Source organism: Neobacillus sp. NPDC097160 (assembly GCF_044762155.1).
In the GTDB taxonomy this organism is placed as follows: domain Bacteria; phylum Bacillota; class Bacilli; order Bacillales; family Cytobacillaceae; genus Neobacillus.
On record NZ_JBIWDU010000011.1, the window covers coordinates 1 to 57,671 of the forward strand.

Consider the following 57,671-nt stretch of genomic DNA (forward strand, 5'->3'; position numbering starts at 1 on the left):
CGACTTGCATGTATTAGGCACGCCGCCAGCGTTCGTCCTGAGCCAGGATCAAACTCTCCAAGAAAGTTGATTAGCTCATAAAAGTTACGTTGGCTCATGCTCTTCTTATTATAATAGAAGAAACACGATTAATATTGTTTGTTGACGTTCATGTTTGTTTAGTTTTCAAAGAGCAAGTTTGTCACTTCGTTCAGAAGCAACTTTATTAATATATCATTTCAAGTTGTTATTGTCAACAACTTTTTTAACTACGTTATCGTCTTGCTGACGACTTTTCATATATTACAGTATATTAATAGATTGGTCAACGCCTTTTTAAAAACTTTTTTAAAATACTTCGCAGAACAGTTATTTATTATCGGAATATATCTTTTATAATACACTTCAAACTAGCGATGCCTGCCCGGACTCTTAATGAAGTCTTTTTCTAAAATGCGACATCCCTTCGACTATATTCCTTATATGCTATACCCATCAATCGTTTGGTTAACCCCTCTGCAAATGTTCTTCTATATGCATTATTATAACTCCTATAAAAAAAATATTGTCGATAATCGCAAGAAACTTTCCCGGAAAATACTCCATCATTCCGCAAAAATATCATACCCTTCACTTTTCTAACCTGCATTCTGATAAATATCCTTATTTTCTCCACCGGCCATAATTAAATGGGGCGGGGTGAAAATTTTAGAAGAGATTACTATTCTGAAAGAGACTTAGAAATTATTACAAAAATAGGAAACATAGCAGATATAGTTAATTGGTACAAAAGTTTTCTATTTGTCTTTTCCGCTGGAAGTTTCATAGTGAGGGTTCTCATGGTCCAGCATAGACCACTAGAACCCTCCCCATGGTCGCCATGGCTTCCTCCGAAAAAAGGTGGTAAAATGGGAAGAATTCATCTGAGAAGGAGCACATGCATGCAACAAAAAATTTCATTTTCAACCTATGCCATCATTGGTACGATGCTATTCGGAATGTTCTTTGGCGCAGGAAATTTAATCTTTCCGATCCAAATGGGTCAGCTCGCTGGCACGAACTTTTGGCCGGCATTAATTGGTTTCCTCATAACCGCGATTGGCCTGCCATTTTTGGGGATTTTAGCATTTGGGTTATCCGGAAGTAATGGATTACGTGAGTTAGCAGGGCGGGTCCATCCACTATTTGGAGTCGTCTTCGCCATGGCACTATACTTAACCATTGGACCATTTTTCGCCATTCCACGGACAGCAACGGTTCCTTTCGTGGTCGGTTTTGAACCGTATATCAATCCTGCGCACGGAAGCTTATATCTGGGGCTCTTTAGTTTTGTGTTTTTTGCAATCGTCTATTATTTCTCATTGAACCCAGCGAAAATTATTGACTATATCGGCAAATATTTAACACCTGCATTTTTAGTGTTCTTATTCCTCTTAATTGTCATTGCCATCGTCAAACCGATGGGTCACTTCGGAAATCCTGCGGGTGATTATAGTGGATTGGCCTTTATAACCGGCTTTAAAGAAGGATACAACACGATGGATGCCCTCGCCTCACTTGCATTTGGGATTGTTGTCATCCATGCGATTAAGGGACAAGGCATCACCGATCCGAAGGCCATCGCAAAAGCCACATGGAAATCAGGCATTTTCGCAATGGTACTCATGATGCTGATTTACGGACTGATTACCTATATGGGAGCGTCGAGTGTATCAGCAATCGGGACATTCGATAATGGCGGTTTGATCTTTGCGGCAGTGGCCCAGCATTATTTCGGATCATTCGGCTCCATTTTATTAGCGATTATTATCGTACTTGCCTGTTTAAAAACAAGCATCGGACTTATTACATCTTGCAGCGAATTTTTTAATCGTATATTTCCAAAAATAAGTTATAAAATCTTTGTTTTGATTCTATGTCTTGTGTCCTTTATCATCGCCAACTTCGGCCTAAACAATATCATCCAATACGCGGTACCAGTATTAATGTTATTGTATCCTTTAGCCATAGTTCTGATTTTATTAGCTCTTTGTTCATCTTTATTCGGCCATAAGCAGAGTGTTTATGCTTCATCTATGTGTTTAACTTTTTGTGTAAGCTTCTTCGACGGATACAGCACGTTAGTCGGCAGTTTACCAGAAGCGACTGTCCCTTTATTCGAATCCATCAAATCATTCTACATGGATACCTTACCACTTTACGATATTGGGCTTGGCTGGATTTTACCAGCTTTAATTGGAGCGATTATCGGCTATTTCTGGCCAACGCGCTCCAGGTAACCACGTAACCACGGGGACGGTTCTCATGGTCCAAATGCAGTTAGCATAGGCCACCGGAACCGTCCCCATGGTCTTCCAGATCATTTGCTTGTGACGGCGTGGGGTGGTTTTCTTGTATCCTAATACTTTTTTTCGAAAAAGATGTGCTGTAGTTTCCCGCACTACCCCTTTCAAAACTTCACGAACAAGTTCAAATGATTATCACCTCCTTTCCTAAAAACTGAAAGAAGATTGACAACCAACCACCCTCACAATATTCAGTTGCAACTTCACTCTATCACTTTTTACAATCAAAAAATCTATCAAACTTCGAGGCCAGTTGAGTGGGGCTTGACCCACTAGCTTGTGGAGAAGAATATGTCATGAGCAAATAGCAGTCGAGAGGATTTCTAGATTATCCAGCAAATGTCGTAAGTTTTGAAAAATAGGTAGTAATGAAAAAAGGTATAATACCTCATATTCTGAGGGAATTATACCTTTTTTGCTGTATAATTATTGTATTGGGTACGATTTAACAGTATTTACAGTATTTACAGAATTTGATTTATCGAATTTTTAAGGCTTTTTATTCAGCACCTTTTTCATATTCTTTACAATATCTGAAACAGTGAAATTAAGCTGCTCTGCCAGTGCTTCACCTGGTCCTGATGCACCAAATTGATCTATACTCATCACTGCACCTTCTGGTCCCACATAATGTTCCCATCCATACTTAGAACCCATTTCTACAGATAATCGTTTTGAAAGTTCTTTCGGTAGAATTTTTTCCTTATATTCATCTTCTTGTTCTTCAAACAATTCCCAGCTAGGCATACTTACTATGTTTATTTCAATTCCTTCTGCATGAAGAATATTTTGGGCTTTTAGTGCTAACTCTACTTCGGAACCTGTTGCAATTATGATCCCTTTTGGCACACCTTTAGATGGAGAAATAACGTAAGCACCTTTTTCAACACCATCGAATGAGACATTTTCTAAAATTGGCACATCATGCCGGCCTAATGAAAGAACGACAGGTGTCCTTTTAGATTCAATTGCAATCTTCCAAGCTGCTACTGTTTCATTCGCATCCGCAGGTCGTATCACAATTAGGTTTGGCATAGCACGTAATGAGATTAAGTGCTCAATCGGTTGGTGCGTAGGCCCGTCTTGTCCAAGTAAGATACTGTCATGAGTAAAGATATAAATCATCGGAATTTCCATTAAAGCAGAATGACGAATAGCAGAACGCATATAGTCAGAAAAAATTAAGAAAGTACCGCAATATCCTTTAATTCCGCCATGAAGAACTAATCCCGCTTCAATCGACGCCATCGCAAATTCACGTACACCAAAGTGAATGTTTGGTCCAGCATAGTTCCCTTTTTGCATAAAATTTTGTCCAGTAATTGTTGTTTTATTCGAAGATGCAAGGTCAGCAGACCCGCCAACTAATGTTGGAATATCCTTGTAAATTCGGTTTAACATTTCTCCAGAAGCAGAACGCGTTGCCATTTTACCAGGTTTGAATTTCTGTATGGTGTCTTCTGAAAATGCAAAACTATCATTAATAGTTTTATCTAGTTCTTCTGCTAATTTAGGATAAGCTTCTTTATATTCCTTCAACAACTGATTCCATTTTTCTTCTTCCTTTTTACCGTTCTTATCAATTTCAGAAAAAGATTCTTTTACTTCTGTTGGCACAAAGAAAGGATTTTCATATTCCCAGCCATATGCTTGCTTTATTCGTTTTGTTTCTTCCTCTCCTACTGGATTACTGTGAATCTTAGCTGTTCCCTGAAGAGATGGAGAACCGTACCCAATCACGTTTTTCACTTCAATCAATGTAGGTTTGTCTATACAAGCCTTAGCTTCATCAATCGCCTTTGATATCTCCTTGAGGTCATTCCCATCATTCACTTTTATGAAATGCCATCCCATCGATTCGAATTTCCCTTTAACATCCTCTTTGTTTGAGAGATTAACCGCACCATCTGATGTAACATCGTTAGAATCATATAATACAATCAAACGACCTAAACCTAATTGACCCGCAAGAGAAGCAGCTTCTTGTGTGACACCTTCCATTAGGTCCCCATCACCACAGATCGTGTACGTGTAATGATTAATAACATTAAAGTTCTCTCTATTAAACTTGTCAGCTAAGTGCGCTTCCGCAAGGGCCATCCCAACAGTTAGAGAAAATCCTTGACCAAGCGGACCAGTAGTAGCTTCAACACCAGGAGTTATGTGCACTTCTGGATGCCCTGGAGTGCGACTATTTAGTTTTCTAAAACTCTTTAGATCATCAATAGTCAAATCATAGCCTGATAAATATAAAAGTGAATATAATAATATTGAACCATGACCAGAAGTTAAAACGAAACGATCACGATTAAACCATTGCGGATTTTTTGGATTGTGTTTCATTTTATTTTTCCAAAGTTCGTAAGCCATTGGTGCAGACCCTAAAGGCATTCCTAGATGACCATGTTTTGCATTTTCTACACTATCTAAACATAAAGTTCTAATTGTATTTACCGACAATTGAGCTGTATTCATCTTCAAACCTCCAGCCGTAATCATCATCAAACCTCCAGTATAATTTGAATTATTTTGTAAAAATTGCTAAACTAAAAAATGAATTGTAATAATTTTCCTATATAATAAATTAATAGACCAACAATATTAAAATCCGTTTCAGGAAAAGCTGTACCTTCCAAACCTAAATTCTCCATAATCGGATAAATAGTAGATGGTCCAACTGCAATTAAAACCCCTACTACAAAGGAACCAGCGACAGCGCCTTTCCAACCCCCCGTGGCATTCCCAAACACTCCCGCTGTTGCTCCAATAAAGAAGTAAGGAACGGCTACGGGAATAATAACGGCCATTTTCAAGACACCAAAAGCAAACATACAAAGTAGGCCGCCAACATATGCACTTAAGAACCCAATTACAGTTGCTGTAGGTGCAAATGGGAATACAATCGGACAATCTAGCGCTGGTTTGGCATTGGGAATTAAGCGTTCAGAAATACCAACGAATGCGTTTACAATTTCACCTAAAAGCAATCGCACTCCAGTTATAATAACAAACAGTGCTGCTGCGAAAGCTAACCCTTGGAATAAAGGATATACTAACCAATTGACTCCGTTAGACAATACTTCCACTTCAGCTTTGCCAGCCGCAAATGTAGCAATATAAAAGAAGATAATGATGGTAATACTTACTCCGACAACATAATCTTTAAAAATGGACAACCAGCCTGGCAGTTTCAAGTTTTCAGTACTGTCTTCAGGCTTACCCACTTTAGAACCAATCCAACCAGATAACGCATAACCAACTGTCACATAATGTCCAAGTGCTAACTCATCGTCTCCAGTGATTTTACGCATGTATGGTTGGCAGATTGCGGGGAACAAAGCTGCACAGATACCAAGAAGAATTCCACCAAGAATTACGATTACTGTATTACTAACACCCAAAGCCTTTAACATTACTGTAAGTAGAGCTGCTAAATAAAGGTTATGTTGGCCTGTTAAGAAAATATATTTAAGGGGAGTAAAACGGGCAACAACTAAGTTCATCACGAACCCTAGAACCATTACTAAAGATACAGTAGTTCCAAATTTTTGTTGTGCTAGTGCAGTTACTGCTTCTGCTAAAGGAAGTACCCCTTTAAGGCCAAATCCTGCAGCAAATAACTCTTGAAAACTATTAAGAGCTACAACTGCGGCCCCAGAACCAACACCAAAGACGAGAAATCCGACAATTGTTTTTAATGTTCCAGAAATAATATTTTCAGGTGTTTGTTTTTGCAAAATTAATCCAATAAGAGCCATAAGACCAACTAAAATAGCAGCAGAACTTAATAAGTCAAATACAATCACTTTAACGAGTTCCATTATATTAACTCCCCTTTAAACATAATTTAGTTTGTGTCAACTAAAAACTTTTCAAGTTTTTCTTTAATTTCTTTTTTGTCCATTAGGTTTTGAATTCCAATAATGTATTTTACTTTACTTTTCAAATCTGGAACTAAATCAGCCATCGTAATCAAAAGATCCCCTCTGAATTGTCCAACAGCATCAATTGTATTGTGTTCTGCTTTAATAGGAAATTTATTTTCTCTTATAACTTGATCCACCTTAATTTTTAACATCATACTTGAGCCCATTCCTGTTCGACATGCAATTAATGCTGTTTTCATTTCGACTCCACCTTTTCATGTTCTAAAATAAATTCATAAATTTCTTTTGGATCTCTTGCTTCATCTAACATTTCATAAAACTGACTACACTCTAACAATTCCACTAATTCTGCCATTGCGGTTAAGTGGGTTTCATTGTCGATTGCGCTCAAACAAAAAACATATTTAACCGGATCATTGTCATTGTTTCCAAACTTTATTGGATTCTTTAACTTAGACATGCTTATTGCGATTTCTTTCGAACCAGCTTCTGGCCTAGCATGAGGCAATGCAACATGTTTAGCAATTACGATATATGGACCTGACTCACTTGCAGTGTCTATCATCGCCTGAATATATTGTAATGAGACCTTACCCTCATTAACTAACGGCTGCCCGGATTTCCGAATTGCATCTTGCCAATCTGTCGCTTCGACATCTAATTGGATTAATCTTTCATTGGTAATTTCACTTAACACGGGTTGACTCACTTCCTGAGGATCTATTTTGTGGTTGGTAAACAGCTCATAGAGACTTCTTTCTAATCCAACTCTATCTGTTACTTTTGTGTACTCTTCAATAATATTCATGATGTTTTTTATAGAGGGTTGATTGAATGCTGGGTTTCCTATTTGAGCATATACATTACGTACGATATTGAACTTTTCCATACTAGTCATAATAGGATTCACAATTACTAGTGGTATTTTTTTAGTTAATAGCTTTGTTGACGGCACAGTGGAAAACAATATATCAATCTTCGTTTTTACCAAATCAAATTGTTCAATTTCAATTGGGGGCAAAAATTCAAACTCTGGAAACACTCCACGTAATTCTTTATACAAAATGGCAGATGTCCCAACCCCACTAGGACACACAATGAGAGCAATCTTTTTTTCCTTGTATTCTTCATTGGTGTTATTAATAATGGATGCAAAATGAATTGTTAAATAGGCAATTTCTTCACAAGGAATCTCTTTTCCAAAAACAGCATTAAAGGGTTTCATTGTTTCCATCACTAGTTTATAAAGTTCCCTGTATTCCTTTTAGATCTTTTGCAAGAGCGGGTTCACGATTGGCAGTTTGAATAACAGACGATAATAGGCTGGTCTAAAGTGCATATATAATTGAGTAACTACTTTTTTATACTCTATAAATCGGATACCAGCTAAACTTTCAAAACGGTCTATTATCCCTTTAACAAGATTTATTAATATTGCTCGATCCCTTGTAAAATTATTTAAGTTTCCTACGGAAATTCCTAATATCCATGAACACAAGTATTCCCTTTCTTCGGTAGTAACGATATCAAATTGACTTAGCAAGTCTTCCACAAAATTTAATTCATTTGTATTTTTAAAAATAGATTGGTGCTTTTCATAGGAAAGTCCTTGAACTAATTTTTTTATTCTTGAATGGATCAGAATAAAGCTATAGACAAATTCAAGCATTCTATTCTCAACAAACTTGATTGACCACTTTTCTGATGTTTCATGAATAATAGATAAGATATCTTTTGAATTAAGTAATTGATTTTTAGTATTGTACCAATCTAAAAGTTTTGGACCGTTTGGGTATGATAACATTTTAATCACAAATCGCATCATACAGTAACGAAGACTTCGTTCATCCCCTTTCAGGGAATAACCCCTTGTTCGGTTGTAAATGACACGTACATCATACTGTTTAATATTTTTATCTAAATTTTTGATATCCTTTAAAACTGTACTCCTACTGATGTTGAGAGAATAGAGTAAATGGTTTAAAGAGATGTAATCCTGATTATCAAAAAGAAGTAGATAAATAAATGCCATTCTTTCATTATCCCCAAATGTATAGGAAGTTTCTGTTCCCCCTCCTCCTTTTTCTGTTATTTTTTCGATAATATACTGCTTCGTTTCTGTTGGTACCGAAATCCCTTTTCGTTTCAGCTTTTCAATTCTGGGGTATTGACATGCTGCAAGCCAAATATTAATCTTTTCCAAATCGTAATCGATTTGACGTCTTGTTAATTCTGTTCTGTTTTGGATTTCTTCGATCGTGATTAAATCATTCCTGAGTAACAAATCTAATAATTGAAGACTTCTTTGTTCAAGCACCATTATTTACCTCCTACACAAATCATAAATTGAAACCGCATTCATCTCAACGACGGTTGGGATTATATATTGTAAATACTATTTACATTCAAAATATTTATATAAATATGTATAACTATCATTTTATAAAAATAGAGAATAAAAATCATTGGATTCTTTAACTGTACGAAAATGTAGTAACTTCCAATCCAATTCCATCACTTAGCGTCTTACTGATTTCTAAATTTACTAGAACTTATATGGATGCTACCCTAAAAATCCCATAAAATTTGCAGGGCTAGATATAAAAAAAAGGCGACATCTCCTTAAATAAGAAGACTGCCGCCTTTTTAATAGCTATTCTTACTGTAATGCGCCGCTGGATTACGTGACAGGTAAATGAAGCAGTGAACCATCCCCCTGCTTCACAATAAATCAATCCGTCATAAACTTATATCTTAAAACAGCTGCAAGCCCTGCACCATGCTTGAAATCTCCTTTAATAATCAGGTCCTTCAATTCTTCCATGGTGATAGTATGTACTTCAATTTGTTCGCTGGTTTCTAACTTTTGCTCAGTAGGTGCTAAGCCGGCTGCAGCAAACAAATAGATTTCCTCCGTCGTTGAGCCAGGAGACGGATAAAAACTTCCTAATTCAAGCCAATGCTCGGCAACATAGCCCGTCTCTTCCTCCAGCTCTTTTTTCGCAACTTCAAGGGGATCGATCCCGTCTCGATCAATCATCCCAGCAGGTAATTCCCATTGCCAGCTGTTAACCGCATGACGGTATTGTTTTAAGCAGACGACATCGTGGTTTTTCGTGATAGGAAGAACGCAAACTCCCTTTGCAAAATCTAAATAGGAAAATGTCTTTTCCTCCCCATTTGGAAGCACCACCTGATCAATTGAAATCCCAAAGCGGTCCACCTTTTTCTTACTGGAACTAGTAATCCTCCAAGCCATTTCCATCACCTCACCAATAAAATTCCTTTTTAATACGTATGATAACACTATGAGTATCCCCATAACAAAAGTTAGGGGTTTCGAAAGAATAGGCTTTAAAAGCCGCATTGTCTTTACGTGGGCTACCACAAGTCCCGCTAATACATCAGACCGAAGCCTTCAGCTTTGCTTTTTTCCTCATTATAATGATTTTCTTTGGTGCTTGAAGGAATTGTTTTCTTTCAAGTCCATCAAATGCATGCTGTACATATTTGCGAACAATATTAAAGGCGCCATTTACATCTGCATGTATGAGTACTTTCGACCCTTTTATTTTGTAAAATGCTCTGCTACTCCGATACCCACTAAAATCTGGATGGATATCATCTCCGAAAGTTGGGATTGGATCATGATCCAAGAAACTAGACTTGGAAGTATAGCTTTCTTCACGGTCGATGACTTGAATTCCTTTACGTTCAGCCTTGTATCGAATCATTTCAATGAACGTCGTATACGGAATTTGGATGAAGGTTTGCTTATCAGACTTTTTCATTTTGACCTCCGATTTCCAACCAACATTTCTTCCTATGATGATGGTATCAATCATTCTTTCTAGGGCACTTTCCACCACTTTTGCGCTGGCTTTATGTAAAAAATCCGTGACGCGATTATTCCTTTTTCGATCCAAGGAAATTAACCGGTTAGTGGTAAAGATCCCCTCTTTTGATCCTTTTCCATTTCTTATTATACACATATATTTAGCTCTTAGTTTGTTATAGTATTGATTGATCGATTTTAGCCCTTTGCCCTTGATAAGCAACGGTTTAAACCCCGTGTTATCGACGATAGTTGCCAGGTTATCCACGCCTAAATCAATACCCATTACTCGTTTTGGTGTAAATACGAATTCATTCTTTTGTTTATCGGTTCTATTGATTTGCTTTTCTTGTTCATCTTTAAATACGATTTCTATTACATAGCGGCCATAGGACGGTACAATTCGAACCTGTTGTAATTTCCCTGCAGAATCAGCGATTTTCCCCAAGTTTAACGGAAGATGAGTTCCTGGTAATTTCATATTCCCATCTATTATTTCTGTTATTTGATTTGTTAAATAGCACGTTGTGCGACCATTCTTTGGTTTATATTTTGGTATCTTCGGTTTTCCGGAAAAGCTGGCAGGATTGATTTTATATTTCTTAGATGCTTCAAAATAGCTTTTCCAATCATCATATACTTTCTTCATCGTTTGTTGATTGGACTGAGAGGGCATTGAGGTGTAATCGATCTGCTTCATGACCTTAAATAATGCTTCTACAAAGGCATATCCAAGGAATGACTTTCTTGCAGTTGGCATTTCAAAAAGTTTCAATTTTGGTTCAATTATTTTGCCTTTTTTATCTACTTTCTTAGGTTTTTCTTTTGCTTTTTCATAGCTTTTCAGGCGAATTTCATTCATTTGGGGTAAATAGGTTTCAATATCCATTAACACTTGAAGTTGATTTTCATTTCTTATTTCTTTTCTTAATGATGTGTAAACCTGACGAATATAGTAATTGGTGATGTTGTACAAATTTTTCGCCTTAAAACAAAGTGAATCACAGTAATTGAATAGCTCATGTTGAGGATGAATTTGTATTTTATAGGAACTATACATAGCCTTCACCTCCCTTACACTAGGAACAAATGTTCTAATTATGTTTTTATTATATCAGATATTAGACTAAAATGTATAGTGAAATCACTTGATTTTATTGCAAATCAAACCAAAAATACAGCTTATATCCCGATAATAAAGCTAGGGGTTTTACGCTGCTTTTTGACAAATGAAAAGACGCCACGGGACGGTTCCCATGGCCTTTTTCATTCTTCTTCCTTGTCTAAAAAGCCAGCCGAACCGTCCCTATGGTCACTTAATAAGAAGTAAGAGAACCTTCCCCATGTTTAATGGTTTCTAACACTTTTCCCCAGCCATTTTTTTCGGTAGCGTAGAAATCGCCTTTTATGACGCCGCCACCCAAGACCGTAATAGGCCCTAATTGGTTCAGTGGTTGCGTAAATGCTCCATTTATTTGTACGTCTACATGTAAAAACGTTTTATTATGCAAAACAAAATCAGGAGACGTATCGCGTTCAATAATCTCTTGAAAATAAATGCCGCCTGTTGTTTTCGGGATTGTACGAATATTAAAATGTGGTGTTATTTTGGGTTCACTTATTTTTCCGATCGCCTTAGAAGTATCTGCCTTTAGTTCAAGAAAAACCTCGCCATCTTTTTTCGCATAACCATATATTTCACCATCTTGTTCCTTTAAAATAATCTCTGCATATTTTTTTGGATATCCCCAAAGGTCTCTGCCAGCTGCAATGGCTGCATCATTATTTTCATATTCATAGATATAATAACCGCCATACTTATCGCCATATTTAACCGGGACAACAATGGCACAATCCATGTAAGATAATTTATCCGTCTTGCTAAAATCACTTATGGATAACACAATTTTATTCTCTATATATTCAAATGGAGTATAGGATAGGATCCGCTTAATTTCCTCTTCGCTTGCTTCTGCTACCGCAAATAGTGATACATAATCTTTACATTGGTAAGGGACAAATGGGTCCGGAAATAACGGTGCATGAACCGGTACATTATTCGCATTGGAACGCATGATTGAGTGACCTCCCTATCAAAAATTATTTTATTGATACGTTGGATCCAGACGATACTTTTTCAGTTCTTGTATACTTGCTGACTATGAATATCGTAAGTGTTGAAGCAATGGTAGCCGGGATTAATTCATACAGATAGGCAACCCAAGGTGTGTTAATCCAAACGACCGTAACCAACGTACCTACAATAATTCCCCAAATGGCCCCTTGCCTTGTAACAAGATTCGTATAAAGAAGCATGATTAACAGTGGACCGAAACTTGCACTCAGACCTGCCCATGCATACAATACTAAAAGAAACACAGTTTGGATGTTCATAAGTGCAATAATTGTAGACACGATCCCCAGCACCACCATCGTCACCCTTGAAATGATCATGGTTTGTTTATCGGTAAATGGCTTTTTCACCACTGCCTTTAGAAAATCACTCGCAAACGATTGAGTTGCCACCATAACCTGCGATGAAAAAGTAGACTGGATTGCTGAAAAAATAGCGGCTAATACAATACCTGTTAAAATAGGATGTAGTAAATCAATGGACAGCATCGGGAATACATACTCAGGATCCTTTAAGGTTGGATAAACGACTCTTCCGATTAACCCTAACAGGTTTGATCCAGTCATCACAACCACAACCCAAAACATGGCGATATAGGACCCTTGTCTGATTGTTTTGTCATCCTTGGCAGTTAAAAATCGTTGAACAATATGCGGCTGACCAGGTTCTCCGAATCCAAAAAAGAATAATCCAGCAAACACACCGAATGCTGCCGCACCGGATGCTCCCCCAAGTGAAGTAGTTAGAACGGGGTCAATCGAATGGAGGGTATTAAAAAAGGATGCCGCTCCCCCGAGTTCAAAAAAGATCATGTATACCGGAAAAATAATCAATACGGCCAGCATGATGATCCCTTGTGTAAAATCGGTATATACGACAGATCTGTAACCCCCAAAAATAGCGTATCCTATGACAAATGCTGCTGACAGGACTAAACCAAGTTCATAGTTAAATGAAAGGGTGGCATCAAGTGCTTTTCCTGCAGCTGTTAACTGGGATGCCATCGATGCGACAAAAAATATAATAATAACGATACTAGAAATAATCTTAATAATACTTTTTTTATCATTCAGTTTTTTGCTAAAATAATCTGGTAAGCTTAATGCGCCTAGCTTTGTTCCTTCCCTTCTTAATTTAGGTGCCACGAGGAACCAATTAATTAAGTAGCCAATGATGAATCCCGGAAGCATCCACATGGTACTAATACCAGCAACATACGAATATCCAGCAGCACCAATGAAGATCCAGCCGCTGGTATCTGTGGCACCAGCACTGATGGCTGTTGCCCAAGGCCCAAAATTCCGGTCACCTAAAAAAAATCCTTCTTCACTCTTTGAAATGTATCGTTCAGACATAACCCCAATGATAAAGACAGCTGCTAAATAAATCGCAAAGACGGTTAACATTTATTCCTCCCCCCTTTTATTAGCCTGCTTGGAAAGAAAGAAGGTAGCAACAAATCCCAACACCGGAATAATCACATACAAGAACCAAATTAGAAATGCATTCTCCATTATGGCACACCCCTTTATTTGTTTAAGTCTTCAACAATTTCTCCGTATGTCAGTGTAAAGGCGCCTTCAATATATACTGCACCTAGTATTTCTTTAACCCCTAATTCGTTCAATGGATCATCAACGGATGGTTCGATATTTAATGTTGCCTGACCATATACTTTTTTCTTAACTTCTACATTCTGCAATATATTTTTAATCACGAAATTTGTATCTGTCCCATAGGTTTCCGGATTTGGGATCCGTTTTACCTGAAGTCTTGGAGACAGATTGGGTGGTTCAATGATTCTACTATTATTGTTTTCAAACGTAACATCTATAATCTTCTTCCCTTTTCTAGTGATGACACCTTTAATGGAGGTTTCATCTTTTTCAAATTGAACTTCAGCCAGTTTTTTTGGATACCCCCATATCTCCCTGCCTGCGCATAGAGCTCCATCCGTATCCACATATTCAAAAGCTACGCATGCCCCTTCTATGTCTTTATATTGACATGGAATAACGATTCCACCTTCACTGTATAAATCTAAACCCTGAATTTTGATATTCGTTAACACAAATACTTCAAACACATCAGAGGTTACTTTAAATTCTTTTGGAAGAAATTTTTGTAATGCTTCCTTGTCTCCTCGACAGTAAACACTTACCTTTTGATAATCCTCATAATGGTAAGGGAGTGCTGGATATAAAGGTGAATATTCTGGTAAAATAGTGTATTCGTACTTGGACATGTTCATCATCCTCCTTTTCTTATTACCTTTAATATTGCAATAATTATGCCAAGTATGAAAAGTCCGATAATTCAAAGCCCGCCAATTTTATACTTTACCTTTTACCCAAAAAACTACCTGCATTAAGGGTAATTACCCATTTTTAAGTAACTTAATTTTTAATATATAATTCTCTAAATGATATTTTTTTATTTTATTACTCAATGTTTGTTGTGGAATATCTAGATTACGGGAAGCCTGTGAAATATTCCCCCGCGTTTGAGTAAGCTCCTGTTTGATGATTTTAATTTCAGTTGCTTCCATCATCTGTTTAAAGCTTGCATCCTCGTCATACTCAATCTGGGCATGTGTTGAAGCCTGTAATATCTCAGAAATTTGATAAAGATCCTGTAAATCGATATCACTTTCATCAATACATCCGCTCGTTTTTAGATTCATGATTCGTTCCATACAATTCTTCAATTCTCTAATATTGCCCGGCCATGAGTAATTCATTAATTTTGTCAAAGCTCCGTCCGTAATACCTGACACATGCTTATGAAATAATCGATTATAATCCTTAATAAAGTAATCTACCAAAAAAGGAATATCATTCTTCCTCTTTCGTAATGGCGGAAGCTCGATGTTCAACACACTTAGTCGAAAATATAAATCCGGCCTCATTTCATTTTTCATCAGAAGATTCTTCGGATGGGTGTTAGTCGCCACAATTAATCGAACGTTTACAGAAATCTCCTTTGTCCCTCCTACTCTCCTTATCTTTTGATCCTGAAGAACACGTAATAGCTTCGCTTGGAGGTTTTTAGGCAACGAATTGATTTCATCTAAAAATAGAATACCGCCATCTGCAATCTCAAATAATCCTTCACGATCTTCTGCACCCGTATAACTCCCTTTTGTAGTTCCAAACAAATACGACTCTAGAAGGTTTTCAGGAATGGCTGCACAATTTTGAAGTTGATGCAGCTGTTCAGTTACATGCTGGACATTCGAAATATCCTGAAATGTTTCGAATGCACCAATAACCTTGCCATTTTTTAATAGAGGATAAGTGGACGTAAGCGTCGTCTTCATTTCACCGCGATAGGTAAAAAATGTTTGTTCTCTATCAATCACTGGTTCTCTGCTTTCCATTACCTGGCAAAACACACTTGTCTCATAGGTTAGATTTGGAAAAACTTCAAAAAGATTAAGTCCAATTATTTTCGCATGATCCAAACCAATCGTATTCACAGCCGGATTCGCATAAATAAAAGTCAAATGTTGATCGATCACAACCACAGCTTCTTTTAAGGTATCAATTACGCTTTTTAACCAGTTATCCATGTGGATCACCTCTTTTAGTAGAAATATAAAGTGCCTTACTTAGTCATTCCATTTAATAGATTAAATTTTCTTTGTCATTAATAATTCTCTTTATTGTTTCAATATGCCTCCTTAAACCCAACTCTTTACTACGAAGCAATGTACTAAAATAAAAAAACACAAAAATGCAGCAAATTACATTTTGGTGTTTTATATTTACTCCTTTTTAACTTTACCGCTTAAAACCTTTTGCTGGATGGGGGGCGATGAAATGTAAATGAAGCACAAGAACCGTCCCGTGTTTCCAGGGGGCTGACCCCGCTATTCACCACTTACTTTCGAAAGGAATCTTTTTGTTCGATCTTCCTTAGGATGTTCGAAAATGTCGACTGATGTTCCTTGCTCGACAATGACACCACCGTCCATAAAAATGACCCGATCAGCAACTTCTTTAGCAAAGTTCATTTCATGTGTGACGACGACCATTGTCATCCCCTCTTGAGCGAGATCCTTCATTACTTGGAGAACTTCCCGAACGAGTTCTGGATCCAATGCAGAGGTAGGTTCATCGTAAAGCATAACCATCGGTTTCATAGAAAGTGCCCGAGCAATGGCAGTTCTTTGCTGCTGACCCCCCGAAAGCTGTGATGGATAATGATCACAGCGTTCTCCAAGCCCTACTTTTTCAAGAAGGGGTCTAGCTATTTTCATAGCCTCCTCCTTGCTTTTTCCTTGGACAACGATTGGACCCTCCATCACATTTTCAATGGCCGTTTTATGAGGAAATAAATTAAAATTTTGAAAAACAAAGCCTGTCGTTTTTCTTAATTCTCTTATAACATTCTTTCGTTTACGATTTAATTCTCCAGCGGTTACTTCATGATTTCCGATTTGAATGGTTCCTTCAGTTGGTTCTTCTAAAAATGTCAGGCAACGTAATAATGTCGACTTTCCAGATCCGCTTGGTCCCATAAGAACGACTACTTCACTTTTATTGACTGAAAGATTAATTCCCCGAAGAACTTCATTCGTTCCAAATTTCTTTTTAAGGTTTTTTAACTGAATGATGCTCATACCTATCCCCCTTTTTCTGGATTCAAGTCCATTTTAGAGTGTTAAATGTTGAGATGTGCGCTTTTCCATTTTGTCCAACACAGCTGTTAAAACAGTAATGAGAACCCAATAAATGGCTGCAGCCAATAAATAAATCGTTAATGGTTCGAATGTCTTTGCAATGAGTAAGGAGGACATTTGCAATAATTCTGTAACCGTAATAACCGAGATAAGTGAAGTATCTTTAATTAGGATGATAAATGTATTTGACAATGTCGGAATAGCAATACGAAGACTTTGCGGAAGAATAATCCTGCGTAACCCTTGCCCGTAAGTCATACCCAGAGATGCAGCAGCTTCCATCTGCCCTTTATCAACTGATAGAATAGCCGCACGGAAAGATTCCGATAAATAGGCACCAGCATTTAAGCTTAAAGCGAGAATTCCTGAAGGTATTGGATCCATTTCGATATTAATTTGCGGTAGTCCGTAATAAATAACAAAAACTTGTACTAATAACGGGGTTCCACGGATAATGGACACATACGTTCTAGCAATTACCTCTAAAGGTTTAATCTTAGATATTCTTGCTAATGCCGTGAAAAACCCTAGAAAGAGTGCAATAATAATGGAAACGACTGCTAAAAAAATAGTCATTAAAGTAGCATTTAGTAAAGTTGGCAAGGACTCAATAATAATTGATATATTCATTAAGTTTCCTCCAATCTAACAATCTTGCAATAATCATATATGAGCTTATCTTTAGGCTTTGTTAAAATAGGTAACAAAGCCTAAAGATAAAGTGCCTTAAACTAAAACTTCTTCTTTAAATGCTATTTCAATCCCCAACGATTTTAACTCTTCTACAAACGGATCAAAGTGTTCATTAATAATTACTTTTTCAATTGGTACAATTCCAACAGCATTTATCTTTCCCTGTGCAATCCAATTGGCCAGCAGCATAGCTGGTAATGCCGTTGTTTTCGCCATTGATGTAATATTTCTTTCATGGTCATATAAATCAACCATTTCCCATGTATACTTAGTCGGATTTCCGTTTTTTATCCCGCTTACTTCAACCCGCACAACAGTAATATCCTCTTTGGAACTTCCTTGCAACTTAGGTGATAACACTTTTTCTGCAAAAGCTCTTGGAGTTATGTAATGCCCGTCAATTTCTAAAGGCTTGTCATCTAAAAATCCTAATTCCGCTAAAGTACCCATCTTATTCCAGTGCCCTTCGTAACGAACCGTTTTCTCATATAGTTTTTTTACTTTATCTTTAAGTGTATAGGCTGTGCTGTGAGCGTCTGTTATAACAGCTTCACATTGACCAACAGGATCGGGGAAGGTTAATTTTTCTAAGCCTGAAAGAGGAGGCAATTCTACAAGTTCTCCATTTTCTGCTGCTAACGCTGGTCTCGTATATAGACCTAATACACTTTCTAATCGAAAAACAACCTGGTACCATAATGGTGGGACTGGAAATCTTGGGATTCCACCACAAATCATGACAGCTTCATCAGCCTCATCCAATAATTCAATTCCTTGAGCTGCTAAAAAATTCGTTATTCCCGGTGCCACCCCACAACCTGGCATAATAATAACGCCGGCTTCTTTTGCTGCCACATCCAATTCCATTTTCTCTTCAATCTTTGATCCAACTAAATCGACAAGATGGCATTTTGCTGAAATCGCTGCTTTAATAGCTGGTAAACTTAAGGAATGCGGCAAGCATGCCACCGCAACGTCTGCATCTTTTAGTACCTTTGCAATATCGTCCTCGGTTTGCAGTGATGCTACTTGACCAATAACCTTAGGATTAGCAGCGATTTCTAAGCATTTTTCAACACTCACCTCGATGCCATCAACTGCTGTTACGGATTCAATAGTTGGAAATTTTGCTAACTCACTGACTACTGTTGTACCAATCATTCCAGTTCCTAAAACGACAGCTCGCATTTTGACTCCTCCTCTTAACTTTTCCGTAGATTGGTGAGAAAAAGAGTATTCATTTCAATCTAGAAAACTCTTTTTCTCTTATTTTAATGGCTTATTTTGCACGTAAAAAATTAACATTTTTAGTTTATAATTTGTTTTCTCCAAACCATTTTTTATAAATCTCGTCATAAGTACCATCTTCCTTCATGGCAGCTATAGCTTCATTTACTTTTTTCACAAAGTCATCATTATCCTTTTTTATTGCCATACCAATTTCGTCTTTATTTAATATTTCGCTTGTAATTTTGATTGGTAACTTATTCTCCTTAATATTGTAGCCCATCAATAATTGGTCATTGATAATAACATCTAATCTTTTATTCTGCAGGTCTTGGATATAATCACTTACGGCTTTATATAATTTAACATTTGCTCCATCCACACTTTTTGCAACTTCTTCAAATGTTGTTCCTCCGCCTACCCCGACATTTTTCCCTTTAATATCTTCAAGCTTTGTTATATCAGTTGTATCCTCTCTTGTGACCAAGACAGATCCAGTAACAACATAGGGGTCTGTAAAATCAACACTCTTTTTCCTTTCATCCGTTACCGTCATTTGACCGATGATAATATCAAATTTATCTGCCTTTAATCCACCAATAAGGCTGTCCCACTTTGTTGCGATAAACTCAGTCTTTACTCCCAATCGCTTCGCAATTTCATTCGAAATATCAACATCAAATCCAATATAGTTTTGTTTATCATCTACGAAGTTAAATGGCGGGTATGTTCCTTCAAAGGCCACCTTTAAAACTTTTGACTTTTCAACTCTTTCCAAAACCGTTTGTTTTTTATTTCCTCCAGTTTCTTTGCTGCCACTACACCCTGCAATAATACCGATTAATAGAATGACAATAAAAGACAAAAACAACTTCTTCCTCATCATAACAACCCCTTTAAATTATATTGATAACGTTTTCAATCCCCTTAATCGTAAATCTCCTTCCGTTTAATTTTAAAAAGGCTCTGAAGAATATTCATTGTTGTCCAAAATTGTAGTACAATTTACTATAGTGTATACTAAGGAAAATATCGATGTCAATATATTTAGAAAATTGCGATTACACGTTTGGATAACAGGAAAGAAAGCAGGTGGGAAATTTATGAAAATAGACTCTGTAGAGCACAATGTTTACAACCATATTAAGACAGCTATTTTAGCACGTAAATTAGCACCAGGAAAACAGCTAATTGAGAGTAGAATTTCTGACACATTAAAGGTAAGTCGGACTCCGATTCGCAATGCGTTAAAAAATTTGGCATCTGAGGGATTAGTAGATATCGTGCCGAATAAAGGAGCTTTTGTAACGAGTCCAACACATGATGAGATCATCCAAGCGTATGAACTACGGGGAAATTTAGAATTTATTGCAGCTAGAAAATCAATGGAGTATTTGACTGAAAAAGACTTTTCTACTATTAAGGAAATCATCGAGAATGAAAAACTGGCTTTAGCCGATAAAAATACGGAAACCTTCGTTAAGGTAAATAAAGATTTTCATGTTGCTATAACCGAAAAATGCAACAACAAGTTTTTAAACGAATTTATTGAACGGCTCATTATTCAAACCAATATTTATCTGATTCTTTATGATGAGTTTTTTAATAATAAGACACAAGAGCCCTACAGTCCTAATGAACACAGTCATATTTTAAGCTTAATGGAACAAAAAAAAGAAACTGAATTAAAAATAGCTCTAGAAAATCATTTTAAACATTCCATTGAAAGTGTTGAAAATGGCTATAACGAATATAAAGAATTGGATGAGATTTTTTAGAGACTTTAATTTTTTGCTTTAAAAACCACAGGGACGGTTCTCATGGTAAAGAACCGTCCCCATTGTCACGTGAAGTTACTTCTGCGCTATCTGAATAAGGTTGCCACATGTATCGTCAAAGACAGCTATTGTGACTTCGCCCATTTTGGTCGGTACCATAGTAAACTTCACGCCTTTTTCTATTAATCGATTGTACTCTTTGTGAATATCTGCAACGCCAAACATTGTTGCTGGGATGCCATCGGCAAATATCTTCTTTTGGTACTCCTTAGCGGCAGGATGGTTATTCGGTTCGAGTAAAAGCTCGACACCGTCTTGATTATCTGGAGAAACAAGCGTTATCCACCTAAATTCTCCGACAGGAACGTCCACCTTTTTTACAAATCCCAGTTTTTCTGAATAAAACTCCAATGCCTTGTCTTGATCTTGTACGAATATACTAGTGACAATAATTTTCATACTGATTTTTCCTCCTTTGATAATTGTGACGTATGGTGCTGTGCTAACAATCTGGCTGCAAGCAAAACAACCCACACATTTGTCAGAAGTCCTGTTCCGATTTAATAAAATTACTCTATCCATCCTTTTAGTAAATCTTTAAGTGGTTCGTTGTTGAATATTAATACTCGGTATTTTCCCTTTCGTTTTGATTTTACGAGCCCTGCATCTTCCAATGCAGAAAGATGTTTAGCGATCGCTTGTCGCGAAATGGAAAGGCCGTGCTTCATAATGAGACGTACCGTAAGTTCATACAACGTTAGCTCGTTGCGTTCAGATAGTTCGTCTAAAATAAGCCGCCGAGTCGAGTCACCAAGTGCTTTGAATATAGCGTCTTTGTCCCAATTCATATATCGAGTATAAGCAACTCTACGGTTGCTTGTCAAGCATAAGCAACTTTATGGTTGCGTGAGATGGCACAGGGAGGGTTCTTTTCAAGAGGATTAGTCGCTATTGGAGGAAACTGCGACGTAGAGCCATTCAAGTTAGATGATTTCCAAATTTAATATCCAGAAAAATGTCGTAAGTTTTGAAAAATAGGTCATAAGTGTTCCGATTTATGTCGTATGCGTCACAAAATATGTAATAAGCGGTTGAAAACATGTCGTAAGCGGAGGAAAGTGTGCCGTAGCCTCCTTCAGCAAGCTAATGAAGACCAAAACTCCAATCGAATGCAAGCAAAATGGGCTTCATCAGGCCGTTAAAGACGATTAAGTCGCACTTGGCCCAAAATACGAATCAGCCTCAATACTCTTCAGTCCTGGGTTCCACACTATCATACATAAAAAGAATGTTGAAAGCTGTCTCCAAAAAGGGCTCTTTTTAAAAAAGGAACCATCGTTTGTAAAGCCACTGGGACGGTTCTCATGGTCTTTTTCAACTAAATGTCCTTCTCGAAAAAGTGCCAGCAGAACCGTCCCCATGGTCACCCAGTGGCTGTATTTCCCATTGCAATAGATATTCTATTCCAACTGTTGATTTGATTAATTATTAGTACAAGGTCAACATATTCTTTCTCGTCATAATGTTCACGTACTCGTTGGTAAAGCTCATCTGGCACGCGTTTTGTCGGGATTAAAGTCACGTATTCTGTCAACTCAAGAGCTGCTTTTTCTGCATCTGTGTAAAATGTGCACTCTCTCCATGCACTAATGCAATATAAACGTTGTTCGGTTTCTCCCATTTTTCTAGCATCAGCTGTATGCATGTTAAGACAATAGGCACAACCATTTATTTGAGAAGCCCGAATTTTTATAAGTTCACGAAGTTTACGATCTATACTTGTTGTTTTCAAATACTTTTCCATTTCCATCATTATTTTAAGTGCTTCTGGCGCTACATTATAATAATCAACTCGTTGTTCCAATTTAATTGCCTCCTTATATTTCTTTTCTTTTAAGACAGTATTAATTTATGTGCCAATCTTGAAGCAGCATCAATTGCAGACTACATCAATCGACGATTAACATTATCTATAATATGCGTGATAATTATTTTTGTCAAATGAATGGGATTTATCCAAAAGAGATTTCTTTCATTTGACTATCACTCTAAATACTCCTAAGATACAATTTGATAACCCTTAAAATCAAAGGCAGGTGAGTTTATATGCAGTATAGTGTCGGAGTTGAATATGCTTTACATTGTCTGGTTTATTTAATTGATGTTCCTTCCAAGGATAGTATTGGGATAAAGGATTTGGCAGAATTCCAAGGACTTTCTGAGACATTTCTTTCAAAAGTTTTCGGTAGATTATCGAAGGCTGGCATTGTAAGTTCTGTCCCTGGTGTAAAGGGAGGATATAGGTTATCTAAGTCCCCGGAAGATATTTCCTTTTGGGATGTAGTTGAAGCAGTTGAAGGTCCTAAGCCCATTTTTCAATGTAAAAATATTAAAGATAGTGGTTATTTGTATAGAGAAAACTGTTGTTCAGCTCCCTCCTCTTGTACCATCAATTTAGTTATGCTCTCTGCGGAAGAAAAAATGCGTGATTACTTGCGTAGTAAAACACTGTCATGGTTAAACGAAGAGCTTGATCGTGTCTTACCCGAACAAATACGTAAAGATACTCAAAAATATTTTTCGAAGAGCAAAATATAAAATAAACCTCTCGTGAAATTCCTAATTTACCAGGAATTTAGAGAGGTTCTTTGCTGCACAAGTTTCAGTACGATATATCATATTATCTGGCTCTATTCTTCCACTAACCCCTTTACTTCAATGAAAAAAAAACTACTCCAAATCAAATAAGACAGCCTTAATTATTTCAAGTTACTAGATTCCTAATAAACTTCATTTAATCTATACACTGAGTTTACGAGGCTTTAATATTCAGGTGATATGATTGGTTTAGCAACGAATGAGGAGGCAGTATAAATGAATGTGCGTGCAATATTTATTGATATGGATGGGACACTACTCAAAGCCTCAAACAACATTTCCCACCGAAATATGGAAGCCATTAATAGGCTGATGAATCAGGGAGTCAAGGTTTTTCTTGCTACTGGACGACACTATGAAGTAACTGCTCCCTACCATAAAGAAATTGGATTACGAACTCCGATGATCTGTTTGAATGGTGCCGCCATTCACGATGCGGATACAGGAAGAGTTATGCAAATGAAAATTGTCCAATTGAACGAAGAACGATTTCACCATCTTACTGCTGAAAATCCTTGTAATGTTATGATCCATACAGCAAATGGGCTTTATTGTAAGGAAACGAATGAAGAAATCGATTATTGGACAAATGTTGGGCAAATTCCGCCACGGTATATTGGAGATTTAAGACAGGCAAATTATCAAGATGTGCTTAAATATAGTGTTCGAACAGGTGCACCAAGTCCGAAAATTTCTGCTTTGTTTAAAAAAGAAGCAGAAGTCATCGATTGGAATGACGGGTTTGAGCTGCTTGCTCCTAATGTTTCCAAATGGTCTGGAATAAAAAGCTTACTTACCGAATTTCGAATGAGTCCAAATGAGGTCGTAGCCATTGGAGACGGACCCAATGATATAGAAATGCTTCGTCATGCCGGTACCGGTGTGGCAATGGGGAACGCTAGCGAAGAGGTTAAAGCAGCCGCTGATTTTGTTACAGGACATCACGAAAATGATGGATTAGCTGAGTTTATAGAACGTTATCTTATTAAATCATATGCGATTTAGTTTTTTTATCAAATAAGTGCCTGGCACCACTCACCATTTGTCGAAGTAAATTCGACAGGATTCGAGTGATGCCAGGCACTTTTTTTTCTTTCTGTGGATCTGTCTCTTCGGTCGATTAGACGCTTTAAAAACTACCATTCTCTCCGGTCTTCACCCCTAAACCGCCACAGTAATGAAAGCACGAAACAGCATATTAAAGAATTTCTACTAACTTCTTTTGTATTTGAAACTAGCTAAAAAGCCAGGCGGTCAGCCTGGCTCAGGTCATTTTTCTTTCAAGCATCTAATTTCAGTACCTTTTTTATGACAGATTCCTGCCGGAGACCCATTTAAGTTTACTTAAATTCAAGAAGGAGTCCGATAGAAAATCCAAGTAAAAAGGGTTCAGTCCCACTACCTTTGCAGCAGGACTGAACCCTAGATGGTTGCAATATTATTTGAAAAGGAAGTGCTAGAATACACCTTGCTCCTTTCTAATAACTTTGCAATCAATATGCGGAACGGTTTTGTTTTAAATAAGGTTAGTACCGCCCAGCGGAACCGATCCCTTGGCCACCTCTGTTCACTTCACCCGCACCTACTTCTGTTCCAAAACGCGGATAAATTCCCTCATGTAATCAGGTAGATCCGGGGGACGTCGGCTTGATACAAGGTGGCCATCTACGACAACGGGTTCGTCATACCAAATGGCTCCGGCGTTTTCCATATCATCCCGGATCCCGGGTGTACTTGTTACATTTTTTCCATCAAGTATCTTTGCGGAAATGAGCACCCAGCCTGCATGACAAATCTGCCCGATTACCTTTTCACATGCATTCATTTTCTGGATCAAGGAAAGCACTTCTGAGAAACGGCGAATTTTATCCGGTGCCCATCCTCCAGGTACCAATATCGCATCATAATCATCAGCTTTCACATCGCTATAAGCAAAATCCGATTGGGCAGGTACCCCATATTTCCCCTTATATTCCTTGCCGGCCTCTTCACCTGCAAGATGAACAACGGCTCCTTCTTCTCGAAGTCTGTGAATCGGATACCAAAGCTCTAAGTCTTCAAAGTCATGGTGCACCAGGCTGATCACGTTCTTTCCTTGTAATCGCATATCATCATCTTCCTTTCTGCTTTCAATAGAATGTATCATTTGTTAGCTTTCTAAAATGGCATGATGGGCAAGCAAAAGAGCACCCATAATCCCTGCATCATTACCTAACCCAGGACTTACAATATACTCCGTAAGCTCCGGCAAAGAAACATAATCGCTCATGAATTCCTGTAAATACTTATAAATAGAAGGGAAAATTTGTTTCTGATTCATCACGCCACCACCAAGAATAATCCTTTTCGGGGATAGAATCAAAATGTATTGCATGAGGGCTTGGGCAAGATAGTATCCTTCTAAATCCCATACTTCCAAGCGGCCTGCCAAGTTGATCCCCTTATTATTCCAACGGCCCTCGATGGCCAGGCCCGCAGCCAAACCTTCCAAGCAATCCGAATGGTAAGGACAGCCTCCTTGATACTCATCTTGTGGATGACGCTTCACAAGGATATGACCCATTTCCGGATGTGACCATCCATGCAGCAGTTTCCCCTGGACAATGGCACCTGCTCCAATTCCTGTTCCAATCGTTATATACAAACAACTATCCAACCCCTTGGCTGCACCGAAAGTTGCCTCAGCCAATGCCGCAGCATTAACATCCGTATGAAAACCGATAGGAATAGGAAAAGCCTCCTTCAACGCTTGTACAAACTGGAAATTCCTCCAAGCTGTTTTCGGTGTGGACGTAATAGACCCATAGGTTGAACTTTCCCGATTAACATCTATTGGCCCGAATGAACCCACTCCAATGGCATCTAGATCGTGTTTTTTAAAGAAAGCAAGGACCTTAACCATGGTTTCGCTGGGAATAGTTGTTGGGATATGAATCCGTTCAAGGAGGTTTCCCTTTTCATCTCCAACGGCACAGACAAATTTTGTTCCTCCTGCTTCGATTGCACCTAGCATTCTAGACTCCTCCAGTAAAAAAGATGGTAGTGTGAGGCAGAAAGAATAGAGCTGGCATTCCCTCTACTCTCAAATGTCAAAGTGAATACGCATAAAAATAGGACTTTTATCGCCTTTTTCTATTTCTCGATAATAAAACGACTACACTTATTTTGCTATCCTTGGATGGCAGGCCGTGAAGTAAAAAGAATCCACTTTAAAATAATGTGGATTCTTTAAGGATTTACCCGAATGTTCAAAACCATTAATATCTACTAGTATCGGTTGCCAGCTAGAACCGGTTCTGCCTTTTTTGGTGAGACCTTCTCATATAGTTTTGCTTTTCCAACGGAATTAAAGAGATGCATTTTTTTGTTAATCACTTTACGTGCTTCCGTAATACATTCAGGATAAATAACATTTGGATCCCAATATTCCGTAGTGCTTAGAATTTCACGAGCTTTTGCAAAATAGGCATATTTCATATCACTAGAGATATTGATTTTACTTACTCCTAATGTTACAGACTGAGCTACTTCACTATCCGGGTTAGAAGAACCGCCATGAAGCACTAACGGGATGCTAACAAGCTTATTAATTTCTTCTAAAATATCCATTTGCAATTCCGGCTTGATATTCTTTGGATAAATCCCATGGGCTGTACCAATCGCAACCGCTAATGTATCAACGCCTGTTCGTTCCACAAAATCTTTTGCTTCGGCAGGGTTTGTGTAAGTTACCTTGGTCACTCCGCCTTCAACGGAATTTCCTGTACTCCCAATTGTCCCTAATTCTCCTTCGATCGATACCCCTACTGCATGGGCAATTTCAGCGGCTTTCTTCGTTAAGGCCACATTTTCTTCATACGGGAGGAGCGAACCATCAATCATCACGGAGGTAAAACCACAGCGAATGGCCCTTAAAATATCTTCAATGGAACCACCATGATCAAGATGAATAACAAATGGTACAGGACTTTCATAGACACGGTGCTTCACATAAGAAAAGAATTCATCGGTTAAAAACTCTAATTCCGATGGATGGATGGCAATAATCGCTGGTGATTCCGCATTTTCCGCCTCTTCCACAACGGCTCTTAAAAATGAACTATCAGCGACATTAAACGCCCCAACGGCAAATTGATTTTCCTTGGCTACTTCCAATAATTGTTTCATAGTTAATAACATAAACTATACACTTCTTTCTATTGGTTTTTTTATAAAGATTTACCCGTTGATTTTGAGAGATTAATATAATACTTGACAGCTTCTTTACCTGCGTCAATCGTACTGTGGATCAAATCAAAGAAATTGATATTTGGATCCTTGTCCAGCTGATACCTAATTTGATCAACCTGTGCCTTCAAAAAATCGGAGCCCATATTAATTTTATTAATGCCTAATTCAATAGACGTTCGAATATTCTTCTCACCGCATCCGGATCCCCCGTGTAGCACGAGCGGTATATTGGTTTCCTGTTTTATTTTTTCTACAATATCAAAGCGAAATTCGGGAACATAGCCTTCGGGATAATTACCATGGCTTGATCCGTAGGAAATCGCTAAAGCATCTATTCCTGTTTTTCGAACAAAGTCAATGGCAAGCTCAGGGTCTGTATACATGCTATCATTCGTCATGATATTACTTGCGGCGCCAATGTTGCCAATCTCTGCCTCAACACTAGCGTTATAGGTTTGAGCAAATTCAACCATATGTCGGGTTATTTCAATATTTTGATCGATCGGGTAGGCAGCGGCATCCATCATGACACTCGAGAAACCGTCATGTAAACACCTTTTAACAAATGCAACATCCTGGCCATGGTCAAGATTAATCGCCACTTCCACGCTTGCTTCATTTGCTAGTTTCATAATAGGCTTGGTTAGTAAATGGCTTCCAAAGTGCTCCATCAAATGCTCTTGCAGCAAGCTGATTATAATCGGTGAACGTAACTCTTGTGCGGCTTGAATAGCGGCATAAGCCGTCTCAAGGTTAAAGCAGTTAATAGCCATTACCGCATATTTTCCTTCATTGGCTCGGTTCAGCATTCCTTTCATCGAAACATACATGTGGCATCCCCCTATCCAATCATTTTATTAGGAAATCCTAATACCAGATAAATCGATTTCTTCTTCCTCATCCATGGAATAATCAGTTTCCTCCCTCTCAACAGGCTCTTTCTTCCATAAAAATAGCATGACCCCTGTTACAGCTGATCCAATAAATAGGGCTAAAGTGAATAACAACGGATGAGTCATGGCTGGAACAATAAACATTCCGCCTGATGGAACCGGTGAACCCACTCCCCACATCATCGATAAGCCTCCGCCAACAGCAGCCCCTATCGTACAAGAAGTAACCACACGGAGTAAGTCAACGGCCGCAATGGGGATGACACCTTCCGTAATCATACAGACACCCATCGGAAAGGCAATTTTAATATTATCTTCTTCTTTTTTCGTATATCTTTTCTTGCGGAAGGATTTTGCTAAAATCCATGATATCGTCACACCAAACGGAGGAACCATCGAAGCCAGGACTTTAACTGCTTCTGGTTCATAAATTCCTTCCAGTAATAGACCATCTGCAAATAAGGAAGCTACTTTGTTTACAGGTCCACCGAAATCAAAAGCAGCCATACCGCCTAAAATGGCACCAAAGACAAATTTCATCGACCCTTGCATCCCTGTTAGGAAAGAGGTTAATCCATTAGTTGCCCAAACAATCGGAAGGCCGAGAACGAAAAACATTAACAAGCCTACAACCACACTAGAAATTAACGGAATGATCATCATAGGCATTAATCCTTCTGCCCACTTTGGTACCTTTAGGTTATTTTTAAGAAAGACAACAAAATAACCTACGATAAAACCGCCTAACATTCCGCCTAAAAACCCGGCACCAATGGCATTAGCAATTAACCCCATTAACAGACCCGGTGCAATACCCGGACGATCGGCAATGGAGTAGGCAATCGCCGCAGAAATGACCGGTGCCAATAATCCCATTCCAAGAACCCCAAGGGAGACAAGTGCGGACGGGATCGAGAAGCTTTCTTTATAATTTTCAATAACCGTACCGCCCGTTAAATTTCCGATAGCAATTAACAGTCCTGATGCAACAACTAGAGGTAACATATACGAAATAGCAGTTAATGCATGCTTTTTGATTTGCAGCTTCCTTAACATATGAGCTCCTCCTTATTTATTACCACTTAATTCCATTTCGATTTTTTTATATAATTGTTTCGGTGCTTTAATAGCAATATGTGTTGGGATCTCAACGATTCTTTTCCCTTTAAAACGCTCCTTTCCGCTTACCTTAATATCTGCAGCAATAATGACTAAATCGGCAGCGTCAATTTCTTGCTTCGTTAATTCATTCTCGATTCCAATGGTGCCTTGTGTTTCAATTCGCACGGTATGACCTAATTCTTGCCCTGTCTTAATTAATTTCTCTTTTGCAATATAAGTATGGGCAATACCCGCTGTACAAGCTGAAATTCCAACAATATTCATATCTATTTCCCCCTACTCATTATTTTTTTGCCATTAGATCAATGACTTCTTGCTTCGTTTCGGCCTTTCGAAGGCCATGAAGAATTTCTTCATCTGCTAATAATGTGGCAACCTTTTGCAGTAATTTAATATGGACTGTCGTTGCATCGGAAGTTTTCACAGCAAATAATAAAATGATATCGATGGGTTCACCGTCCAAGGATTCCCACTCCACAGGCTGTTTCGTTCGGCCAATGACCAACGTTGTTTTGATGACACTCTCTGATTTTCCGTGTGGAATGGCTATTCCTTTTTCAAGTCCTGTCACCCCCGCATTCTCGCGATATAGTACATCCTTAATGAAATTTTCCTCACTATCTATACAATGGTTTACATATAATAAATGCGTTAATTCCTCAATGACTTCCATTTTCGTCGTGGCCTGCAAGGTTAAATCTATTAAATCCTCTGTGATTACCTTGGTAATGTCTAATTCCTCCAGCTTCGTATCCAATCTCAAATCTCCTTTCAGATGACTTCTACTTTTTGTTTCTTATAGTAATGACCAACAAACTGATCAATTTTCATCTTATCTTCATCATTTAAAATGGGACTAACCAAAATAGTAGGCTTATCGATGATGCTATGGGTTTTCACCGTTGAAATCACCAATTCAACATCATCATAGTCGCACTTTTTGAGCCGATGCTGAGCAACAATTCTTTTGATTTCAATGTTTGGAAAGGTCTTTTTAATCTTTTCACTCAACAAATGGGAAGTTCCAATACCGCTCGTGCACTCAATTAAAATAGGGATCTTTTTTGAAAGTCGATCTTCAATCGAAATTTGAAAGTACAACGTGACATATCCAATTTCTTCATCCGATAAAATTTTCACAAACTTCCGCTCTTTATTCACCTGGTTCATACAGTGTTTAACCATTTGAAACGTATCGCGAAAATTTGTTTTAATAGACTCTAAAATGGGATTCACGATATAAATATCATGGTTCAAGCGGTACACCATGGAGTGAAGATGATAGGTTAACTGATCCCTTAATAATTCCTCTTCCTCCAGGTTATGGCCAATTTCTTCTGATACCTTCTTTACCAGCTGTTTGGAAAATAACTTCACTTTCTCGTTCATGAGGTCTTCGGTATCTTTATTCAAGAGAAATTTAGACGTCAGTTTATAGGCTTTTAAAATGTAGTACAGCTTATTGAATTCACAATACTCTAATTTTATTGAATAGAAATGCTCCACTTTTCCTACCAAATTAGCCGTCATGTGATAGGCTTTCGATTGTTTATCCATAGATTTAAATGAATCTTTCCTATTAAAGTCTTGTGAATAATTAGTGCGTTTCTCAATAATGGAAAGTAGGTTGCAAAATAAAGTTAAATAAAATGGCTGATCTAAAAGGATTTCATGTTCCTCCTGGATTTCGTGAAGAAACTTCTTAGTTTCATACAGCCTATTGTAATTATTTCTTACCTCTTCAATAAATTTTGGTATGTGATATTGGCTAAATGGATCGCCTGCTTGTTTCAAAAAACTTTCTATGATAACGGACATTAACCGATTGATGGAAAGCTGATGCCCATCAATATAGGTCCCGTCATTCACCTTTACTAATCTAAGGTTATAGGGTCTTATTTTTGTCTCAATGTATTTAAAATCGTGAATGATCGAACTTTGGCTTACAAAATATCTTTCTGATAACTTTAGGAGGGAAGTCTTCATAGGTGCAATAGAGAGAAGATAGAGTAATAAATTTATACGCCTTTCTTTAGAACTACTGAAAATAACCTGTTCATCTTTCTCAACGTCCACATTTGGTGTAAGTATGTATCCAAGGTTTTCTTTCTTCGTAAAGGTGTAGTTTTTCACATGATAGTCTGATATTTTTTGGATATCCCGATAAACCGTCTTCGTAGAAACGGACAATTGAGAAGACAAATCTGAAGCGGTGACATAATCACCTTTATTTTGCAATATTTTAAGAATCTTTTGCTGGCGTTCATTCAACTCATATGCCATTTTTGCGTATCACCTCTTTTCTATGTCTTAATCATAGGATAGTGAAAGCGTAACCACAAATACAATTTTCGTCGTTTTTTCATGTCCTTATTAAAGTGGGGAATACCTATTTTACTTTAATCATGCAGGTACAATGCGGCGGGGCAGCGGTACTAATGCCGCGGGGACGGTTCTCATGGTATTTTTCCCAACTCACGAAGGTCCAAATACAGGCGGACTTTCCAGAAAAGCAAATATGAATGAAATTGATAAGAGTCTTAAGAGATTGGGAACCGATTATATAGACCTTTATGTAATTCACCGTTGGGACTATAATACCCCCATTGAAGAAACGATGGAAGCACTGAATGATGTCATAAAGGCTGGAAAGGCAAGATACATTGGTGCTTCATCTATGATGGCTTGGCAGTTCCTGAAGGCAAATTATGTAGCGGAGAAAAATGGATGGTCCAAGTTTGTTTCAATGCAGAATCATTATAACCTCTTATACCGAGAAGAAGAGCGGGAAATGATGCCACTTTGTAAAGAAGAAAAAATCGGGGTAACACCATATAGCCCGTTAGCATCAGGAAGATTGACTCGTGATTGGTCAGAAAAAACGCAACGTTCCGAAACTGACCAAGTTCAGAAAGCGAAATATGATTCGACTGCTGATGCAGACCGATTGGTTGTAGAACGAGTTGCAGCAATCGCAGAAAAACGTGGTGTTCCTCGTGTGCAAATCGCACTTGCTTGGTTATTACAGAAAGAGCCAGTAACAGCTCCTATAATCGGTGCTACCAAGATGTCTCATCTTGAAGATTCGGTAGCTGCTCTTTCAATTAAATTAACACCAGAAGAAATTGTTTTTTTGGAAGAACCGTATGTACCGCATCCAATAAGTGGCTTTGGCTTGAAATAATTGTGGTGCAACAAAATCCAATTCATCAAAAAATAACGACCCTTGTTTCAGTAACAAGGGTCTCTCTTTTTATCTTAAATGAAAAATTAAGGATGAATTAAAGAAACTAAAAAATGGCATTATGTATGTGTTAGATTTTTTTTCAGAATAAATAGTTACTCCACCTAATATAAAGGCAAATTTCACAACCTACGCTTCCTCGATTAGGCTCTTAAATGGAAAAATATCCTTACATGTGGGTAGCCGATTATAAAATCTGAATGTCAAAATCGTCTGCCATGTCATCATTGAGGGTGGTCTTTTTCATTCACTTTTCGTTGTCTAAAAAAGCCAGAAAAACCGTCCCCATGGTCCGGTCCTCTCGTTCCTTATAAACCAAGTAAATACTGATGGCTGGCAACCATTTCAACTGCGTTATTCTCGTCTTTAAGAACGACTTCATATATATACGGCCTTTTTTCCAAAAAAGGAATGATTGACTTCCAAACAACCCCTCCGGTACCCAGCTCCAGCCCGTCATGTTTCTGCCCCTCGCTGTCGACAACATGAAAATACTGAATATAGGGATCAAGCTTTATGATTTGATCAAGTAATAATTGGTTGTCCCCTCTAAACGAAATAAAGGCATGGCTGATATCATATGCAAGCTGTAAATGAAGCGGCTTAACAATATCCTCAAACCAATTAGGGTTTTGGGCAGTGAACACACCGTAAATGGAATTTTCCCATAGAAAAACATCTTCGCCGTAAGACAGCATCTTCTTCATTTCATTCACGATTTTATTCGTATTTTCTTGATTGATCAGGGAGGAATTCGTTAGTGGGTAATGCGGATGAATGACGCATTTAATGGAATGGGTTAAACAAATGTCTGCGAGGATTCTGGAAGATAGATGAAAAAACAAGTAATGTTCCGTTTGTTCGTGAATGATATTTAGATAGCTGCCATTGTATTTAGTAGGATGATGCAAATATACCTCAATGCCTAGGTTTAATAACATAGAGATAGTATTTTCCAGCTGCTTTCGTTTCTTACCAAACAAATCATCCTCAATTAAATGCAGCTCCACTATATCAGGCTTATATTGTAATCGATCATATAGCTGCTCCGGCGCGCATGAACATTTTACCCCTAACTTCAACAAAAAAATCACCTCACCCCATAATATGATAAAAACAGTAAGAAATTGAATGGTTTCTTAAATATTTTGTAGAATTCCCTGCCTATTATAGGAAGGCTGGTAAAAAGGAATATAACCAGCATGACCTTTCAGTGGCCCAGTTGACCTTTACCCCTTCCTCGAACTATTTTGATTTACGCGGAATTTTGAAAAGATAATGGTCTCCCACTATGAAGGCGGGCAATATAAACCTGCCCCCCTTCACTTGTTAAACAACCCCGCCACTCCGGGTTCGAAGAATTTTATATAGCGGAACACAGCAAATAGAGCAAAGGATCGCCAGCCCCGCGATAAATACATAACCGGCCTGAAGACCCATGATTTCATTTCCTAATCCTTTTCCAAAAACCGTATCAACAAAATCGATAATGACTCCGATGAGCAGATTTCCGATAACACCGGCAATCCCCAAGATCGTAACTGTAAAAGTAATTGCCGTCCCTACTCCTTTCGCATACCGTTTAGCAAGTAGCGCCATGACGGTGGGATAGATGGGGGCAATTCCGATGCCGGCAATGGCAAAGAGAATGGCTCCTATTTCTCCTGTAAAAACTGCCACAAGGCTACAGACCCCTGAAAAGGCAGCAAATAGCATAATGGAAAGGGTGTAACCTATTCTGTCCGTGATTGGACCTACAAACAGCCGTGAAAGAGTAAAGAGAAGGAAAAATAAGGAGAGCATTTCTGAAGCCCTTTTTAAAGACCATTCATAAGCATGTTGCAGATAATAGACGAGCCAGCTCCCAATGGCCATTTCAGACACCACGCCAAATGATAGAACGGCGACAATCAGCCAGGCAACCGGATCCCGAAACAGTCCACGAAACGAGGTAGATTCGCCTTCACTTTGATGTTCCTCCGGAAACCTGCCGAAAAGCGAGGGAATAATCGGCACAAGAGATAACATGAGAATAATCAAATACATGCCCCGCCACCCCAGCTCGCCACCCAGAAAATGCCAGCCCATCATGGAAGCACCCAGAATCGGAGCTCCAATTGAGCTAAGTCCGTAAAAAAAGTGGGCTACATTCATCATTGTTCCTGTATTTTTGATAAAAATGCGAGCAGCCATAATGCCAAGACCGATCTCGAGAATCCCGTTTCCCACATACAGCAAAAAATACGAAGCAATCAAGGAAGAATACCCTTTAGACAGATACATAAAGATCCCTGCCAATACCATTGAAAAAAATGCGAGGATCCCCGTCCATTTTATCCCGATCTTCGTAGAGAGGATGGATGTGAAGGAGCATGCCAGCAAATATCCAAGCGAATTAAGGGCAAGCAGAACCCCAAGTTGCGATTCATTCAGGCTAAATTCAGACTGCATGCTTGGTAACGCTGGACCTTTAATATTTTCCGAAAACCCAAAAATAAGAAATCCCCCAAAAACCACAAATAATAATATGAAATAATTCAATCTATGATTCTTCAAAAACAGTATCCCCCATGACCTCATTGTTAAGTTATTCCACTTCTTCCCGCGATAAGAAAACAAAATCCTTTAAACCCATAAAACACCAACACGGAGAAGGTTTAGGTAATATTATACTATTTTCCTTAAACAAACATGCCGGAAGATTTCGAAATTGCATTTGAATAATCCAAATTTGGCTTCCTGTTTACTACTTCCATCAAAATTCAAAATGAGCAGCCTTAAATTCCTAACAAATTATCCAAAAAGTGAAACGTTCTACTAATTAAGGACCTATCAATCTTCGACAAATCTCGGGGCGTGACAGGCACCGAGATTTCCTCCAAATGTTTGAAATATGTCGAAAATCCCACCAAAATTCTCTTTTTAATAGGCTGTTTTCGTAAAGAATGTTGTTATTAACCATGTTCAAACACTAAAAAGTGATTAGTTAGGTATAAAATTACACTTCAAAAGTAAGTTAATCTAATATATCGGCGATTTTTTTAAGTATATCGGCGAATTGAACCACTTTATCGGCGAATTTTCGATTATATCGGCGAATCCAAAATAGCAACAAACTTTTAGAAAAGAGCCAATCAAAAAAAGGAACCAGCTTGAGATCCTTGGCTGGTTCCTCATCATCTATTCTCCGTAATCAGACAACCCTCGACCATTCTCTACTAGATTCCCTTTCAAACAAACATTTAATTAAAACCTCAGAAATCCTTGATAAATTAGTCCTTTCCCATAAAAACCTTTGAAAAATTTGTTGAACAGTGCAATACAATTCAGTAATCAAGAGAGTTTAAACCTTATTAATAATATATGCACTCAAAATAACATTGAATGGGAAATACTTATTATTTCAGCAAAGTTCTAAATAAAACACAGGGACGTTTTTTTGGCTGTTTTTTCATTCTTTTTCCTTGTCCAAAAAAGCCACAAACCGTCCCCATGGTCTCCCTACTTTACAATATAGCAAAAAATGTTAAGAACGATGATTTGTTTGCTGTTATAGTGGATGTAGGGTAGGTGAAGGAAATGGATTATGCAGTTTGCATTCAACGAACGCTGGATTACATTGAAGAGAACCTGCAGGAACAAATGACTCTAGAGGGATTGGCAGAGATTGCTTCGTTTTCTCCTTTTCATTACCATCGTATCTTTCAGGCAATGGTGGGAGAATCGGTAATGGAATATGTGAGAAAAAGAAGGCTTACCTATGCAGCAGAACACTTATTTTATACAGATGAAAAGGTAATTACGATTGCCATCGATGCTGGTTTTCAATACCAAGAATCGTTCAACAGAGCGTTCAAAAAGTTCTATGGCGTTTCACCGAAGCAATACCGTAACGCAAAGAGAATAGCTGGACCGTTACGTGGAAAAGCCTGCCTGAATACAAAACGATTAACAGGAGAAAATGAGATGGAACCTAAATTAATCACGAAACCTGCTTTTCACATCATTGGATACGAACTTAAAACGAAAAACGAAGACGGTCAGAACAATAAAGACATTCCTGAATTTTGGCAGCAATACATGCAAAATAAATTAGGCTGTAAAATTCCAAATCCGATAAACCAAAATATGGAACTCGGCATCTGCACCGATTTTCAACCTGAAACAGGTGAGTTCGTTTATGTGATTGGAATGGAAGTCAACAAGGGAACTCAAGCTCCTGAAGGAATGGTGTACAGAAGCTTCCCTGAGCTGGAATATGCGGTGTTCACTACGCCAAAGTCAAATGAGGAGTCATTTACCTCATCTATTCAGTCGACATGGAATTATATTTTTACAGATTGGTTTCCACAATCGGGTTATGAGCATTATGGGTCAGTGGAATTCGAGCTGTATGACGAAAGATGTTACAGTTTAGACCACAAAGAAATGGACATCTACATTCCAGTAAAAAAACAAACCTTTAAGGCATAAAAGAAAACCACGGTGACGGTTCTCATGGCCTTTTTCATTCTTTTTTCTTGTCCAAAAAAGCCAGCAGAACCGTCCCCATGGTCACCCTTGGTCCCCTTCAACAATCGACATCCTTTCAACGGAATTCCATGAAGACTATACTAATTAATCGATTGATTGAAAGTGCGCAAACCTGATTCAAATCAGGATTCCCTTCTATAATACCTAAAAGAAATGTTGAAACCTGCCTCAAAAACTTACTATTAAAAGGAACTAAAGTTCATGTCTCTGCCAGAACGGCCCCTACACAACATGACAAATTCTTCCGGTATTGATAGTAGTGTGGAAAAACGAAGTTTTTTCAAAATAAAGTGATTCGATCTAAAAGGAAAAGGGTTCCGTCCCGTACAGAGTAGACGGACTGAACCCTTTTTTGTGTTAATCGAATTGGAAATGATGCACAAGTTCCCTCCCCACGCCTCTCCAATATATGATACACTCGGATTATCAGAATTTCCCAGCTAACTATAAATAAATTACAAAGATCCAAGCAATATAGATTATCGAGATGATATTAACTTAATTGTATTTCTTCATAATAAAAAAGTAGTCCAGTATGCAGAAATATCTCGTAAGAACGGAGATTTATTACCCGGAACAAACAATGTCAATACACCATCAAACGGAATCATAAAAATTAATAGAAACTAGAAAGGGCCTGCTAAGCAGCCCCCTATTCATATGATTATTAACAAGTCTCATTAACATAGTCTTTTTGAAAGGCTCTTTTCTAAAAGTTTGTTGCTTTTTTGGATTCGCTGATATATTTGAAAAATCGCTGATAAAGTGGTTCGATTCGCTGATATATTCGTAGATTCGCTGATATATATGAAAAATCGCTGATAAAGTGGTTCGATTCGCTGATATATTCGTAGATTCGCTGATAAACTTACAAAAATCGCTGATATATCAGATTAAATTTTTAATTTGGTGTAATTTTACACTTTATTGGTGGCTTTTAGGAGTTTGAAAGTAGTTACTTACAACATTCTTTACGAAAACAGCCTTTTGAAAAAGGAACTCGACTGGCTACTGCACCAACATGGTCCAAAAACCACAGGGACGGTTCTTATGGTGTTTTTCAATGTACTTTTCCATGTCCAAAAAAGCCACCAGAACCGTCCCCATGGTCCCCTAAAATTCAAATTTCTTCCCGATTCCATTTTTCTTTGCCTGTTTGTATACATAATTTCCAACGGCTGCATCAAATAGCGCCATGCTGACGGATTTAAAAACAACTGGGCGGTTTTGATCCTGCTTTATTTTCCTCTTTCCGCTCAATAGGTCGGAAAGTAAAATAACCTGGTTCTCACTTATCCACTGATTAGCAATAGGATCAATAATATCACCACATTCTACTTTTCCCTGCTCAGAATCAATATAATAGTACTCTGCCCTACGAAATAGCTCCTCAGGAAGTTCCCTCATATTACTTTTATAGGAACCCACTCCGACAATTAACTTATGATCATAAAGTTCTCCAACATTCGGAAGCACTGGAGTTAAAGAAGTAGTAGCAGTGATAATCACTTCAGACTTCGCAATCAGTTCTTGCATATCGAATACAGGAATGATCTCCACCCTGCTGCTTGAGAGTTCTCGGAAATCCTCGATAAAGCCGGGAATCTTTTCTGATGATCGGTTAAACAAATAGATCGTTTTAACGGATGTTGCGGAAACGGCAGCAACTAACTGATACAATCCTTGCAGTCCAGTTCCTATTAAACCAACCGATTCAGCATCACTTTTAAAGAGTCTCATTGCAACTCCCGAGACAGCGGCCGTTTTAATGGCAGTTAGTGTGGTCCCGTTCATGATAGCGGTCGGATCACCTGTTTCAATGTCACTTAGAAACACCAATCCTTGTGTAACAGGACTATTTCGGGCATGGTTGGAAGGAAACGAAGCCACTACCTTTAATCCAATGCAATCATCCACAAAGCATGGCATGATCAGCAAATTATCTTCATCTTTGACAGTAGAAAAAGTTCGTTCAGGCATAACAAAATCCTGATTTGCATATGTAATGAACGCTTCTTCAATCACATCAATGGCTTCATTCATCGGCAATAATCTTTGAACATCATCTCCTGTGAGTAAAAGCAACCGATCTCCTCCTCTCTCCATCTCTATCATCTTATAAATATATCAATTTAGCCAAGAAGGCTGTCCAATCACAGGTTTCCCCTGAATCGCTGAAATGACGCAATCCTTCATTCCGCCAAAATAGACACCTCTATTAATCAGACCTGGTCCATAATGAGCAAACTTTCCGGAATTAGTCATAACCGTTTGTGTCGATGCAGGGAACATCTCTTCATTTAACATACATAGACATAAATCTGTGCTAAGACGGGCGCCAAATTGTTCAATCTTATCAATAAGCCCTTCCTTTTTAGCTTGCTCATACACAAAGCCGCTGGTAGTGATTAAAAAATCCACATCCGGAGCCACTTTCTTCCCCTCTGCCAACTCGGCCAATTCACGAAAATCGCCGAGTGTGAAATGTGGACTCCCCATTACAACAAGATCGAGTTTTTCTCCGTGACTAGTCGATAGGGATTCCCATACCTTCGTTAATTCTTCATGTGTGATTTCTAAAACACGCTTAGGTTCTTTTCCGCCAAAGGCCGCCTCAACAGTTGGCGCTTCGGGGGTCACACCGACGATATGATACAATCCCACCGCACCTGATGTAGCGATGGTCGAACTGAAACCCTTTAAGTCTTCAAGAGTCGGCCTCTCTGTAATCCCCTCAATGACAGGAATATCTTCACCTGCATGTTTACCGATTAAATAGCCAAGTACAGTATAAAAAGAACTATCCATATTTTGGAGTTCCGGGACCTTTACTAAAAAGTCCCCTTTGCGATTTTCATCGAGATGAAGCCCTATTAAAGGAGCTCTTCCTGTAATGGCTGCACAAATATCGAAAAAGTCACCATGCCGGTTGGTTCTGGCACCTAACACGCTATTCGCATACGGAATGGCATTCGACTCTGCCCACACAATATGGTTACCCATGGATGGCAGATCAGGAAAAATATAAGGGGTGCATGAGAATATTGGCTTTGTTCCCATTTTCTCCAGGGCAGTTGCAAGACGGTCGGCATTCGTGGCAAACGTTGGATCCACATTCTGTGATTTCCATCTTTTTCGGTCTACCGAAATAGCATTGAGCGTTGTGGGTATAGAAACCTTTGCGCCTAACTCCGCTAGCTTTTCAATGACTCTTAGACTACCTTCCCCTGTATAAATGCTCCCGCCAATATGTGCATGAGTAATATCAACAAGTTCTGTGGCACCTTGTATCTCCGCAATTTTCAAAATAATCCTTATAGCAATTTGCGCGGCAGGCCCTTCCTCGCCGTTAAGCATTCGCTGATCTCGTTCCGATAAATGAATAGTTGTTACAAACTCCTTATCCTCCACCACATTATTCATAAAGTGCAACCGTCCCATCCTCATGAATTTTTGCCGTTTTTGCGTGAACTGCTAGAGAAAAGTCCTCGTCCTCTAATACAACAATCGGAATCTTTTTATCAAAGAATTCCTCACAGACAATCACGCCTAAAGAAATGATTTCATCCACTTTGTTTAAAATAATTCCTGCCGGGGCATTTCCTGAAACCATGGCATCTAATAAGACATAGCTGCCCGTACTCGACCCCTTCCCTTTAGGCAAAACAAATATTTTAGATGTAAGGGTTTCTCCACAAAGGGAGTGGTGACGATCGACCACTTTACCAGTGGCTGGATCGTATCCTCCCCAAAAACTAATCCGATCTCGTGTTCCGCAAACTTCTCCATCGGCCTCGCCTCGAACCAAGACTCTACCGCTAACAATCGTTTCTAAAAGGGTGTTAACATTCATCCCTTCAATTGTCATCGTCATTCCTCCTCACTTATGATGGAAAAATACTAACCCACCAAATTATTTTTCACTTTACTAGGAGATGTTTTATGGAAGCCCTTTGTATTTAATGAACTTGCTTCTGCTAAACTCATATTCTTAGTTTCAGGTGCCATCCACAATGATAGAAGAAAGCCTGCAAAGAATAGTCCTGCACATATATAAAGGGTAACATCTAAACCATATTTCGCCATGATCATCGGGAATAAAAATGTACTAATCGATGCTCCCACACGGCTAAACCCAGCACCGAACCCTGTTGCTGTGGCTCGTATATTGGTAGGGAATAACTCATTTGGATAAATCCATTGATGAATCCCCATCCCTGTATTAAAAATACCATAAATGACAAAAAGTGTAATGGTAATAACGAAGGATAAATGTGCACCAGAAGTTGCACCGAGAATGACTAGAACCACCGCAGAAACTAAGAATGGCCATACTAGGACAGGTCTCCTACCTATTTTTTCAACTAAAAAGACGGCCGGCAACAGCCCACAAATATAGAACATACTAATAACAGCTGATCCTAGATACTCCGAACTGCCATCCGCTAGTCCCAATTTTCCCAAAACCTCTGGAATATAGGTCGCAATCGCAAAGGATGGTGCCACCTGCAATGTCCAAAAGAGGGCAATAAAAATGGTCCATTTACCATATCCATTTCTAAAAATATCTCTATAGGATGTTTTCACCTTTGTTTCGGGAGCTTCGGAAAGAACAACATTTTCACCAAAAACTTTTTTGATAATGGCATTCGACTCTGCCACTCTGCCCTTACTAGCTAACCAGCGTGGAGATTCAGGCATATTAATCCGTGCAATTAAAATAATGATGGCAGGAATCGCACTGCTTACCAGCATCCAGCGCCAGCTAGAATCACCAAGTGGTAACAGTAAATACCCTACTAGATAAGAAATTCCATATCCTACATACCAGAGAGCAACCAATCCGCCAAGAAGGGCTCCACGATTCTTCTTTGGAGAAAACTCCGCCATTAGTGATCCGGCAATCGGATAATCAGCCCCCACAGCAACACCTAATATAAAGCGTAGAATGATTAACTGTACAGGGTCTGTTGCGAAGAATTGCAAAATGGAAGCGATAACAAAAACAAGCAGATCAAGAATAAACATATTTTTTCGGCCGATTTTATCCGTTAAATAACCAAAGATTGTGCCTCCAAAGAACATCCCAATGAGTGTGCTTGTTCCGACGAGACCAACCATTGTTAACGACATGTCAAATTGAGGCTGGAGAATAGCTAAGGCTACAGCAATAATCCCAATAATGTATCCATCGATAAAGGCACCGCCGCCCGTATAAGAAAACATTTTAATATGAAATTTACTTAAAGGCATTTCTTCCATCGTTCTCACTTTGTTCATCCAATTCGCTCCCCTTTATTGATTATTCAGAGAATTCTTATTTAAAGAAAAGCTTACCAAATATCTTTGAAAATCAAAAGATTGTTTTTTGGTAAGCTTCCCCGAGAGTTAACCCTTTATTGTGTGAAGTTTAGCTTGGCTGAATAGTTTCAAATAATCATAACTACCTGATTTTGAGTCTGTACCTGAAAAGTTAAATCCACCAAATGGATGAACACCTACAAGTGCCCCGGTGCAATTTCGATTGACATATAAATTCCCGCAATGCATGGTTTCAACTGCATAATCGATTCGATGTGGAACAGATGAGAAAAATGCCCCTGTCAGTCCGTAATCTGTATTATTATAGATTTCGATCGCTTCTTCATAATCTTTCGCTTTTGAAATAGCGAGGACTGGTCCAAAAATCTCCTCCTGCATAATACGACTATTCGGGTCGGCATCTATAAATATGGTTGGATTGATAAAGTAGCCTTCCTCACTTCCGGAATCGCCGCCAATTACTAGTTTTGCTTCCTTCTTTCCAATCTCGATATAGTTAACTATCGTTTGATACGCCTTTTCATCAATGACCGGCCCTACAGGGAAATCATCTTCCCCATTTCCAACCTCTAACTGTTTCGTTAGTTCAACCACTTTGCCAATCAGTTCATCGTAAACATCTTCTACAATAATAGCACGAGAACCAGCAGAACATTTTTGACCCTGGAAACTAAATGCAGAAGAAACAATAGACTTTGCTGCAGCATCTAAATCAGCTGTTTCATCGACCACAATACCGTCTTTACCGCCCATTTCTGCATTCACTCGTTTGATCCATTTTTGACCCTCAGCCGTTTTGGCAGCGAGTTCATTGATATGCAATCCTACTTCCTTTGAACCTGTAAAACTAATAAATCTAGTTAATGGATGTCCAGTTATAAGATCCCCAATCACAGAAGAGTTTCCTGGGATAAAGTTAATAACCCCCTCTGGCAGTCCAACCGCTTCCATAATCTCAACGAATTTATAGGCAATAATTGGCGTTAAGGAAGCAGGCTTAAGGAGGGTTGTATTACCAGTAACAATGGCGGAAACAGTAAGACCCACACAGATAGCCAATGGGAAATTCCACGGAGGAACAATAAAGCCAACACCCAGTGGGATATAGGTTAACCGATTCTTCTCATCAGGAATTTGAATCAAATGATGAGAATCTTCTTCGAGCTTGATCATCGATCGTCCATAGTATTCAAGGAAATCAATGGCTTCCGAAACCTCAGCATCTGCCTCTTCATAGTTTTTCCCTGCTTCTAAAATCATGACAGCCGAAAGTTCATGTCTTCGCTCTCTCATTACCTGTGCTGCCCGAAATAAATAATTCGCTCTTTCACGAGGGGCTACCTTTTTCCATGATTCAAAGGCTTCCGTTGCTGCAGCAATCGCCTCACTCGCCTTCTGATCGTCCGCCATACTCATATAACCGACAACCTCTGTTTTTTTGGCGGGATTCACAGATGTAATTTTTCTATCTGTCATGATTTTCTTGCCGCCGATAATGATTGGATACTGCAAGCCTAATTCTTGTTTGAAGGCAGCAATAGCACTCTTTAATGCCTCAACATTATCCCTTTTGGAAAAATCAGTATTGGGTTCATTTTTAAAGGTATCAATCGTCGTAATCATAATCTTTCTCCTTTTGTGTTTATTTTTTAAAGGTATTCTTCAAGACAAAAGCGACATTTTCTGGACGTTCAGCAAGTCTGCGCATGAAATAGCCAAACCAGTCAACCCCATATGGTACATACACCCTGACCTTATAACCGGCATTAGCTAATTTTTCCTGAAGATCGGAGCGAATTCCATAAAGCATCTGGAACTCAAAGTTTTCCCTGCTAATGTGATTCTCCTGTGTAAAACGAATCATTTTCTCGACCATCACATCATCATGCGTGGCAATTCCAGCATAATTTCCATTCAATAGATGACGCTTAATAAGTTTTTCATAGTTTTCATCGACATCCGCTTTTTTGGGAAAGGCAACATCCGCTGATTCCAGATAGGCACCTTTGACAAGCCTCAGGTTTGCCTGATAGTTATTTAACTCTTCTATGTCTTTTTCCGATCGATATAAGTATCCTTGAATCACAGTTCCAATATTGTTGTATTCATTTTTTAACTCTTTATAAATATCGAGCGTCAACTGACAATGCGAATAATCTTCCATCTCAATCCTTACAAAATTTCCAAATTCCTTCGCCCGATCTAGAATTCTTCTTAAATTACGTATACAAATTTCTTTATTAATATCCAACCCTAGCGAAGTAATTTTCACGGATAAATTACATTCAATCCCCGTTTCATTTATTGCCTCCAGAGTCTTTATACAATTTTCAGTCGCTTCATTCGCCGCTTCTTCTGTAGAGACAAACTCACCTAAATAATTGAGCATGGCAACCATGCCCTTATTATTTAATTCTCTCACACAGTCCACTGCATTTTGGATCCGATCCCCTGCAACAAAACGTTTTGCACCAAATTTCAGCCCGTATTTTTTTGCCATTTTATTTGCTGCTTTATTTTTGGCAAGGGACTGAAACGTGTTACTTAATATAGCTAGCCCCATTTCATTTGCTCCTTTCAATAAAATTTATAACCAATGTGGATGCTCCCATAATGGTAAATCCTGGCCAATCCCTAAGCTTTTTGCCCGATTGTATACCCGGAATGCTTCCGAAACATCGTGAATAGACATTCCAATTGGGTTAAACAAAATTTTCTGTTTTGCATGTTCTCTTCCGGCAACCTTCCCCACCACGATGTCACCAAGATTAAATACATTACTTTCATCAATAAAGCCGTCGCGAACGGCACGGTAACTAACATCTACTCCATGATGTTTCACGTGTTCAAAATCATCTACCACGACTTTTTCATAATGGACGAGCTCTTGCGGAGCTGTATCCCAAAACGAGATTTCTGAATGGAAGGCTCCTTCCTTGAGCCATTCCCCATTAACATATGGGAATGTGGACATCGTTGCCGTAATAACAATATCTGAATCCCGGATGGCTTTTTCGGCACTACTAGCAGGGATAACGCTTACATTTAATTCACCTTGCATTTCCTTTGCAAACTGTTTCGTTTTTTCCTCATTTAAATCAAACACTTTTATCTGTTCAATCTGATTTTTAAAAACGCTGGTTACCGCCATCAACTGTGTTCTACTTTGCACACCAGCACCAATAATACCAACCGTTCGTGAATTTGGATTTGCTAAATACTTCGCCGCGATCCCCGTTGCTGCACCAGTTCTCATCGCACTAACAATTGTTCCATCTAGAATCGCCAAAGGAAATCCATTATGCGGGTCGGATAAAATAATGATGGCTGAAGCCCGTGGCTGCCCAATTTTCTTTGGGTTCTCCGGCATACTAGGAATCCATTTCATCCCGGCAACATCCAAATCTCCGCCCAGATAAGATGGCATCGTCATAATTCTTCCCCGAGTTTCTTCTGTTTCAGGGCCACCCCAGCGAATGACAGGTTTTGATGGCTGAATAACTTCTTTACGACCATGTAACTCAAAAGATTTTTGAATGGCCTCAAGTGTACCATCCATATCAAGCCCGCCAGCACGAATACAGTCCTCTTGTGAAAGATATATAAATCCTACCCGTTTGCTTTGCTCCGTTTTTTCAAGTTGTTGCGAGACAGCCATTTTCAAAACCCCCATTATTCAAATTTTTAAAAAATTTGGATTACTTGTAACTAATAGTAACAACGAAATGGTTCATTGTAAACCATTTTTTTATAAAAAGGATGTTTTATTCCTTAAATTAGTATAAAAATAGCGTCATCACAATGATGACGCCGAGCAAATTTTTTTCATCAGCAATAATTTCCTTTTCCCTTCACATCTTCACTGACAATGATTTTCTTTTCCTTTAAAGTGTCTACTAGGGTGCGAATTTTCTTAATAGATGTTTTAGAATTTCTCTTTCCTAATTCAATCACCATAGCCTCCACAAGGGCAATTATCGGAATGATAGTAAAATGCTCCTTACTAGGCTCCACCTTGAGAATCACAGATGAGTAACTAGCAATCGGACAAGATAAGTGATCCGTAATGACGATCATCGGGATTCCTTTTTGATGGGCGACACTTGCCGCATCGATGGTTCTTTGTGTATAGGGTGTAAAGGCAAACAAAATAATCACTTCATCCTTTTCAAACTGGAGGATACGATCTATCATGGATTCACTATCATTACTCAACTGTCTCGTCTTTGAGTGAAACTCTTCGATTAGTAATTCCAAATATATGGCTACAGCTTTATAAGGACGTAAACCCAGAAGGTTAATTCTTGTAGCATTAGCGATTAAATCCATGGCGACTGAAAAGTTTTCTACTAGCTGTGGATTCAGGGATTTATCTAACAAGTTCACACCCTCTTGCCAAACAGTTGATAGTGTTTTATATTGCTGATTTTCTTCCTGACTTCCAAAAGACTTTTGAACATACTCCCACTTATCAGAATAGTCCTTTTGGACATGATGAAATTCCTTCTTTAAATCAAAAAAGCTATCGTACCCTAATACTTTCACAAGCCTTAATATCGTTGTAGTTCCAACCTCCGCATGTTCCGCTAATTCCTTAACGGTCCATAAACCCAAATCTTGGTGATTCTCTAATATAAAATCACAAAGCAACCTTTGTTTATTAGGCAAACCATCCTTAACCGAAATGATATGATCAAGCACATTCCTCTCCTGCTGCACAGTCACAACATTCACCTACTTTCAAGAATAAAAACCACAGGGACGGTTCTTATGGTTTTTTTAAATTTACTTTTCCATGTCAAAAAAGGCCAGCAGAACCGTCCCCTTGTTCTATTCCGGACGTTACATTATCATTATTACCAACTGCAAATGCCAGATGCTGCGTAGAAAGCAACAGCACTAAAAGCAAAATTATAGTCTTTTTCACCTTCATTTTCCCCCAATATTCTACAAACTACTATCTATTAATCTATTCATATTAAAAGCTATGATCAATCATTACAATTTAATAGGTAGAATAGCCTATTAATTGTAAATACTATCTAATTATATAATGATAAATTCCCTTTTTACAGTAAAATTACATTTTTCGCGAAATTCGACAAACTCATTACTAATTACATCTAGTTCTATAAAAGAATTGAGGAATATTATGATACTCTAATGCAGGCTACTCAAGGGGATTTAAAACCATTTTTATTGTTCTATTTAGAATGCAAAAAACCACATGGACGGTTCTCATGGTCCAAATGCATGTGATTGATTAGCTTCCTTTTATCTGAATTAAATAGAACCATTACAAAAGGGACGAGTCCACTGCTTCATAAAAGCAACCGTGGACTAGTCCCTTTTTACTTCTCATTTTCCGGGCTCCAATAACCTTGAAAATCGGTAAAGAGAATTATTTCAACAAAACTCGGCGAGACAGACACTACGCCTGCCTGCTTTCAAGCCTGCGAGCAATCAATGACAAGCAATAGTTAACAATAAAGTACATGAAAGCAATGACAATAAAGATTGGAATAACGTAATTAACATTTTGGGCATAGATGATTTGGGCATTGTGCATGAATTCCGGTAAGGCAATAATCACGCATAGTGAAGTGTCCTTCAATAACGAGATAAATTGGCTGACAATCGGAGGAATCATTCGCCGAAGTGCTTGTGGCATGACAATATGCCATAACGTTTGGATATACGTTAACCCTGATGAACGGGCAGCTTCAATTTGTCCTTTATCGATGGAAATCAAGCCACTTCTTACAATTTCAGCCAGCATGGCTGATTCAAACACCGTCAATGCCGATATCGCCGCAGCCGTGGGGCTTAGCTTCATTCCCACTTCCGGCAGGGCAAAGAAGGTGAAGAATATGATTAGCAGCAGCGGCATATTCCTAATTGTTTCGACAATCAAGGCCACGACCTTCGATAGGAATTTAATTTTCGCATATCGTAAGGTCCCTAATATGATTCCAATAATAAAGCTTAGTATAATCGAAACAAAGGCAATGTAAAGCGTCACCTTAAAACCATCAGCGAGGAATTTTAAATGATCGACTGAGAGAGCTCCTGCAATATCCATAATTCCCCCTCCTTAATGGCTTCTAGCCAAGCGTTTTTCCAAATAACCAACGCCCAGACTTAATGGTATCGTTAACACAAGATAAAACAATGCTACAAAAATGTATACATCAAATGTAACGAATGTATGGGAGGATACAAGATCACCGAAGTACATTAAGTCTAAACCAGCAATCATTCCCAAAATAGCGGAGTTTTTCACCAAATTAATAAATTGGTTGCCAATGGGAGGAATGACTATTTTGATCGCTTGCGGCAAAATAATGATCCTCATCGCCTGCAAATAGGTGAGACCAGATGATCTTGCTGCCTCCATTTGCCCTTTCGGCACAGATTGTATCCCAGCTCGAATCGCTTCAGCAATAAAGGAAGCCGTATAAATGGCAAGGGCAATCGTACCTGCCACAAATCCGGTTAACGTGACACCGATTGCAGGAAGACCGATATAAAAGAAGAAGGCAATGATTAGAAGAGGAATATTCCTGATAAACTCAACATATGCGCTGCCAATCCAATTTAAAGGTTTTATGGGCGCGATTCTCATAACGGCTACTATCACGCCAATAATAAAGCTCCCAATTAAGGCGATGATACTAGACAACACGGTATTCTTAAATCCTTCTAAATATGTATCCAAGTTATCGATCAGAATTGAAAAATCAAGCAAATAGATCTCCCTCCTTTTCGTAAGAAGTGGTCAGGATGAGCATGGTCTGCTCATCCCGATATCTGTGGCTGTTAGTTGGATTTGATCCATTTTTTGTGGATTTCATCGTACTTTCCGTTATCTTTCATCTTCTTTAAAGCGCTATTAATCGCGTCAACTAATTCTTTATTTCCCTTTTTAACCGCAATTCCGTATGGCTCTTCCGTAAAAGTACCACCGACTAGCTGATAGTTTGAATCTTGGTCAACCATTCCATAAAGAATTGAATCATCCGTTGTTAAGGCATCACCCTGACCGGATTTCAACGCTGTAAAGGCTTCTGTATAGTTTTCAAATTCTAATACAGTCGTTTCCGGAGCTTTTTCACGGATATTAATTGCAGATGTTGAGCCTTTAACCGCAAGGACTTTTGTACCCTTTTTCAAATCTTCAAGTCCTTTAATTGTGCTTCCCTTTTTGACAAGCAGTGATTGTCCTGCATCAAAGTAGACATCTGAGAAATCAACCTCTTTTTTACGTTCCTCTGAAATCGTCATCGTTGCAACGATTGCATCAATATCGCCATTGTTTAGCATTGGGATACGAGTTTTGGATGTAACCTCTTTAAACTCAACCTTTTTCTCGTCACCAAGAATATCTTTTGCCAACTCTTTTGAAATATCGATATCAAATCCTTCTACTTCGCCGGAAGATGGGTTCTTAAGTCCAAATAATCGTGTATCATATTTTACACCGATTACAATTTTGCCATCTGCTTTAATTTGTTCTAAAGCATTTTTTGCTGTAGTACCTGAAGTTTCCTTTTCTTCCCCTTTACCACACGCTGAAAGCAGCATGGAGGCCGATAATAAAAGAACGCCCGCTATCTTACTTGTTTTACTTTTAAACATATTAATCCCCCTTAGTGTTTAATGATTTAATATACGGCTTAGAAATAGACGCGCTCTTTCTTCCTTTGGATTCGCGTAAAAATCAGCCGGTTTCCCCTGTTCAAGAATTTGCCCGTGATCCATAAAGATAATGCGATCTGCAACTTCTTTCGCAAATCCCATTTCATGGGTAACGACGACCATCGTCATCCCTTCCTTTGCTAGCTTTTTCATAACATCCAGCACTTCACCAATCATTTCCGGATCCAGGGCGGATGTTGGCTCATCAAACAGCATTATTTCAGGCTTCATGGCAAGTCCTCTTGCAATCGCAACCCTTTGCTGCTGACCACCTGATAACTGAGATGGATAAGAGTTTGCCTTATCGGGTATACCCACTTTTTCAAGATAATACCTTGCTACTTTCTCAGCTTCCTCCTTTGATTGTTTTAATACCATCAAGGGCGCGGTCGTAATGTTTTCAAGAACGGTTTTATGTGGATATAAGTAAAAATGCTGAAATACCATCCCGATATTTCGTCTTAACTGATTGATATTGGTTTTTTTGTCATTTACCTTCAAACCGTTAACGGTTAATTCTCCACTAGAGATCGTTTCCAGCTGATTAATACAGCGAAGCATCGTACTTTTCCCTGACCCTGAAGGTCCTATTACAACGACAACTTCCCCTTTATTAATTTCTAGATTAATATTTTTGAGAACATGAAAGTCTCCATAATACTTGTTTACAGAATCAAACCGAATCATGCCAATCCTCCTCCCTGTTTTTTTCTCCTATGTATGGGACCTGTCGAATTGCCATTCGGCGTCGGATTTCGACTCTTTAGAATTGACTAACAATTAACAGGTATATAGCCATACTACATTTTAATTCCTATTTAGTAAATATCAATTCGGAAATTTGCAAATATTCCTGCATATTTTAGCGGATTTTGGTGAATCATGGGGACGTTTTTCAACATCCTCTATCCTCCAAGACTCGCTACGAGTGAGTGGCTAGCTTTTACTCGGCGGGAATCCCACCCGCTATATTTTACGACCTAGGCACGGTCGCTCTTACAGACCGGGATTTAGTCGTCCAGTCGATACAGTACTAAATTACTCATTACAGTTACCGATAAAGCCGGCAACGTAAGTGAAGCGACAAAAATTGTCGTTAAAGATGCGACACCTCCTGCCAAACCTGTCGTCAATGATGTAACGGATCAAAATACAACTGTAACAGGCCAAGCGAAGGTGGGTCTAAGGTTGAAGTAAAAGTTAATGGCTCGGTGATTGGCGAGGGAACAATTGGAGTCGATGGCAAATTTACCGTAACCATTCCTGTTCAAAAAGCGGGAACAGAATTAGAAATGGTTGTTACTGATTGGGCTGGAAATAAAAGTGAATCGGCTAGAGTAATTATCAAACAAGCATTTTTACATGGTTGGGTGAAAAAAGACAATTTGTGGTATTACTACGATTTAGAATCTGGACAAAAACAAACTGGATGGATTAAAGACAAGAATATTTGGTATTTCCTAGATGTCAGCGGGGCGATGAGAACCGGTTGGTTGAAAGACAATAATAAATGGTACTATTTAGACAGAAGTGGTGCAATGAAGACTGGCTCGGTAAATATCAGTGGTAAAATAAATTACTTTAATTCCAGCGGTATTTGGATCAAATAAGGTTTCCACAGGGACGGTTCTCATGGTTCAAATGCGGTTAGCATAAGCCACCAGAACCGTCCCCATGGTTTTTTTTATTTAGGAATTCTTTAAATGTAACAGGATCCATTGGCTTGGCAAGGTAATACCCTTGAATTTCATCACAACCCATTTCCTCTAACCCTCGTAGCTGAGACTCAGCCTCTACTCCTTCTGCTACCACTTTAAAGCCAAGTGAGTGTGCTAAGGAAATAATCGTATCAATAATGGCTGTATCTTGTTTATTTATGAAAATGCCATTAATAAAAGACCGATCAATTTTTAGAAAATCAATAGGTAAGGATTTAACATAGCTTAATGATGAATACCCAGTTCCAAAATCATCCAAAGATATAGTAACCCCAATCCGTCTTAACTGCTCTAATTTATAAATGGCATCGTGTATATTAAATAGTGCAATGCTTTCTGTTACTTCAAGATTTAGGAATTCAGGAGATAAGTCGCTTTCATTTAATATTTGTTCAATCATAATGACAAAATCATCCTGCAAAAATTGTTTGCTTGATATATTTACACACACATGTATCGGATTAAAACCGATTTCATTCCATTCAACGGTTTGTCTGCAAGCCTCTTTAAGGACCCATTCCCCAATTGGATTAATAAGCCCTGTTTCTTCTGCAATCGGGATAAACTCAACGGGAGAGATCGGTCCTAAAACAGAATCATTCCATCTTAAAAGGGCTTCCATACCTGTTATTTGGTTAGTCATAATATCGAGTTTGGGTTGATAATATAGTTCAAGTTCTTTTTCTTGTAATGCCTTTTTTAATCCTTGTTCGAGATGAAGCCTTCTATTAGCAATTTCCACAAATTCAGAACAATAGAGTTGATACTGGCCACCTCCATTTTCTTTAGCAAAGTGCAAGGCAGAACTTGCCTTTTGTATAGTATCCTCTAAAGAATCATCCTTTAGAACATTAGCAAGTCCTATGCTAGCTGCTATTCTAATTTCATGTTTTTCAAGATAGAAAGATTTCGAGAATTCATCTAATAATAATTTGGAAAAATCCTCTGCTCGACTTATATTCGTGTTGGGCAAGTAAAGAATAAAGTCATCTCCACCGGCACGAATTACAGTCCCCATATCCTGCACTACATTGATCAATCTTTTAGCAACCATTTTAAGTAATTGATCACCGATATGATGTCCATAGGAGTCATTAATTAATTTAAAACGATCTAAATTAAAGAACATCATACAAGTCGGTATTCCACTGGCTTTTGACTCATGAAATTCTTTTGTTAAATAATTATTTAAATAATTCATATTGAAAAGTCCAGTTAGCATATCGTGGTATGATAAATATTCTAATTCAGCTTTTTTCTCCTTAAGTTGACCGATAATTCCATTATTTCTTTGGACAAGAACCCCGACAGCAAAGGTAATAAACATATTAACAAACAATAACTCTGAAATCATGATCATTTCATGTTTTACGATACCACCTGGCTGTACTGATTCAGCTAGTAAAATGATAATAGACCCCATTCCCGTGGCAATTCCTCCATGGACCATTCCCTTTTCTAAAACAAAAATTAAAGTAGGAATAAGGTAAAGTAGCCAAAAAATATTATGAAAATACTGATCTCCTAGGTCCCAAAAATCAATAAAGTATGGAAAGAAATAAAATAATAAAACTAACACCCATTTTTTAAAAGAAATATTGAAAATACGACCTGATAATATTTCGGGCACTTTGCGCTCTCCTCCTAAAACCATAGGGACGGTTCTTATGGTTTTTTTTAATTACTTTTCCATGTCCAAAAAAGCCAGCAGAACCGTCCCCTTGGTCTACCCTTGGTCTACCTCAGTTTTCTTACTTCCTTATTGACTTCTGTCATAGCAAGTGCAACCTTTTCTGCTTCTTTCCTTTGAATTTCAACACTTTCATTTAACGCTTTCGTTTGTTTATCCACATTTTCTACCACTGTATTCACTTCTTGGCCATATCTTGCTTGTTCCGCAGTGGCAATGCTTATTTCTTCTACTCTTTCTTTAATATGGTTAATATTTTGAACAATTTCATTAGAAGTAAGAGATTGTTCCTTTGCCGCATTGGTTACAGAGCTAGATTGATTGGTAATTTCTTCAACAGCAGAGACAATTTCACGGCTGCCCTTTGCTTGCTCTGATACAGCACTTGCAATTTGTTGGATCTCGCTATTGATGTGAACAACGGTATTCACAATCTCTTCAGCCGTAATGGTTTGTTCCTTAGTAGAATGAGTCATATCTTTTGTCTGGCTGGCTACATCTTCAACCGCTTTGGAAATGAGCTCACTTTGCCTTCTTTGTTCTGCTGTTGCTTCTGCAATTTGCTCCATTTCTTTTGATACTTGTACAATTCCTCCCACTATTTTTTTGATCGCTTGGTTTGTTTTATTCGCCAATTCGTTCCCAATCTCTACCTTATTGGCTCCTTCTTTAATAGAGGCAACTGCTGCTCTTGATTCAGTTTGAATTCCTTTAATCAGGCTTGTTATTTCTTTTGTTGCAGAGGCAGAACGTTCAGCTAGTTTACGAACTTCATCCGCCACCACCGCAAATCCCTTGCCATACTCACCGGCACGAGCGGCCTCAATCGCAGCATTTAGTGCTAACAGATTGGTTTGTTCGGCAATATCATCTATAACACTGATGATGCTGCCGATCTCTTCTGAGCTTTTTCCTAGACTCTCCATTACATCACTCGCTTGATTAATTACCTGAGATATTTCTTCCATTCCATTTAACGTTTCATTGAGAGAGCTTGTTCCCATTTCCGCATCTTCTTTTACAGAATAACTTAATTGATTAACGGTTTGTACACTATGAGCAACCTGCTCGATTGAAGCAACCAATCCCGTAACCGAATCAGCAGAATTTTTTGCTGTATCCGTTAATCTGATTGCTGTTTCATTAACACCTTTTATAGAACCACTCATTTCTTCAATCGCCGCTGAAATCTCTTCAACACTTGTACTTACAGCCCCCGTGTTACCGGCTACATGATCGATAGATGCCATCATTTCCTCAATTGCTGCAGAAGATTGTTCAGCAGCAGCGGCTAAATGGGTGGCATTATCAGCTACTATATGAATGGAAACACTCATTTGTTCGATAGCCGCCGAAATTTCTTCTACACTGGAGGCAGTCTCATTGGTGTTTCCAGACACCTGTTGAATCGAGGCAACTAACTCAATAACTGATTGTTTTGCTTGACCCATTGCTGCATCCAATTCTTCTGAACTTTTAGCAGTATGGTTAATGGTTCTTTTGATTTCATTAACGGAAGTAGTGGTCCTACCGATATTTACTCCTACTCCCAAAGCAGTTCTACGAATAAGTGTCGTCATGAAAAAGGAAATTAGAAGACTAAAAATAATTCCAATAACTGAAATACCTAATATCTCATAGGTGGAAAAAGTTTTATTACTCTCAGCACCCTTAAGAAAGGCGCCATTATATTTGTGGGTTTTTTCGGTAAAATTGTCTAGATATTTAGATGCTTGGTTTCCATAGGAGACCAACTCATCGGTCTTTTTCTTGATACTATCCTTATTATTACTTTTTACTTCTTCATAAAAGGATGGAAGAATGGAAACGTACTTTTCAAAGCTTTGTTCAAATTCATCAACTAATTTTTTATTTTCAGCTGGAAGCCATAACTTTTTTACTTCTTTAATGTCCTTTTTTATCTGTTCAGTGCTTTCATTAGTCGATTTCGCTAACTGTACTTTATCATCTTCTTCGAGATAAGGATCATATGCCTGCCTAACGGTTAATAAACGCACGCGGTTTAATTCTTCGTTCATTTCTCCAATCAATTCAGCCTTGGGGAGTTGTGTTTTTCCAATAAAGTTAATATCTTTCCCTAAAATATTTAAATTTTTTAGAGATAAAAATGATAATAGGACAAACATCAAGATTATGAGAATAAAACTTCCCCATAATTTCATATTCATTGATACTTTTTTTAACATTATTTTTTCTCCTTTAAAGTTTTACTCATTTCAAATAAATTTCTAATCTCAATTTTCACTCGCAATTCTTCCTGTCTAAAAAGCTGTGTTTTAGAAATTTGATTTTTAAGATTACCTCCTCACCTTTATGTGAATTTTGCAAGAATGTAGACAAAACAAAAAGCCCCTGGATTCTCTCAGAAGGCACGAATTAAGGGTTACTAAAAACCCATTAGATATTGTCTTCTAGACTTTTGTAATGAATGTTGGAACATAATGTATCTCATACCTGTTTTTAATCAAATATTCCATCATTAAGATTAGCACTATTGGATGATTATTAATGTGATTATCCTTACAAATAGGAGAAATGTTCACAAATTGTCGATTTTTGCCTATAGTTCTTTATTACTATTATGAGGCTTTACTTTAAGAAGGTAAACCATAGAGACGGTTCTTATGGTTTTTTTTATTACTTTTCCAAGTCCAAAAAACCAGCAGAACCGTCCGAGATTACTGAAAAAGTACTTAGCCACAAAAAACAGCCCACCGGAACATCTATAAATAGTATTTAAATAACCGTTGACTTCAACATATTGTGGGTAAACGTCTTAGTTTTTATTTTAGTCGGACTTTTTCAGTGGTCTCGCCCTTTTTTCTCTTTTTCGCTTTTATAAGGAATGTAAGCAGTAAAACAATGAAAGCCCCACTCGTATCAATCAGGACATCTTTAAATGAAGCGGTCCTGTTTGGAACAAACGATTGATGCCACTCGTCAGTCATCGCATAAAGAAAAGTAATACACCATGCAAGCAAATAAGAAAATCGATATCGTTCCAGCGACTTAAATAGGAAAAATGAAAGAATACCAAAGGCAGTGAGATGCGTCGCCTTCCGAATCAGAAAATTCAACGAATCAATTAGTAAAAGCTTTGCTTGTGAACTTAAGAAACCAATCTTATCAATAAAAAACAATTTATCTATGGCCGTCGCTGTATGGCTCCCAGTAAAATACGGGAGCTGCGTAAACAAAAAAATTACTACCATCCAAATAATAGTTGCGATTTGCCACCACTTTCGATTACTCATATAGTAAACTTCCTCTCTTGAATTACCCTACTTGAAGACGACAAAATTTCATATGTTGATGATATCAGATAGGATTGAAAAAGAACAAGATACTTTGCTAGACGGGAGGAAATCCTCCTCCTACTTCCTCCTTAATTCCTACTGATAATAAACGGAAGGCCCTTTCTATTAAAAATTCTTGAAACCGATATCCACTAAACTCTTAAGACACTCATTTATTTCAAAAATTTGTAAAAAGTATTCAGCAGGTCCCATTGCTGGGAACTCCAAGCAATTTCTTTCATCAAGCCGAGTAAGTCTCTATTGGAGGAAATTGCGAAAGAATGCATCCAATGAGGGCTATTGGATTCATTTCTGGAAAAAATCCTGAGTGAAATGCATCCAATAAGGGGTATTGGATTCATTTTTGGTAAATATCTTGAGTGAAATGCACCCAATGAGGGGTATTGGAACATTTCTGGTAAAAACCCTGAGTGAAATGCATCCAATAAGGGGTATTGGATTCATTTTTGGTAAAATTTCCTGAGTGTAACGCATCCAATGAGGAGGATTGGATTCATTTTTTGTAGAAACCTTGAGTGTAATGCATCCAATGAAGGCTATTGGATTCATTTCTGGAAAAAATCCTGAGTGCAATGCATCCAATAAGGGGTATTGGGTTCATTTTTGGTAAAATTTCCTGAGTGCAATGCATCCAATGAGAGGGATTGGATTCATTTCTGGAAA

Annotated in this window: 50 protein-coding genes, 1 rRNA gene and 2 pseudogenes; 8 read left to right on the forward strand and 45 right to left on the reverse strand. The window is 38.2% G+C overall.

Annotated elements, in window-relative coordinates; genetic code table 11:
- Positions 1-64: ribosomal RNA gene (locus tag ACIQXV_RS16245) — 16S ribosomal RNA — on the reverse strand; the annotation flags it as partial.
- Positions 65-920: 856 nt separating this feature from the next.
- Here ACIQXV_RS16245 and brnQ point away from each other — a divergent pair.
- On the forward strand, positions 921-2,258 hold the full coding sequence (gene brnQ, locus ACIQXV_RS16250; protein ID WP_402960265.1) for a branched-chain amino acid transport system II carrier protein: 1,338 nt from the start codon (positions 921-923) through the stop codon (positions 2,256-2,258).
- Between the two features lie 555 nt (positions 2,259-2,813).
- Here the strand turns inward: brnQ and tkt are convergent.
- The 15 genes and pseudogenes from tkt to ACIQXV_RS16325 form a co-directional block, all read right to left on the reverse strand.
- Positions 2,814-4,805, reverse strand: a complete 1,992-nt coding sequence (tkt, locus tag ACIQXV_RS16255; protein WP_483874206.1) for a transketolase — start codon at positions 4,803-4,805, stop codon at positions 2,814-2,816.
- A 65-nt stretch (positions 4,806-4,870) separates the two neighbouring features.
- Positions 4,871-6,145, reverse strand: a complete 1,275-nt coding sequence (locus tag ACIQXV_RS16260) for a PTS ascorbate transporter subunit IIC (RefSeq protein ID WP_402960267.1) — start codon at positions 6,143-6,145, stop codon at positions 4,871-4,873.
- A gap of 26 nt (positions 6,146-6,171) precedes the next feature.
- A complete protein-coding gene (locus tag ACIQXV_RS16265; protein WP_402960268.1) occupies positions 6,172-6,450 on the reverse strand; it encodes a PTS sugar transporter subunit IIB in 279 nt (92 codons plus the stop codon).
- On the reverse strand, positions 6,447-7,109 hold the full coding sequence (locus ACIQXV_RS16270; protein ID WP_402960452.1) for a PTS sugar transporter subunit IIA: 663 nt from the start codon (positions 7,107-7,109) through the stop codon (positions 6,447-6,449). Before ACIQXV_RS16270 ends, ACIQXV_RS16265 begins: the two co-directional genes overlap by 4 nt.
- Before the next feature lie 261 nt (positions 7,110-7,370).
- Positions 7,371-8,531: pseudogene (locus tag ACIQXV_RS16275) on the reverse strand (BglG family transcription antiterminator); the annotation flags it as partial.
- Positions 8,532-8,942: 411 nt separating this feature from the next.
- Positions 8,943-9,518 (reverse strand): NUDIX domain-containing protein, encoded by a 576-nt coding sequence (locus ACIQXV_RS16280; protein ID WP_402960269.1) that lies wholly within the window; start codon positions 9,516-9,518, stop codon positions 8,943-8,945.
- Positions 9,519-9,615: 97 nt separating this feature from the next.
- Positions 9,616-11,106 (reverse strand): RNA-guided endonuclease InsQ/TnpB family protein, encoded by a 1,491-nt coding sequence (locus ACIQXV_RS16285; RefSeq protein WP_402960270.1) that lies wholly within the window; start codon positions 11,104-11,106, stop codon positions 9,616-9,618.
- Between the two features lie 256 nt (positions 11,107-11,362).
- Positions 11,363-12,121 carry an acetoacetate decarboxylase family protein gene (locus tag ACIQXV_RS16290; protein WP_402960271.1) on the reverse strand — a complete coding sequence of 253 codons (759 nt, stop codon included), beginning with the start codon at positions 12,119-12,121 and terminating at the stop codon, positions 11,363-11,365.
- Between the two features lie 25 nt (positions 12,122-12,146).
- Positions 12,147-13,586: a sodium/proline symporter gene (locus ACIQXV_RS16295; RefSeq protein WP_402960272.1), complete on the reverse strand. Its 1,440-nt coding sequence runs from the start codon at positions 13,584-13,586 to the stop codon at positions 12,147-12,149.
- Positions 13,587-13,708: 122 nt separating this feature from the next.
- The gene (locus tag ACIQXV_RS16300) at positions 13,709-14,425 is read right to left on the reverse strand and encodes an acetoacetate decarboxylase family protein (RefSeq protein WP_402960273.1); all 717 of its coding nucleotides are present in this window, start codon (positions 14,423-14,425) and stop codon (positions 13,709-13,711) included.
- A 132-nt stretch (positions 14,426-14,557) separates the two neighbouring features.
- On the reverse strand, positions 14,558-15,751 hold the full coding sequence (locus ACIQXV_RS16305) for a sigma-54 interaction domain-containing protein (RefSeq protein WP_402960274.1): 1,194 nt from the start codon (positions 15,749-15,751) through the stop codon (positions 14,558-14,560).
- A gap of 300 nt (positions 15,752-16,051) precedes the next feature.
- Positions 16,052-16,804, reverse strand: a complete 753-nt coding sequence (locus tag ACIQXV_RS16310; protein ID WP_402960275.1) for an amino acid ABC transporter ATP-binding protein — start codon at positions 16,802-16,804, stop codon at positions 16,052-16,054.
- A 33-nt stretch (positions 16,805-16,837) separates the two neighbouring features.
- A complete protein-coding gene (locus tag ACIQXV_RS16315) occupies positions 16,838-17,494 on the reverse strand; it encodes an amino acid ABC transporter permease (protein WP_402960276.1) in 657 nt (218 codons plus the stop codon).
- A 96-nt stretch (positions 17,495-17,590) separates the two neighbouring features.
- The gene (locus ACIQXV_RS16320; RefSeq protein ID WP_402960277.1) at positions 17,591-18,745 is read right to left on the reverse strand and encodes a saccharopine dehydrogenase family protein; all 1,155 of its coding nucleotides are present in this window, start codon (positions 18,743-18,745) and stop codon (positions 17,591-17,593) included.
- Positions 18,746-18,869: 124 nt separating this feature from the next.
- A complete protein-coding gene (locus ACIQXV_RS16325) occupies positions 18,870-19,667 on the reverse strand; it encodes a transporter substrate-binding domain-containing protein (protein ID WP_402960453.1) in 798 nt (265 codons plus the stop codon).
- Between the two features lie 220 nt (positions 19,668-19,887).
- On the opposite strand from ACIQXV_RS16325, the gene ACIQXV_RS16330 reads away from it, so the two are divergent.
- The gene (locus tag ACIQXV_RS16330; RefSeq protein WP_402960278.1) at positions 19,888-20,562 is read left to right on the forward strand and encodes a GntR family transcriptional regulator; all 675 of its coding nucleotides are present in this window, start codon (positions 19,888-19,890) and stop codon (positions 20,560-20,562) included.
- Positions 20,563-20,637: 75 nt separating this feature from the next.
- On the opposite strand, the gene ACIQXV_RS16335 is transcribed toward ACIQXV_RS16330, so the two are convergent.
- The 3 genes from ACIQXV_RS16335 to ACIQXV_RS16345 form a co-directional block, all read right to left on the reverse strand.
- Complete coding sequence (locus ACIQXV_RS16335; protein ID WP_402960279.1) at positions 20,638-21,021, reverse strand: VOC family protein; 384 nt, start codon at positions 21,019-21,021, stop codon at positions 20,638-20,640.
- Between the two features lie 110 nt (positions 21,022-21,131).
- On the reverse strand, positions 21,132-21,410 hold the full coding sequence (locus tag ACIQXV_RS16340) for an ArsR/SmtB family transcription factor (RefSeq protein WP_402960454.1): 279 nt from the start codon (positions 21,408-21,410) through the stop codon (positions 21,132-21,134).
- A 575-nt stretch (positions 21,411-21,985) separates the two neighbouring features.
- Positions 21,986-22,426, reverse strand: coding sequence for a carboxymuconolactone decarboxylase family protein (locus ACIQXV_RS16345; RefSeq protein ID WP_402960280.1), 441 nt, complete (start codon positions 22,424-22,426; stop codon positions 21,986-21,988).
- A 242-nt stretch (positions 22,427-22,668) separates the two neighbouring features.
- On the opposite strand from ACIQXV_RS16345, the gene ACIQXV_RS16350 reads away from it, so the two are divergent.
- Both ACIQXV_RS16350 and ACIQXV_RS16355 read left to right on the forward strand, forming a co-directional pair.
- On the forward strand, positions 22,669-23,160 hold the full coding sequence (locus tag ACIQXV_RS16350) for an RrF2 family transcriptional regulator (RefSeq protein ID WP_402960281.1): 492 nt from the start codon (positions 22,669-22,671) through the stop codon (positions 23,158-23,160).
- A gap of 276 nt (positions 23,161-23,436) precedes the next feature.
- Positions 23,437-24,225, forward strand: coding sequence for an HAD family hydrolase (locus tag ACIQXV_RS16355; RefSeq protein WP_402960282.1), 789 nt, complete (start codon positions 23,437-23,439; stop codon positions 24,223-24,225).
- Between the two features lie 577 nt (positions 24,226-24,802).
- Here ACIQXV_RS16355 and ACIQXV_RS16360 read toward each other — a convergent pair.
- The 8 genes from ACIQXV_RS16360 to ACIQXV_RS16395 all read right to left on the reverse strand — a co-directional run bounded on the left by ACIQXV_RS16360 (position 24,803) and on the right by ACIQXV_RS16395 (position 31,748).
- Positions 24,803-25,327, reverse strand: coding sequence for a type 1 glutamine amidotransferase domain-containing protein (locus ACIQXV_RS16360; RefSeq protein WP_402960283.1), 525 nt, complete (start codon positions 25,325-25,327; stop codon positions 24,803-24,805).
- 42 nt (positions 25,328-25,369) lie between these two features.
- The gene (locus ACIQXV_RS16365; protein ID WP_402960284.1) at positions 25,370-26,233 is read right to left on the reverse strand and encodes an ROK family protein; all 864 of its coding nucleotides are present in this window, start codon (positions 26,231-26,233) and stop codon (positions 25,370-25,372) included.
- A gap of 254 nt (positions 26,234-26,487) precedes the next feature.
- The gene (locus ACIQXV_RS16370; RefSeq protein WP_402960285.1) at positions 26,488-27,399 is read right to left on the reverse strand and encodes a ketose-bisphosphate aldolase; all 912 of its coding nucleotides are present in this window, start codon (positions 27,397-27,399) and stop codon (positions 26,488-26,490) included.
- 29 nt (positions 27,400-27,428) lie between these two features.
- On the reverse strand, positions 27,429-28,280 hold the full coding sequence (locus ACIQXV_RS16375) for a class II fructose-bisphosphate aldolase (protein ID WP_402960286.1): 852 nt from the start codon (positions 28,278-28,280) through the stop codon (positions 27,429-27,431).
- A 27-nt stretch (positions 28,281-28,307) separates the two neighbouring features.
- Complete coding sequence (locus ACIQXV_RS16380; RefSeq protein ID WP_402960287.1) at positions 28,308-29,399, reverse strand: PTS fructose transporter subunit IIC; 1,092 nt, start codon at positions 29,397-29,399, stop codon at positions 28,308-28,310.
- A 12-nt stretch (positions 29,400-29,411) separates the two neighbouring features.
- The gene (locus tag ACIQXV_RS16385) at positions 29,412-29,729 is read right to left on the reverse strand and encodes a PTS fructose transporter subunit IIB (RefSeq protein WP_402960288.1); all 318 of its coding nucleotides are present in this window, start codon (positions 29,727-29,729) and stop codon (positions 29,412-29,414) included.
- 19 nt (positions 29,730-29,748) lie between these two features.
- Entirely contained in the window at positions 29,749-30,222 is a 474-nt protein-coding gene (locus ACIQXV_RS16390; protein ID WP_402960289.1) for a PTS sugar transporter subunit IIA, read from the reverse strand.
- Between the two features lie 14 nt (positions 30,223-30,236).
- Complete coding sequence (locus tag ACIQXV_RS16395) at positions 30,237-31,748, reverse strand: BglG family transcription antiterminator (protein ID WP_402960290.1); 1,512 nt, start codon at positions 31,746-31,748, stop codon at positions 30,237-30,239.
- A 133-nt stretch (positions 31,749-31,881) separates the two neighbouring features.
- Between ACIQXV_RS16395 and ACIQXV_RS16400 the strand changes: the two genes are divergently transcribed.
- Positions 31,882-32,649 (forward strand): aldo/keto reductase, encoded by a 768-nt coding sequence (locus ACIQXV_RS16400; RefSeq protein ID WP_402960291.1) that lies wholly within the window; start codon positions 31,882-31,884, stop codon positions 32,647-32,649.
- Between the two features lie 368 nt (positions 32,650-33,017).
- On the opposite strand, the gene ACIQXV_RS16405 is transcribed toward ACIQXV_RS16400, so the two are convergent.
- Positions 33,018-33,794: a sugar phosphate isomerase/epimerase gene (locus ACIQXV_RS16405; RefSeq protein WP_402960292.1), complete on the reverse strand. Its 777-nt coding sequence runs from the start codon at positions 33,792-33,794 to the stop codon at positions 33,018-33,020.
- Between the two features lie 244 nt (positions 33,795-34,038).
- Entirely contained in the window at positions 34,039-35,265 is a 1,227-nt protein-coding gene (locus ACIQXV_RS16410) for an MFS transporter (protein WP_402960293.1), read from the reverse strand.
- 1,023 nt (positions 35,266-36,288) lie between these two features.
- Between ACIQXV_RS16410 and ACIQXV_RS16415 the strand changes: the two genes are divergently transcribed.
- Positions 36,289-37,182 carry an AraC family transcriptional regulator gene (locus ACIQXV_RS16415; RefSeq protein WP_402960455.1) on the forward strand — a complete coding sequence of 298 codons (894 nt, stop codon included), beginning with the start codon at positions 36,289-36,291 and terminating at the stop codon, positions 37,180-37,182.
- A gap of 1,173 nt (positions 37,183-38,355) precedes the next feature.
- Here ACIQXV_RS16415 and ACIQXV_RS16420 read toward each other — a convergent pair.
- The 13 genes from ACIQXV_RS16420 to ACIQXV_RS16480 form a co-directional block, all read right to left on the reverse strand.
- Complete coding sequence (locus ACIQXV_RS16420) at positions 38,356-39,327, reverse strand: ornithine cyclodeaminase family protein (protein ID WP_402960294.1); 972 nt, start codon at positions 39,325-39,327, stop codon at positions 38,356-38,358.
- A 42-nt stretch (positions 39,328-39,369) separates the two neighbouring features.
- Positions 39,370-40,665 carry an aconitase X gene (locus tag ACIQXV_RS16425; RefSeq protein WP_402960295.1) on the reverse strand — a complete coding sequence of 432 codons (1,296 nt, stop codon included), beginning with the start codon at positions 40,663-40,665 and terminating at the stop codon, positions 39,370-39,372.
- Positions 40,658-41,110: an aconitase X swivel domain-containing protein gene (locus ACIQXV_RS16430; RefSeq protein WP_402960296.1), complete on the reverse strand. Its 453-nt coding sequence runs from the start codon at positions 41,108-41,110 to the stop codon at positions 40,658-40,660. The genes ACIQXV_RS16425 and ACIQXV_RS16430 overlap by 8 nt, the downstream gene beginning before the upstream one ends.
- Before the next feature lie 32 nt (positions 41,111-41,142).
- Positions 41,143-42,522: an MFS transporter gene (locus ACIQXV_RS16435; protein WP_402960297.1), complete on the reverse strand. Its 1,380-nt coding sequence runs from the start codon at positions 42,520-42,522 to the stop codon at positions 41,143-41,145.
- Positions 42,523-42,630: 108 nt separating this feature from the next.
- A complete protein-coding gene (pruA, locus tag ACIQXV_RS16440) occupies positions 42,631-44,187 on the reverse strand; it encodes an L-glutamate gamma-semialdehyde dehydrogenase (RefSeq protein WP_402960298.1) in 1,557 nt (518 codons plus the stop codon).
- A 19-nt stretch (positions 44,188-44,206) separates the two neighbouring features.
- The gene (locus ACIQXV_RS16445) at positions 44,207-45,127 is read right to left on the reverse strand and encodes a proline dehydrogenase family protein (RefSeq protein ID WP_402960299.1); all 921 of its coding nucleotides are present in this window, start codon (positions 45,125-45,127) and stop codon (positions 44,207-44,209) included.
- Positions 45,128-45,151: 24 nt separating this feature from the next.
- Positions 45,152-46,222 carry an ornithine cyclodeaminase family protein gene (locus ACIQXV_RS16450; protein ID WP_402960300.1) on the reverse strand — a complete coding sequence of 357 codons (1,071 nt, stop codon included), beginning with the start codon at positions 46,220-46,222 and terminating at the stop codon, positions 45,152-45,154.
- 170 nt (positions 46,223-46,392) lie between these two features.
- Positions 46,393-47,265, reverse strand: coding sequence for a MurR/RpiR family transcriptional regulator (locus ACIQXV_RS16455; RefSeq protein ID WP_402960301.1), 873 nt, complete (start codon positions 47,263-47,265; stop codon positions 46,393-46,395).
- A gap of 97 nt (positions 47,266-47,362) precedes the next feature.
- Positions 47,363-47,491: a hypothetical protein gene (locus ACIQXV_RS16460; RefSeq protein WP_402960302.1), complete on the reverse strand. Its 129-nt coding sequence runs from the start codon at positions 47,489-47,491 to the stop codon at positions 47,363-47,365.
- A 504-nt stretch (positions 47,492-47,995) separates the two neighbouring features.
- Positions 47,996-48,646, reverse strand: a complete 651-nt coding sequence (locus ACIQXV_RS16465; protein ID WP_402960303.1) for an amino acid ABC transporter permease — start codon at positions 48,644-48,646, stop codon at positions 47,996-47,998.
- 12 nt (positions 48,647-48,658) lie between these two features.
- A complete protein-coding gene (locus ACIQXV_RS16470; RefSeq protein ID WP_402960304.1) occupies positions 48,659-49,312 on the reverse strand; it encodes an amino acid ABC transporter permease in 654 nt (217 codons plus the stop codon).
- Positions 49,313-49,383: 71 nt separating this feature from the next.
- Positions 49,384-50,202, reverse strand: a complete 819-nt coding sequence (locus ACIQXV_RS16475) for a transporter substrate-binding domain-containing protein (protein WP_402960305.1) — start codon at positions 50,200-50,202, stop codon at positions 49,384-49,386.
- 18 nt (positions 50,203-50,220) lie between these two features.
- Positions 50,221-50,949, reverse strand: coding sequence for an amino acid ABC transporter ATP-binding protein (locus ACIQXV_RS16480; protein WP_402960306.1), 729 nt, complete (start codon positions 50,947-50,949; stop codon positions 50,221-50,223).
- 497 nt (positions 50,950-51,446) lie between these two features.
- Here ACIQXV_RS16480 and ACIQXV_RS16485 point away from each other — a divergent pair.
- Together ACIQXV_RS16485 and ACIQXV_RS16490 are read left to right on the forward strand one after the other, a co-directional pair.
- Positions 51,447-51,593, forward strand: a pseudogene (locus ACIQXV_RS16485) (Ig-like domain-containing protein); the annotation flags it as partial.
- Between the two features lie 39 nt (positions 51,594-51,632).
- Positions 51,633-51,872, forward strand: a complete 240-nt coding sequence (locus ACIQXV_RS16490; RefSeq protein ID WP_402960456.1) for a hypothetical protein — start codon at positions 51,633-51,635, stop codon at positions 51,870-51,872.
- A gap of 37 nt (positions 51,873-51,909) precedes the next feature.
- Here ACIQXV_RS16490 and ACIQXV_RS16495 read toward each other — a convergent pair whose 3' ends face one another.
- From ACIQXV_RS16495 to ACIQXV_RS16505, 3 genes are all read right to left on the reverse strand, one after another.
- On the reverse strand, positions 51,910-53,610 hold the full coding sequence (locus ACIQXV_RS16495; RefSeq protein WP_402960307.1) for a putative bifunctional diguanylate cyclase/phosphodiesterase: 1,701 nt from the start codon (positions 53,608-53,610) through the stop codon (positions 51,910-51,912).
- 107 nt (positions 53,611-53,717) lie between these two features.
- Positions 53,718-55,877, reverse strand: coding sequence for a methyl-accepting chemotaxis protein (locus ACIQXV_RS16500; protein ID WP_402960308.1), 2,160 nt, complete (start codon positions 55,875-55,877; stop codon positions 53,718-53,720).
- Positions 55,878-56,474: 597 nt separating this feature from the next.
- The gene (locus tag ACIQXV_RS16505) at positions 56,475-56,945 is read right to left on the reverse strand and encodes a VanZ family protein (protein WP_402960309.1); all 471 of its coding nucleotides are present in this window, start codon (positions 56,943-56,945) and stop codon (positions 56,475-56,477) included.
- Positions 56,946-57,671: the final 726 nt, after the last annotated feature.

Bases quoted from the DNA above. Each gene is read 5' to 3' on its own strand.
- ACIQXV_RS16395 (WP_402960290.1), bottom strand. From the start codon at position 31,748: ATGGCATATGAGTTGAATGAACGCCAGCAAAAGATTCTTAAAATATTG.
- ACIQXV_RS16500 (WP_402960308.1), bottom strand. From the start codon at position 55,877: ATGTTAAAAAAAGTATCAATGAATATGAAATTATGGGGAAGTTTTATT.
- ACIQXV_RS16445 (WP_402960299.1), bottom strand. From the start codon at position 45,127: ATGGGGCTAGCTATATTAAGTAACACGTTTCAGTCCCTTGCCAAAAAT.
- ACIQXV_RS16265 (WP_402960268.1), bottom strand. From the start codon at position 6,450: ATGAAAACAGCATTAATTGCATGTCGAACAGGAATGGGCTCAAGTATG.
- ACIQXV_RS16330 (WP_402960278.1), top strand. From the start codon at position 19,888: ATGAAAATAGACTCTGTAGAGCACAATGTTTACAACCATATTAAGACA.
- ACIQXV_RS16385 (WP_402960288.1), bottom strand. From the start codon at position 29,729: ATGAATATTGTTGGAATTTCAGCTTGTACAGCGGGTATTGCCCATACT.
- ACIQXV_RS16340 (WP_402960454.1), bottom strand. From the start codon at position 21,410: ATGAATTGGGACAAAGACGCTATATTCAAAGCACTTGGTGACTCGACT.
- ACIQXV_RS16260 (WP_402960267.1), bottom strand. From the start codon at position 6,145: ATGGAACTCGTTAAAGTGATTGTATTTGACTTATTAAGTTCTGCTGCT.
- ACIQXV_RS16435 (WP_402960297.1), bottom strand. From the start codon at position 42,522: ATGAACAAAGTGAGAACGATGGAAGAAATGCCTTTAAGTAAATTTCAT.
- pruA (WP_402960298.1), bottom strand. From the start codon at position 44,187: ATGATTACGACGATTGATACCTTTAAAAATGAACCCAATACTGATTTT.
- ACIQXV_RS16305 (WP_402960274.1), bottom strand. From the start codon at position 15,751: ATGGATAACTGGTTAAAAAGCGTAATTGATACCTTAAAAGAAGCTGTG.
- ACIQXV_RS16365 (WP_402960284.1), bottom strand. From the start codon at position 26,233: ATGCTAGGTGCAATCGAAGCAGGAGGAACAAAATTTGTCTGTGCCGTT.
- ACIQXV_RS16320 (WP_402960277.1), bottom strand. From the start codon at position 18,745: ATGCGAGCTGTCGTTTTAGGAACTGGAATGATTGGTACAACAGTAGTC.
- brnQ (WP_402960265.1), top strand. From the start codon at position 921: ATGCAACAAAAAATTTCATTTTCAACCTATGCCATCATTGGTACGATG.
- ACIQXV_RS16380 (WP_402960287.1), bottom strand. From the start codon at position 29,399: ATGTTAAGGAAGCTGCAAATCAAAAAGCATGCATTAACTGCTATTTCG.
- ACIQXV_RS16370 (WP_402960285.1), bottom strand. From the start codon at position 27,399: ATGTTATTAACTATGAAACAATTATTGGAAGTAGCCAAGGAAAATCAA.
- ACIQXV_RS16400 (WP_402960291.1), top strand. From the start codon at position 31,882: ATGCGGCGGGGCAGCGGTACTAATGCCGCGGGGACGGTTCTCATGGTA.
- ACIQXV_RS16355 (WP_402960282.1), top strand. From the start codon at position 23,437: ATGAATGTGCGTGCAATATTTATTGATATGGATGGGACACTACTCAAA.
- ACIQXV_RS16465 (WP_402960303.1), bottom strand. From the start codon at position 48,646: ATGGATATTGCAGGAGCTCTCTCAGTCGATCATTTAAAATTCCTCGCT.
- ACIQXV_RS16285 (WP_402960270.1), bottom strand. From the start codon at position 11,106: ATGTATAGTTCCTATAAAATACAAATTCATCCTCAACATGAGCTATTC.
- ACIQXV_RS16315 (WP_402960276.1), bottom strand. From the start codon at position 17,494: ATGAATATATCAATTATTATTGAGTCCTTGCCAACTTTACTAAATGCT.
- ACIQXV_RS16310 (WP_402960275.1), bottom strand. From the start codon at position 16,804: ATGAGCATCATTCAGTTAAAAAACCTTAAAAAGAAATTTGGAACGAAT.
- ACIQXV_RS16415 (WP_402960455.1), top strand. From the start codon at position 36,289: ATGGATTATGCAGTTTGCATTCAACGAACGCTGGATTACATTGAAGAG.
- ACIQXV_RS16375 (WP_402960286.1), bottom strand. From the start codon at position 28,280: ATGTATGTTTCGATGAAAGGAATGCTGAACCGAGCCAATGAAGGAAAA.
- ACIQXV_RS16430 (WP_402960296.1), bottom strand. From the start codon at position 41,110: ATGACAATTGAAGGGATGAATGTTAACACCCTTTTAGAAACGATTGTT.
- ACIQXV_RS16425 (WP_402960295.1), bottom strand. From the start codon at position 40,665: ATGAATAATGTGGTGGAGGATAAGGAGTTTGTAACAACTATTCATTTA.
- ACIQXV_RS16350 (WP_402960281.1), top strand. From the start codon at position 22,669: ATGCAGTATAGTGTCGGAGTTGAATATGCTTTACATTGTCTGGTTTAT.
- ACIQXV_RS16270 (WP_402960452.1), bottom strand. From the start codon at position 7,109: ATGACTAGTATGGAAAAGTTCAATATCGTACGTAATGTATATGCTCAA.
- ACIQXV_RS16295 (WP_402960272.1), bottom strand. From the start codon at position 13,586: ATGTTAACCGTCTTTGCGATTTATTTAGCAGCTGTCTTTATCATTGGG.
- ACIQXV_RS16475 (WP_402960305.1), bottom strand. From the start codon at position 50,202: ATGTTTAAAAGTAAAACAAGTAAGATAGCGGGCGTTCTTTTATTATCG.
- ACIQXV_RS16290 (WP_402960271.1), bottom strand. From the start codon at position 12,121: ATGCGTTCCAATGCGAATAATGTACCGGTTCATGCACCGTTATTTCCG.
- ACIQXV_RS16450 (WP_402960300.1), bottom strand. From the start codon at position 46,222: ATGGCTGTCTCGCAACAACTTGAAAAAACGGAGCAAAGCAAACGGGTA.
- ACIQXV_RS16360 (WP_402960283.1), bottom strand. From the start codon at position 25,327: ATGCGATTACAAGGAAAGAACGTGATCAGCCTGGTGCACCATGACTTT.
- ACIQXV_RS16325 (WP_402960453.1), bottom strand. From the start codon at position 19,667: ATGAGGAAGAAGTTGTTTTTGTCTTTTATTGTCATTCTATTAATCGGT.
- ACIQXV_RS16300 (WP_402960273.1), bottom strand. From the start codon at position 14,425: ATGTCCAAGTACGAATACACTATTTTACCAGAATATTCACCTTTATAT.
- ACIQXV_RS16505 (WP_402960309.1), bottom strand. From the start codon at position 56,945: ATGAGTAATCGAAAGTGGTGGCAAATCGCAACTATTATTTGGATGGTA.
- ACIQXV_RS16480 (WP_402960306.1), bottom strand. From the start codon at position 50,949: ATGATTCGGTTTGATTCTGTAAACAAGTATTATGGAGACTTTCATGTT.
- ACIQXV_RS16335 (WP_402960279.1), bottom strand. From the start codon at position 21,021: ATGAAAATTATTGTCACTAGTATATTCGTACAAGATCAAGACAAGGCA.